Source organism: Lactococcus ileimucosae (assembly GCF_943193185.1).
GTDB lineage: Bacteria > Bacillota > Bacilli > Lactobacillales > Streptococcaceae > Lactococcus > Lactococcus ileimucosae.
This window is the reverse complement of sequence record NZ_CALPDE010000002.1, coordinates 1-56,951: the sequence shown is the minus strand read 5'-3', so window position 1 is coordinate 56,951 and position 56,951 is coordinate 1. Positions and strand designations below refer to the sequence as shown.

Annotated in this window: 58 protein-coding genes, 1 other RNA gene, 2 pseudogenes and 1 riboswitch (1 of these 62 running past the window's edge); of the genes and pseudogenes, 12 read left to right on the top strand and 49 right to left on the bottom strand. The window is 39.6% G+C overall.

Annotated features, from left to right (window positions below):
• The 10 genes and pseudogenes from NFR51_RS01315 to lanM all read right to left on the bottom strand — a co-directional run.
• Window positions 1–418: the 5' portion of an ABC transporter ATP-binding protein gene (locus NFR51_RS01315; protein ID WP_251711968.1), read on the bottom strand. 248 nt of this gene lie to the left of the window's left edge; only the first 418 of its 666 coding nucleotides appear in the window; the start codon lies at window positions 416–418; its stop codon lies beyond the left edge, outside the window.
• A complete protein-coding gene (locus NFR51_RS01310) occupies window positions 411–1,352 on the bottom strand; it encodes a hypothetical protein (protein WP_251711967.1) in 942 nt (313 codons plus the stop codon). The genes NFR51_RS01315 and NFR51_RS01310 overlap by 8 nt, the downstream gene beginning before the upstream one ends.
• A gap of 161 nt (window positions 1,353–1,513) precedes the next feature.
• Complete coding sequence (locus NFR51_RS01305; RefSeq protein ID WP_251711966.1) at window positions 1,514–1,687, bottom strand: hypothetical protein; 174 nt, start codon at window positions 1,685–1,687, stop codon at window positions 1,514–1,516.
• Complete coding sequence (locus NFR51_RS01300; RefSeq protein ID WP_251711965.1) at window positions 1,684–2,565, bottom strand: hypothetical protein; 882 nt, start codon at window positions 2,563–2,565, stop codon at window positions 1,684–1,686. The genes NFR51_RS01305 and NFR51_RS01300 overlap by 4 nt, the downstream gene beginning before the upstream one ends.
• A gap of 144 nt (window positions 2,566–2,709) precedes the next feature.
• A complete protein-coding gene (locus NFR51_RS01295) occupies window positions 2,710–4,824 on the bottom strand; it encodes a peptidase domain-containing ABC transporter (protein ID WP_251711964.1) in 2,115 nt (704 codons plus the stop codon).
• 3 nt (window positions 4,825–4,827) lie between these two features.
• On the bottom strand, window positions 4,828–5,553 hold the full coding sequence (locus NFR51_RS01290) for a flavodoxin family protein (RefSeq protein WP_251711963.1): 726 nt from the start codon (window positions 5,551–5,553) through the stop codon (window positions 4,828–4,830).
• 521 nt (window positions 5,554–6,074) lie between these two features.
• On the bottom strand, window positions 6,075–6,413 hold the full coding sequence (locus tag NFR51_RS01285) for a hypothetical protein (protein ID WP_251711962.1): 339 nt from the start codon (window positions 6,411–6,413) through the stop codon (window positions 6,075–6,077).
• A 404-nt stretch (window positions 6,414–6,817) separates the two neighbouring features.
• Window positions 6,818–7,024: a lichenicidin A2 family type 2 lantibiotic gene (locus NFR51_RS01280; protein ID WP_251711961.1), complete on the bottom strand. Its 207-nt coding sequence runs from the start codon at window positions 7,022–7,024 to the stop codon at window positions 6,818–6,820.
• A 19-nt stretch (window positions 7,025–7,043) separates the two neighbouring features.
• Window positions 7,044–7,253, bottom strand: a complete 210-nt coding sequence (locus NFR51_RS01275) for a lichenicidin A2 family type 2 lantibiotic (RefSeq protein ID WP_251711960.1) — start codon at window positions 7,251–7,253, stop codon at window positions 7,044–7,046.
• A gap of 74 nt (window positions 7,254–7,327) precedes the next feature.
• A pseudogene (gene lanM / locus NFR51_RS01270) lies at window positions 7,328–10,012 on the bottom strand (type 2 lanthipeptide synthetase LanM).
• An 844-nt stretch (window positions 10,013–10,856) separates the two neighbouring features.
• Between lanM and NFR51_RS01265 the strand changes: the two are divergent.
• Window positions 10,857–11,357, top strand: a complete 501-nt coding sequence (locus NFR51_RS01265) for a TetR/AcrR family transcriptional regulator (RefSeq protein WP_251711959.1) — start codon at window positions 10,857–10,859, stop codon at window positions 11,355–11,357.
• Between the two features lie 102 nt (window positions 11,358–11,459).
• On the opposite strand, the gene dagF is transcribed toward NFR51_RS01265, so the two are convergent.
• The 17 genes from dagF to ccpA form a co-directional block, all read right to left on the bottom strand.
• On the bottom strand, window positions 11,460–12,197 hold the full coding sequence (gene dagF, locus NFR51_RS01260; protein ID WP_251711958.1) for a 2-dehydro-3-deoxy-phosphogluconate aldolase: 738 nt from the start codon (window positions 12,195–12,197) through the stop codon (window positions 11,460–11,462).
• A 12-nt stretch (window positions 12,198–12,209) separates the two neighbouring features.
• Complete coding sequence (locus NFR51_RS01255) at window positions 12,210–13,328, bottom strand: DgaE family pyridoxal phosphate-dependent ammonia lyase (protein ID WP_439108848.1); 1,119 nt, start codon at window positions 13,326–13,328, stop codon at window positions 12,210–12,212.
• Window positions 13,309–14,418: an amidohydrolase/deacetylase family metallohydrolase gene (locus NFR51_RS01250; RefSeq protein WP_251711957.1), complete on the bottom strand. Its 1,110-nt coding sequence runs from the start codon at window positions 14,416–14,418 to the stop codon at window positions 13,309–13,311. The genes NFR51_RS01255 and NFR51_RS01250 overlap by 20 nt, the downstream gene beginning before the upstream one ends.
• A gap of 11 nt (window positions 14,419–14,429) precedes the next feature.
• A complete protein-coding gene (locus NFR51_RS01245) occupies window positions 14,430–15,092 on the bottom strand; it encodes a DUF4310 family protein (RefSeq protein WP_251711956.1) in 663 nt (220 codons plus the stop codon).
• A gap of 16 nt (window positions 15,093–15,108) precedes the next feature.
• Complete coding sequence (locus NFR51_RS01240) at window positions 15,109–15,885, bottom strand: DUF4311 domain-containing protein (RefSeq protein WP_251421677.1); 777 nt, start codon at window positions 15,883–15,885, stop codon at window positions 15,109–15,111.
• Window positions 15,886–15,905: 20 nt separating this feature from the next.
• Complete coding sequence (locus NFR51_RS01235) at window positions 15,906–16,247, bottom strand: DUF4312 family protein (RefSeq protein ID WP_251711955.1); 342 nt, start codon at window positions 16,245–16,247, stop codon at window positions 15,906–15,908.
• Window positions 16,248–16,249: 2 nt separating this feature from the next.
• The gene (locus tag NFR51_RS01230) at window positions 16,250–16,606 is read right to left on the bottom strand and encodes an SFCGS family glycine-rich protein (protein WP_202231451.1); all 357 of its coding nucleotides are present in this window, start codon (window positions 16,604–16,606) and stop codon (window positions 16,250–16,252) included.
• A gap of 21 nt (window positions 16,607–16,627) precedes the next feature.
• Entirely contained in the window at window positions 16,628–16,966 is a 339-nt protein-coding gene (locus NFR51_RS01225; RefSeq protein WP_251711954.1) for a hypothetical protein, read from the bottom strand.
• Window positions 16,963–18,783 carry an HTH domain-containing protein gene (locus NFR51_RS01220; protein ID WP_251711953.1) on the bottom strand — a complete coding sequence of 607 codons (1,821 nt, stop codon included), beginning with the start codon at window positions 18,781–18,783 and terminating at the stop codon, window positions 16,963–16,965. Before NFR51_RS01220 ends, NFR51_RS01225 begins: the two co-directional genes overlap by 4 nt.
• A 168-nt stretch (window positions 18,784–18,951) precedes the next feature.
• Window positions 18,952–20,613, bottom strand: a complete 1,662-nt coding sequence (locus NFR51_RS01215; RefSeq protein WP_251711952.1) for a hypothetical protein — start codon at window positions 20,611–20,613, stop codon at window positions 18,952–18,954.
• Window positions 20,614–20,792: 179 nt separating this feature from the next.
• The gene (locus NFR51_RS01210; protein WP_251711951.1) at window positions 20,793–22,814 is read right to left on the bottom strand and encodes a heavy metal translocating P-type ATPase; all 2,022 of its coding nucleotides are present in this window, start codon (window positions 22,812–22,814) and stop codon (window positions 20,793–20,795) included.
• A gap of 12 nt (window positions 22,815–22,826) precedes the next feature.
• Window positions 22,827–23,150: an ArsR/SmtB family transcription factor gene (locus NFR51_RS01205; protein WP_251423099.1), complete on the bottom strand. Its 324-nt coding sequence runs from the start codon at window positions 23,148–23,150 to the stop codon at window positions 22,827–22,829.
• Window positions 23,151–23,341: 191 nt separating this feature from the next.
• Entirely contained in the window at window positions 23,342–23,722 is a 381-nt protein-coding gene (locus NFR51_RS01200; protein WP_251711950.1) for an iron chaperone, read from the bottom strand.
• A gap of 52 nt (window positions 23,723–23,774) precedes the next feature.
• A complete protein-coding gene (gene purB, locus NFR51_RS01195; RefSeq protein ID WP_251711949.1) occupies window positions 23,775–25,070 on the bottom strand; it encodes an adenylosuccinate lyase in 1,296 nt (431 codons plus the stop codon).
• Between the two features lie 111 nt (window positions 25,071–25,181).
• A complete protein-coding gene (gene aroD, locus NFR51_RS01190; protein ID WP_251711948.1) occupies window positions 25,182–25,871 on the bottom strand; it encodes a type I 3-dehydroquinate dehydratase in 690 nt (229 codons plus the stop codon).
• A 229-nt stretch (window positions 25,872–26,100) separates the two neighbouring features.
• Window positions 26,101–26,301 (bottom strand): cold-shock protein, encoded by a 201-nt coding sequence (locus tag NFR51_RS01185; RefSeq protein ID WP_202231088.1) that lies wholly within the window; start codon window positions 26,299–26,301, stop codon window positions 26,101–26,103.
• 366 nt (window positions 26,302–26,667) lie between these two features.
• Window positions 26,668–27,669 carry a catabolite control protein A gene (gene ccpA / locus NFR51_RS01180; RefSeq protein WP_251711947.1) on the bottom strand — a complete coding sequence of 334 codons (1,002 nt, stop codon included), beginning with the start codon at window positions 27,667–27,669 and terminating at the stop codon, window positions 26,668–26,670.
• Between the two features lie 201 nt (window positions 27,670–27,870).
• On the opposite strand from ccpA, the gene NFR51_RS01175 reads away from it, so the two are divergent.
• Window positions 27,871–28,956 (top strand): M24 family metallopeptidase, encoded by a 1,086-nt coding sequence (locus NFR51_RS01175; RefSeq protein ID WP_251711946.1) that lies wholly within the window; start codon window positions 27,871–27,873, stop codon window positions 28,954–28,956.
• 69 nt (window positions 28,957–29,025) lie between these two features.
• On the opposite strand, the gene NFR51_RS01170 is transcribed toward NFR51_RS01175, so the two are convergent.
• The 9 genes from NFR51_RS01170 to NFR51_RS01130 all read right to left on the bottom strand — a co-directional run bounded on the left by NFR51_RS01170 (window position 29,026) and on the right by NFR51_RS01130 (window position 37,830).
• Window positions 29,026–29,415 carry an arsenate reductase ArsC gene (locus NFR51_RS01170; protein WP_251711945.1) on the bottom strand — a complete coding sequence of 130 codons (390 nt, stop codon included), beginning with the start codon at window positions 29,413–29,415 and terminating at the stop codon, window positions 29,026–29,028.
• Window positions 29,416–29,437: 22 nt separating this feature from the next.
• Complete coding sequence (locus tag NFR51_RS01165) at window positions 29,438–29,755, bottom strand: hypothetical protein (protein WP_251711944.1); 318 nt, start codon at window positions 29,753–29,755, stop codon at window positions 29,438–29,440.
• 73 nt (window positions 29,756–29,828) lie between these two features.
• A complete protein-coding gene (locus NFR51_RS01160; RefSeq protein WP_251711943.1) occupies window positions 29,829–31,592 on the bottom strand; it encodes a cell division site-positioning protein MapZ family protein in 1,764 nt (587 codons plus the stop codon).
• Between the two features lie 21 nt (window positions 31,593–31,613).
• Window positions 31,614–32,771: a THUMP domain-containing class I SAM-dependent RNA methyltransferase gene (locus NFR51_RS01155; protein ID WP_251711942.1), complete on the bottom strand. Its 1,158-nt coding sequence runs from the start codon at window positions 32,769–32,771 to the stop codon at window positions 31,614–31,616.
• 57 nt (window positions 32,772–32,828) lie between these two features.
• An RNA gene (gene rnpB, locus NFR51_RS01150) (RNase P RNA component class B) lies at window positions 32,829–33,192 on the bottom strand.
• Window positions 33,193–33,227: 35 nt separating this feature from the next.
• Window positions 33,228–33,617, bottom strand: a complete 390-nt coding sequence (gene gpsB, locus NFR51_RS01145; RefSeq protein WP_251711941.1) for a cell division regulator GpsB — start codon at window positions 33,615–33,617, stop codon at window positions 33,228–33,230.
• Window positions 33,618–33,729: 112 nt separating this feature from the next.
• A complete protein-coding gene (gene holA / locus NFR51_RS01140; RefSeq protein ID WP_251711940.1) occupies window positions 33,730–34,731 on the bottom strand; it encodes a DNA polymerase III subunit delta in 1,002 nt (333 codons plus the stop codon).
• Window positions 34,728–37,052 carry a DNA translocase FtsK gene (locus NFR51_RS01135; RefSeq protein WP_251711939.1) on the bottom strand — a complete coding sequence of 775 codons (2,325 nt, stop codon included), beginning with the start codon at window positions 37,050–37,052 and terminating at the stop codon, window positions 34,728–34,730. The genes holA and NFR51_RS01135 overlap by 4 nt, the downstream gene beginning before the upstream one ends.
• A gap of 352 nt (window positions 37,053–37,404) precedes the next feature.
• On the bottom strand, window positions 37,405–37,830 hold the full coding sequence (locus NFR51_RS01130) for a universal stress protein (protein ID WP_251711938.1): 426 nt from the start codon (window positions 37,828–37,830) through the stop codon (window positions 37,405–37,407).
• Between the two features lie 208 nt (window positions 37,831–38,038).
• Between NFR51_RS01130 and NFR51_RS01125 the strand changes: the two genes are divergently transcribed.
• Complete coding sequence (locus NFR51_RS01125) at window positions 38,039–38,824, top strand: Cof-type HAD-IIB family hydrolase (protein ID WP_251711937.1); 786 nt, start codon at window positions 38,039–38,041, stop codon at window positions 38,822–38,824.
• A 47-nt stretch (window positions 38,825–38,871) separates the two neighbouring features.
• Here NFR51_RS01125 and NFR51_RS01120 read toward each other — a convergent pair whose 3' ends face one another.
• From NFR51_RS01120 to NFR51_RS01110, 3 genes are all read right to left on the bottom strand, one after another.
• Window positions 38,872–39,381 (bottom strand): QueT transporter family protein, encoded by a 510-nt coding sequence (locus NFR51_RS01120; protein WP_251711936.1) that lies wholly within the window; start codon window positions 39,379–39,381, stop codon window positions 38,872–38,874.
• Window positions 39,380–39,483, bottom strand: a riboswitch (PreQ1 riboswitch). It overlaps the preceding gene by 2 nt.
• A gap of 401 nt (window positions 39,484–39,884) precedes the next feature.
• Window positions 39,885–40,604, bottom strand: a complete 720-nt coding sequence (locus NFR51_RS01115) for a 3-oxoacyl-ACP reductase (RefSeq protein ID WP_251711935.1) — start codon at window positions 40,602–40,604, stop codon at window positions 39,885–39,887.
• Window positions 40,597–40,836, bottom strand: a complete 240-nt coding sequence (locus tag NFR51_RS01110) for a DUF2829 domain-containing protein (RefSeq protein ID WP_004258747.1) — start codon at window positions 40,834–40,836, stop codon at window positions 40,597–40,599. Before NFR51_RS01110 ends, NFR51_RS01115 begins: the two co-directional genes overlap by 8 nt.
• Window positions 40,837–40,958: 122 nt before the next feature.
• Here NFR51_RS01110 and NFR51_RS01105 point away from each other — a divergent pair, with 122 nt between their 5' ends.
• Complete coding sequence (locus NFR51_RS01105) at window positions 40,959–41,804, top strand: SDR family NAD(P)-dependent oxidoreductase (protein WP_251711934.1); 846 nt, start codon at window positions 40,959–40,961, stop codon at window positions 41,802–41,804.
• A gap of 164 nt (window positions 41,805–41,968) precedes the next feature.
• Here the strand turns inward: NFR51_RS01105 and NFR51_RS01100 are convergent, their stop codons facing one another.
• The 5 genes from NFR51_RS01100 to metG all read right to left on the bottom strand — a co-directional run bounded on the left by NFR51_RS01100 (window position 41,969) and on the right by metG (window position 46,624).
• On the bottom strand, window positions 41,969–42,178 hold the full coding sequence (locus tag NFR51_RS01100; protein WP_251711933.1) for a hypothetical protein: 210 nt from the start codon (window positions 42,176–42,178) through the stop codon (window positions 41,969–41,971).
• Between the two features lie 83 nt (window positions 42,179–42,261).
• Window positions 42,262–42,522 (bottom strand): hypothetical protein, encoded by a 261-nt coding sequence (locus NFR51_RS01095; RefSeq protein WP_251711932.1) that lies wholly within the window; start codon window positions 42,520–42,522, stop codon window positions 42,262–42,264.
• 207 nt (window positions 42,523–42,729) lie between these two features.
• Window positions 42,730–43,989, bottom strand: a complete 1,260-nt coding sequence (locus NFR51_RS01090) for a Tle-like phospholipase domain-containing protein (protein WP_251711931.1) — start codon at window positions 43,987–43,989, stop codon at window positions 42,730–42,732.
• Window positions 43,986–44,366, bottom strand: coding sequence for a hypothetical protein (locus NFR51_RS01085; protein WP_251711930.1), 381 nt, complete (start codon window positions 44,364–44,366; stop codon window positions 43,986–43,988). The genes NFR51_RS01090 and NFR51_RS01085 overlap by 4 nt, the downstream gene beginning before the upstream one ends.
• 269 nt (window positions 44,367–44,635) lie before the next feature.
• A complete protein-coding gene (metG, locus tag NFR51_RS01080; protein WP_251711929.1) occupies window positions 44,636–46,624 on the bottom strand; it encodes a methionine--tRNA ligase in 1,989 nt (662 codons plus the stop codon).
• A gap of 228 nt (window positions 46,625–46,852) precedes the next feature.
• On the opposite strand from metG, the gene NFR51_RS01075 reads away from it, so the two are divergent.
• The gene (locus NFR51_RS01075) at window positions 46,853–47,713 is read left to right on the top strand and encodes an exodeoxyribonuclease III (RefSeq protein WP_251711928.1); all 861 of its coding nucleotides are present in this window, start codon (window positions 46,853–46,855) and stop codon (window positions 47,711–47,713) included.
• Window positions 47,714–47,741: 28 nt separating this feature from the next.
• Here the strand turns inward: NFR51_RS01075 and NFR51_RS01070 are convergent, their stop codons facing one another.
• On the bottom strand, window positions 47,742–48,092 hold the full coding sequence (locus NFR51_RS01070; protein ID WP_251711927.1) for an arsenate reductase family protein: 351 nt from the start codon (window positions 48,090–48,092) through the stop codon (window positions 47,742–47,744).
• Between the two features lie 140 nt (window positions 48,093–48,232).
• On the opposite strand from NFR51_RS01070, the gene NFR51_RS01065 reads away from it, so the two are divergent.
• Window positions 48,233–48,472, top strand: a complete 240-nt coding sequence (locus NFR51_RS01065) for a GlsB/YeaQ/YmgE family stress response membrane protein (RefSeq protein WP_251711926.1) — start codon at window positions 48,233–48,235, stop codon at window positions 48,470–48,472.
• Window positions 48,473–48,520: 48 nt separating this feature from the next.
• Here NFR51_RS01065 and NFR51_RS01060 read toward each other — a convergent pair whose 3' ends face one another.
• The 3 genes from NFR51_RS01060 to accD all read right to left on the bottom strand — a co-directional run bounded on the left by NFR51_RS01060 (window position 48,521) and on the right by accD (window position 51,993).
• Window positions 48,521–50,140: a hypothetical protein gene (locus NFR51_RS01060; protein WP_251711925.1), complete on the bottom strand. Its 1,620-nt coding sequence runs from the start codon at window positions 50,138–50,140 to the stop codon at window positions 48,521–48,523.
• 238 nt (window positions 50,141–50,378) lie between these two features.
• Window positions 50,379–51,134 carry an acetyl-CoA carboxylase carboxyl transferase subunit alpha gene (accA, locus tag NFR51_RS01055; RefSeq protein ID WP_251711924.1) on the bottom strand — a complete coding sequence of 252 codons (756 nt, stop codon included), beginning with the start codon at window positions 51,132–51,134 and terminating at the stop codon, window positions 50,379–50,381.
• Entirely contained in the window at window positions 51,127–51,993 is an 867-nt protein-coding gene (gene accD, locus NFR51_RS01050; RefSeq protein ID WP_251711923.1) for an acetyl-CoA carboxylase, carboxyltransferase subunit beta, read from the bottom strand. Before accD ends, accA begins: the two co-directional genes overlap by 8 nt.
• 299 nt (window positions 51,994–52,292) lie before the next feature.
• Here accD and NFR51_RS01045 point away from each other — a divergent pair, with 299 nt between their 5' ends.
• The 6 genes from NFR51_RS01045 to NFR51_RS01020 all read left to right on the top strand — a co-directional run bounded on the left by NFR51_RS01045 (window position 52,293) and on the right by NFR51_RS01020 (window position 56,084).
• Window positions 52,293–53,228 carry a glycosyltransferase family 2 protein gene (locus NFR51_RS01045; protein WP_251711922.1) on the top strand — a complete coding sequence of 312 codons (936 nt, stop codon included), beginning with the start codon at window positions 52,293–52,295 and terminating at the stop codon, window positions 53,226–53,228.
• A 281-nt stretch (window positions 53,229–53,509) separates the two neighbouring features.
• The gene (locus tag NFR51_RS01040; RefSeq protein ID WP_202231601.1) at window positions 53,510–53,800 is read left to right on the top strand and encodes a WXG100 family type VII secretion target; all 291 of its coding nucleotides are present in this window, start codon (window positions 53,510–53,512) and stop codon (window positions 53,798–53,800) included.
• A 51-nt stretch (window positions 53,801–53,851) separates the two neighbouring features.
• Complete coding sequence (locus NFR51_RS01035) at window positions 53,852–54,241, top strand: hypothetical protein (protein ID WP_202231602.1); 390 nt, start codon at window positions 53,852–53,854, stop codon at window positions 54,239–54,241.
• On the top strand, window positions 54,238–55,485 hold the full coding sequence (locus tag NFR51_RS01030) for an alpha/beta hydrolase family protein (protein WP_251711921.1): 1,248 nt from the start codon (window positions 54,238–54,240) through the stop codon (window positions 55,483–55,485). The genes NFR51_RS01035 and NFR51_RS01030 overlap by 4 nt, the downstream gene beginning before the upstream one ends.
• Before the next feature lie 11 nt (window positions 55,486–55,496).
• Complete coding sequence (locus tag NFR51_RS01025; RefSeq protein WP_251423990.1) at window positions 55,497–55,814, top strand: hypothetical protein; 318 nt, start codon at window positions 55,497–55,499, stop codon at window positions 55,812–55,814.
• A 9-nt stretch (window positions 55,815–55,823) separates the two neighbouring features.
• A complete protein-coding gene (locus NFR51_RS01020) occupies window positions 55,824–56,084 on the top strand; it encodes a hypothetical protein (protein ID WP_202231605.1) in 261 nt (86 codons plus the stop codon).
• Window positions 56,085–56,213: 129 nt separating this feature from the next.
• Here the strand turns inward: NFR51_RS01020 and NFR51_RS01015 are convergent.
• Window positions 56,214–56,951: pseudogene (locus NFR51_RS01015) on the bottom strand (hypothetical protein); the annotation flags it as partial.

The window sequence follows — 56,951 nt, the reverse complement described above, 5'->3', positions numbered from 1 at the left end:
AATATTTAATTTTTTTATGTGCATAGCCCTCTAATCCAACCATTTTTAAATACTCCATTGTTTCACTTTTAGATTGAACGCTTTTTTTCCTAAACCCTAATAATATATTTTCCATGACATTACGATCATCTAAGAGATTATAGTGCTGTGTGATGATACTGATATTTTTTAGTCTCAGATCTGCCATTTTATCAGTCGTTTTGTAAACTAAATGGTGATTAAAAAAATATTCTCCCTCATAGTTGATATCAAGCCCTGCAATAATATTTAATAAAGTCGTCTTTCCCGACCCACTTCTCCCCATTATAGCTAGAGAAGAGGTGGAATCAGAAAGCGAGAAGTTCAAATTTTCAAACAAGACTCTTTCTATTTGCTTGTTTTTTATGATGTTTTTATTAATATTCTTCAGCTCAATCATTAGTATAAGTCCTTTTTAATTTTGATAGATAGGTACTCTTTAAAATCATAAAATCAATGGTAAAGTAACCTGCCTGTGCGATAAGCAAGATAAATAAAAGTTCTAATCGCTTTATGGAAGAAGTTAAATAGACAGCTAAAAAGATAATAGAACTTAACATATATTCTGTCATGGTGTACTTCAAGACAACAAACTTTATATCACGGGCACGATACCCTTTTATCCAAAAATATTTTATGATGTTCAACCTTCTCTTTATCATCACTTTATCTAAACAGCGCAATACAATGTAGAGGGATAGACTTAGTAAGGCTATCACACCAAAAATAAGGCTTAAGTTTTTTTGAATAATATTGTACATAAAGTTGAATTGAATCAAATAAGCGGGCATCGACAGTAAGGTGTAATGAGAAAAGTTGCTCTTTAAAGAAATATCATGCAATTTATTGAGTAATTCCGTACCCGTCATATCTCTTGAGACAGCTATGTTGCCATTTATCATCGCAAAATTTAATATGCCATAAAATTCCTTATCTTTTTCCGTCACTTTAGGAAGTTTTGGAGGATAGGGGATAATAAAGTAGTTGTCAATAAAAGTATTTCTATTGTTTTGATAAAATAGAGATGAATTTTCTCTCAATATCCCTACAACTTCGAATTGATACTTTTTAAAATATAAACTTCCTTCGATAATATCTCCCACATTGTATACACCATTATAATCGGAACCCAAGAGTATGGGGAGGACACCCGAATCATAATTCACAGTATCCCAATCTATCGTCGTCCCTTTTTTAACACTCAAATTAAAAAAAGAGAAAGTACGAGCATTCATTTGTAGGGCCTTGACATCAAAGAGCTTTTCTCCTGTTTGTTCGTCCTGATAAAAGCCCTTTTTAGTCCTCTCCGTATCAAAAGCATAATCAAACTGCATGTCTCCTTTAAAGTCAGTAACTGGAATGGGTTGATCAAAAATTGACAGGAAGTTAATATTATCACTCTTATTTAATTGATTGTAAAAGTCAGCAACATGGTTTATAGAGGAAATATCCTCTCTAAATTTAGAAAAATCATTGGGATCATGCAAAGTATCGACTAATCATACATGTTTTCTTTTTGAGCATCTGAAAATTCCCGATCTATAGCTTCATTGCTTGAATGCATGAAGGAGATACAAATATAAAAAAATATAAATAGGAAAGAAATCAGTGTTGATTTCAAAGCAATAAGTACAACGTTTTGCTTTAAGTCAAAGTATAAATTTTTCATTTAATTCCCCTTTTTAGAAGGTGAGAACTTGTGACCAATCCAATAATAATTATAAGCATAGAAGGCAGTAATAAATACAGCTCTATGCTGGATTTCACAAACAATTTTGATAATACAATACAAAATACATTCGTGACTAAAAACACTAAAAGCACTTTAAATAAGAGCACTATCCGTATCTTTTTAGGGGACTTTCCTTTTAAGAACATGACCTCAGCATATGTTTTACTATACAGCCATGACAACACGCCTATGATTAAAGAAATGAAGCCTATTGACAATACAACCATATAAGTAATAAGGGGTGTAATATAATCTATGTTACTTCGCCTTCCTAAATTATTACTGACCTTATAGTTTGGTGCAGAGACATTGACACTGTCTGGGCTATCAATAATAATATTTTCATTTTTATTCTTTGAAAATAAGGATTCATCTTTTATTATCACTTCATCTGAAAGAATACTGTCCTTGCTTGAACCCAGATACCCAATTACCTCGTATAATTTTTCATTATAAGAAAAATATTTAACACCATGATGCTCCTCCAGTGGAACTGTTGAACCTACTAGAGCTTTTCTTTCATCTTTTTTAAAATTCCTCCCCACATATACGGGGAAGTCTGATCTATTGCCTTTAAATTCAAGTGCTCTAATATGATTCTCTTCTGAAAGAACTTTAAAAACCTTTGAATTGATACTATTTTCATCAAGCATCTTACTGTAATTACCACTTGTTTTAAGTGCGTTTTTTGTGTATAAATTGTTAGCCTCTAGGTATATTTTGTTTTGCTTATTTTTATATAAAGAGAGTACAGCTATCAACATATAGACCAGCAGGATGAGTGAAATTATTTTAAGTAAATTTTTCTTTGTCATATCAATCTCTTTTCCAAGAAATGTAACATCATATTAAATTCATAAAGAATATCTGCAGTTTTTTATGGTTTAATTTTAGTTCTGGGATTTCTTTTTTCAGAATAAAAAGACAAAACAGATTTTTACTGCCTCCTTTCAAGTTCACTAAAGAACAATAGGATATTCGGATATTTTATATAACTTCTGATATTCTTGACAAGTCTCTAAAAGCTCCTGATGTGTACCTTCTCCAACAATTTTTCCTGCTTCCATAACAATCACTTGGTCAAACTCTGCAATCATAGACAATCTGTGTGCCACAACGATTACCGTTGCAGGAAGTTTAAATATATTGGCCATCACAATTTTTTCAGTAATGTTGTCCAAACCACTTGTGGGTTCATCCATAAAAATCGCCTTCGGTTGAGAAATAACTGTTCTGGCAATTGATATACGTTGCCTCTGTCCTCCGGAGAAGTTTTGACCATTTTCCGAAATTTTAGTTTCTACACCCAGAGGGAACGAGGCAACAAGCTCATCTAAATTTGCAATTTGAATACTCCTTAACAGCTCATCATCCGTGAATTTTCTCCCCATAAGGATATTCTCTCTAAAAGTACCGCTGAACAAAATATTCTCCTGAAGAACAATTCCAAGATTTTTTCGGAATTTTTTAAGTACTATTTTTTCATGTTCAACATCATCATAGTAAACTTTCCCACTCTCAACTGGAAATAGGTTAGCCATTACTTTAAGGAGCGTGGACTTACCTGAACCGCTAGCTCCGACAATAGCAATTTTTTGATGGGGTTCAATTGATAAAGAAACATTTTTTATAGCCTCTTCAGAAAAACGACTATATCTATAAGTGACATTCTCTAAATCAATCTTTCCAGTATAATTCTCAAGCGTAAATTCACCATTATCACGTTCTTGCTTCGTTTCTAAGATATCCAGTAACCTATCAATATACACCTTTATCATCAACAGTTGATTATAGACATTCGTAATAGATAGTACTGGCGTCAAAAACATAACCCCGATTGAGCTAAAGGCCACGACAGCACCTAGTGTCATCTCTTGGCTTTGTATCATCAAGTATCCAAAGAAAAAAATAATAAGCGGATAAAAACTTTGAATACTGTTTGGAATATTTGTCAGGATTGAAGAATACTTTGCTTTCGTTCTCTCCATAATGATTTGTTGTCCAAAATTCTCACTCCAATTCTTGTAAATATATTCGTAGGAATTGGTCGCCTTGACTGTGAAGATATTATTTATCATCTCGTTAACTATATCTTGTGATTTAGTCATGACAACCATCTGATTTTGTACAATTTTCTGATTAATTTTGGCGTTAATTATCGAAATACCCATCAGTATGATTACGATAATTATTGTGATTAGCGCTAAAAACATATTCATCCAAAACATAATGAATATATAAACAACAAGAAATAAGAAGCTTAAAACCAACTCTAGCACTTGATCAACAAGAATTTGTCTAATATAAGAATTTGAATTAATTCTATAAATCAGTTCTCCTTTACTTCGGTTGACAAAATATGAATAAGGAAGGCGTAAGAGTTGGTGAATCGTATTTCCAAGTAAGGTTTTGTCTATTCTTGTTTGAAGCCTCACTAAAAGCCTTATTTTTACCATGTTAATAACAAAGTAAGAAACAATCATCAATATAATCCCTATCAAAAAAGATTGAAAAGGCATTTTAGCACTTGAATCAATAATGCTTTGAATTACGAATGGAATAAGTAAGCTTACGCAGTGGGAAAGAAAAGAAAAACTAAAAGTAACGACTAATAAATTTTTATTTTCTAAAATACTTTCTTTGAGAGTATTATTTATTTTAGAAATTTTCCTGCTTCTATGCCCGTCATTTGTAGAATAGAGCACCACCTCTGAAAAATGTTCTTTAAAAGCCTCAAAAGACAGCTTTCTTTTTCCCAAAGCTGGATCAACAACATGAATAGTCTTTCTTATGATTTTTTCTATCACCACAAAATGCTTCAAGTCCCAGAAAGCAATAAAAGGAGTTGGAATTGATTGCACAGATTCTGCGTTAATTCTCGCAGCCTTCGACACAACGCCATACTCCTCTAAAACACTTCCTATTTGAAAAAGATTGTAGCCGCCATTGGGGACACCATACTTTTCTCTTAGTTCGACAATATTTACTTTCTTAACAAAGTAGTCAATCATCATTGTTGCGCAAGCCAAACCACATTCAGAATGCTCACTTTGTTGTTGGAAGCGCACCTTCATAAACTAACTCTCCTTATTTTGATATCTATACGCCAAGTATTCAGAGAAGGTCTCAAATTCAAGCATCCCTGAGCTTTTCCAAAATTCTAGTTCCCCATTTTTAATATCATTATCTTCAAAATAACTTACTTGTTCTAACATCGATATTCGATTTGCACTAAATATCTTTTCAGTAAAAATATTTGCTTTTGGATAATCTATGATACTTTTAGTAATTCTTGATGATATTTCTTCTGAAACGCTATCAAGCCACTCAAGATTATTGATTTGGTCAGGCACCATTGATGCATTAGCTGTTGCAATGACATTTCCACCCATATAATTCATGATTTCCCCTAAAGGCTTAATCACCGTATCTTGTCCATTAGTGGAACAAGTGCTCAATAAAACAACAGGTTTCCCCTGCAAGCGTAGCGTATGCGCCCACCAAGCCAATTTATCTAAAATCATTTTTAATTCACCAGTCATGTAATGAAGATATACAGGAGAAGCTAGGATTAATAAATCTGAACTAAGGATTTTTTCTTCTAAAATTGGCAAGTCGTCCTTTTCAACACAACCTGCTTCAAGAAAGCACTCCTCACCGCCTTTACATGCTTTCAGATTGAAGTCTTGGGGGTGTGCTATTTCGATTTCACACCCTTTCAATTTATCAGTAATATTGGAAATAAAAGTTGCTGTGTTCCCCTCTTTTCTTCTACTCCCGTTTAGAATAAATATTTTTTTCATTTAGTCAGCCCTTTCATAGTATCTCAACACAAGATACCCTAACAAACTTCTAGTAGTAAGAAGAAATAAAAATATTAGGAGTACATCATTTGAACGAATTAAAATTGAAATATCCCCCCAAAAACCAGGTAATGTCACAGTTGTTAATACGATGCCTAGTGTCACTAAAAAACTATCTGTAATATTAATGAGGACACTATTTCTTTTCACTAATAAACTTTTATATTGTGCATTATCCTTGTTTTTTATTTTTTTGGTGCCCTCAAGTGAATTAATAAGTAAAAATATAAAAGTGATCAATATCGTAATAAATATCATATTCAGTATTCCTCCCTATACTATCTGTGATTAAAGAGAACATTTCAAGCTAAACAAGAAATGCCCTCTTTGCTTAATATTCTTTTCAAAGTACTACAATATTAAATTTCATCAGCATAGTTCTAATCCTTTTCTTGCATTTTTATACTTCTCCTTAATAATAAAGACCATCTTTTCATTGTATCGTTTTCACAATACAATGGTTACATACGCTTATCAAAATATCTAAGCGCAAAATACTCAATCATTGATCTTAGCATTAACAAATTAAAAGTAATTTCAGCTAAACGCTCTACAGATATCTGAATACTAACACGAAATGTAATGGGCAGTCCTATAAAAAGTAGTCCTAAACCAACCATCACTAGGTCTACATAATCGATTGAAACTGATTTCGCTTTTAACTTAATCATTCTCCAGCGATCGTCATTACGATACTCTTTTTCTTTTTTATCCTGGTAAACTCTATTAACAAGATAAAAAATCGCCGTTATAACAAAGAAAATAAGCAATAGAGACTGATCTAAATGTTCATAAAACATATTATCCTTCTTTCTAATTTAAAAATATTTACATAATTTGTATTAACTAATTTACTTTAGTTGCTACTGTAATAAAAAGGAAGGACACCTCACCTCCTTACAGGCTATAGACAAACAATATGAGCGAGGCCAGATGTTCATTGAAAGTTTTCTACTGGTAAGATGATGCACAGAAATGTCCCCTCCTGACTATGACTGACTTTATTGCTTGACAATCCCTAAGGACACGAAAAAACGTTTAGTCAAGAGAGCTGGTCATTCACTGAGTTATTTACTATCAAAAATGAGGAGTAATCAGCGCATAGAATTTACAAAACAAACTTCCAGAGTTCCAGTAAAACTGTTTCACAAAGCAATTTGTCTACACTCTGAAAGGAGGAGTACCTCCTTAAATCAATCAATAATTAACATCGTACAATGGAAATTACTGCCCCAACGGATGCTCCTGCACACCAAACTGAAGATGTCTTTATTGTTACTGCAATTGAATATAAACAAGCTGGTGATGTACGAGCTTGAACATCTCCTGAACCTTGTACTTGGACCATTTCTGAAATCGTCAGCTCTTCAAATGAAGTACCAACAACTTTACTAACATCAATATGTGACATATTTTGACCTCCCCTATTTCTACTGAATATACCGTCCTCCACATCTTCCTTTTATAGTTCTTACTACTTGATAAGATACGAGAACACCTGCAGTAAATGCACAAGCTGGTGTGGTCACCGGTGTTATACGCATTTCAATATCCCCTGTCCCCTGAACCTGAGTCATTTCTGCAATTGTTAACTCTTCAAATGCATCTCCGACAATTTTGTTTGTATTAATTTCTGACATATTTCCTCCTTTCCCACCTTATTTAAAAGTGTATTTTATATAAAAATCAAATGTGTTAAATGTACTCCTTTAACTCATTCGAGGTTTAGCAACATAAAATTTGAGAGACCCTCTAAATAAACGCTTCCTACCCCAGCTTTCCCATCAAAGAGTCCCTTAATATCGGATTCCAAAAGATTTTTTATTTTATAACCCCTAGAGAGTGAATTTTCTTTAACATTCGCATAAATTTGCTGACTTTTTAGTCGCCATTTATCATCTGAGCTGTACTTATATAGCTCTTCAATAGTTTTCAAAATCCCCCCTGTTCCATGGCAGAGCGTATCATCCAATGGAATATCATCAAGGTCTTTTTCAAATTTTGCAACTAGTAGTTTAAGCTGTTCCTCAATATCTTGATTCTCAAAATGTTTCAAAACTTCTATTCTGGCTTGAATCATGCCAGGGATTCCCCAACACCACTTGTACCTGTCTTCATCTTTAATGTGTAATGACATTTCTTTGGAAAACAAGTCTTTAATCGCTTCTTTATCTACTTCTTGACCTGAAACGAGTGCTAAAGCAATCCCTGAAAGACCATGAGCGAGGCCTACCGAATTTAAGCTTTTGTCTTTTTGCATAATTTTTTCTTTTAGAATAGCTTCAATAATTTTTATTGTTTGATTTGAAACCTTCTTATCTTCAAACGTGTTATTGATTTTTTCTATAAAGCGCAAAATACCAGCTAATCCGGATATATAATCAAACTGCTCAAATTTTTGGACATGCTCGTCTGAAAGTTCATTTAGCTTTTTAATGGTTAGATTTAAAAATTCTTCGTCTACAAGAGTTCCAAAATTTTTATATTCAACCAACATAGGATAAATAGGTGAAAGCCACCCATCAAAAGCTCCTTTATAAGGCTGGTGTTTGGAATGTTTAATTGCTGTGTTGAGCAATTTTTTATAGTAAGAAAAATAGACGTCCTTACCTGTTTTTTGGTAGAGATTTAAAAACAGTAATCCAATACCACTTAAACCACTATAGAGACTGCCATCGCTAGCTTCGAGATACCAATGTTGCTCGTCATTAGTCGCTAAATTCACAAAAGAAACCTCATCCTCGAATCGTACCATGTCTTTAATAAGATCTCGAGCAATACTTTCTGATTCTTTTATATAATCAAATTTTCTTGTCATTCTTGAGAGTGCAATAAATCTAGTTTTTTCATTCAAATATGAATCTGACACTCCAAGCGCCAAAAGCATAATTTTATATTGCTCTCTTATTTTAGTTTGATCAAGCGCTTGAATTCTCTGTATCGCATCTTGAATACCCGAACTTTTAAAGTAATTATCATAGCTCTTATCACGACTATCAATAATAGCTGTAGAATCAGTATAGGCATAAAATATAGGAATGTCGTTAAAAATTAAATCTTTGACCTCACTACTCACAATCCGCTTATCCCTATATGGATAGGACCATGCGTTCATCATCAGTCTTTCCCTGTATTTCATTTCGGAATTATAGTTTGGATGGCTAGCATAGCGCAACATCATCGCGTATTGTTCCGTTCCTTTGGTTAGTACCCTAATCTTTTTCCCTTTAAATACATCCAGTAACTGTATAAATTCTTTCTTTCTCCCCATTACAAAGGTCATGAAGTCTTGAAAGCCTTCCAAAATTTTTAAGCGGTATTCTTGAAAATCAACCTCTTCATCATCGTTATTTTGAGGAATATTATGTCCTCCTTTAAAATAAGCATCTTATTGCTCAAAATGGAATTGATCCGTGTTTATCCCCGTTGGGCCAAAAATTTTAGAGTTAGTTTTTACTTCCTTACCATTTAATGCGCTTAGCTCTACCTCCTTCTTGATGCCAATATTAAGGTTTTTGGGCAATAGACTTGAATTCATAACAGAATCAAGTTGTAAATGATGAGTTATTTTTGAAAAAACAGACTCCTTTTCAAACATTAAGTGAGGCTGGAACATTGTCTCAATATCAATGATGATTGGATATTCACCTTCTGCAATAATATTTTCCATATGCAGATCATTAATGCCCAAAAGATAGCAGATAGCAACTAAGTAACCATATCTTGTATAAAACTTTTCTACACTCTCGCTATCAGCACAATTTTTCTTTTCAATAAACGCATTGTAAGAATATTCTTTCTTATAAATCCCTTTAGGAAACCTCAAGTCAAGAAGATTAGAATTTTCGGCACACCAGTCAAGAAATATCTCAAACGATAAGCTAAGTTCCAAATTTCTAGGCTTGTAAACAACTTTTTTATTACTGAATACTAAAATAGCTACAGCATTAGCTTGCTGATGAGAATCTCCTGTAGAAAGCTGAATTTCTGTCAGTTCTATCGTCTCTAGGTGAAAAATTTCACCTAGTTCTGGCAAGTCTATATCTATCCTCTGAATCATGTTCTTAAAATTATTTATTAAATAATTAATTCTCTCAGTTGCTACTCTCGCTGCAACTGGATACTTTGCATAGAAGGAAACTAAGTCATCTTTTGAGGGGTAAGTTTTTTCAAGAAATTCTTGAAATCTCTCATTGCCGCTTTTTGATTCAAAATTATTTTCATGCTTGTATATTTCTAACTCGATTGCAATTAATTTTCCGAAAATATTGAACATTTCGGTTCCCGCAACTTCTACAAGAGAATGGATAATTTCTTCTGAAATGACCAGTTGCCCTAAATCCATAGTTGCTTCTGATATTTGATTTTTCAAAAAAGTAAGAAACGGCAAGTAAAACATCACGATACCATCTGAGAAATCAACAATACTATAATCAAAAATATCAATTATATTTTTAAATCTTTTAAACCATTGAACCTCTTTATAATTTCCTATCCCCAAAGGCTGGAGAGCAAACGAAAATTCTTGTAAAGAAGTATTCTTAATTTCTAACATCTCCTTAAAATAATTATCATTCAATAGTGTTCGAGCTGAACGCCATTCCTCTAAATAACTTGAATCAATTTCTTTTTCTGAAGAATAATATCTGCTTTTTTCTTCAGTTATGCTAGCTGAATCAATAAATATTTCTTCTATTTTAAACGAAAAGTTTTTCATATGCCTCCCTACCCTTACACCAGCTCCCTAGACTAATCAAAAAAGTATATCCATATTATCCGAATTCTCAGTCTCTAATGAGTCAATCAAGTTATATCATCAACAACTTGATTACACCGGACTAAATCCTTTCTAAAATCCATTTACCTTTTCAGTCTAGCATTCTATTGTGAATGATACAACAAGTCAATGTTCACACAGTGTGCACTTTTTTACCCTTATGTAAATCTCTTTTCCCATAACCATGGCTTTCATTAATCCTTGATTCCATTTTAAGGACACAAGCTGTTTCCTTTTTCTATTTCGTATCTAAAGTTCATTAGACCAATAAAACTTTTTTTGTTATAATTGGTTAACATTAAAATTTCAAATAAATAATGGGGAAGAGGAGTTTATATAATCCCAACGAACATATTTTCAGTGAAGGGAGTTTATCATAATTATTATAAGCGACAGTCAAAAAAAGATAATCGATGCCTTTTTTCAAGCCGCTCAGAAATATCCTAATCAAAAATTGACGCTGCAGATGATTGCAGACCAAGCAGGTTTAAGGAGAGAGTCTATTTATCGTTATCATTTTGATAACATGGAAGATATTATCGAAAAAATCCACTTTTTAATTGATAAAGACATAGACGATGAAATAGAAAAATTTATGATGGGTACAAACACAAATATTGTAAAATTTGTATCTCATACTCTCCTTCCACTTCTATATGTCAGAAAAGATTGGATAAAAATTCTCTGTGAAACAAATGTTGACCCAAACTGGTTAAATTTTCTACAAGAAAAATATGTGCCCGTTATAGAAGCTTACCTTAATAAAATTGGCAAAAAGGATATTTTTTCCAACGCCTATCTCGCGAACATTCTCTTAAAAGAATTTTTATCCATTCTGTCTACTTGGCTAACCGATGATAGCCCCGAACCTGTCTCACTTTTTCAGAAAAAATTTCTCTATCTGCTGAGCTTATCACCTGCGGATATGGTCAATGTGAGAATGACAAGAAATAAAATACAGCAGTAAAGTTTATAAAAATAGACAATAAGTATGTGTGTCTATTTCTATGGCTTTTTTTCATAAAAAAAGCAGTAGATTTTCATCTACCACCCCAGAAGATACTAAATTTTATAAACTTTTCTTCATCATCTCAAGCAAAACTTTAACATCTTCTACTCGCGTATTTCCTGTTTCCTTATCAATAATGGAGCTGTAAACATGTGGGATAATTTTCTTAACGCCGGCATCCACGGCAATCTGGACAATCTCTTCAAAGTTTTCTAAGTCAATACCGCCCGTTGGTTCCAAGTAAAAGTCATACTTGGCACAAGCTGCAGCAACAACTTTGTATTCTTCAATATGCTCTAAGCCTTTCATATTGAAGAATTTTACAGAAGAGCCACCCATATCTTGGAGAAGGCGGATAGCTGTTTCAACTGGGACAACTGCTTCTGGTGCTTGGGAGCTTAAAGGTCCTGTGGCGATATTTACATAGCCGACTTTTCCTGTTGGGGAAATCAAGCCATTAACGACTGTATCGTCTTGTCCCAAAAGTGCACGACTGGTTGCGACTCCTGTGAAAACTTGATTAACATGTTGCGGCTGTAAAACAGCTGAAAGACGAGAAACCATCTGCGATTGGTTCGGATCGCCTGCACCTAGGCCAACAGAGAGCGCATTATCCGTGACAGCAATGTAGCGTTTCATGTCTTCAATCGCTGCTTCATCTGTGGCATAATTTTTAGACAGTACACCCACAACAACGTGCCCTTCTGCTGCCTCATATATTTCTTGGGCATTTTCTACAGAGCCTGCTAATACATTTAGGCAAAGACGGTCTTCTAAATAATTTGGTGTTTTTTTCATTTTTCTCCTCTTTTATTCCATAATTGCTTTAAGCTTATCAACAATGCGCTGCATTTCTGCTTCATCAACTGCGCGGATGTCAAACTCGATGATTCCATTATTGGCTTGGTATTCTCGTGTATAGACAGCTGTGTCGCCTTCTTTAAGCTTGTCAATAACTTCCAGCGCATTCATAGAGTCTGATTCAACCTTGATGCTGGCTCTAAAGATAAGTCGGCCCGCACTGTCCTGCACGATATGTGCAGTAATTCCTGAAATCTCATTAAGTCCGCTAATAAATGGCGCTAATCGCGCTTTTTGACTGCTTTCAGACTCACTTTCTGTTGCGAGATAGTGCTCTAGTGCAGTCACAAAGCCAATGATATTGTCTTTGCCGATTTTCATTGAACGGCCGATGCCTTGCCCTTGCAACTGGACCCATTTTACATACTTGTCTTTGCCGATGACCATGGCTGATGATGGTGCTTCAAGTGCTTTTGCACCGGAGTAAATGACTAAGTCAGCACCTGCTTGGTAGTAGGTGGTCAAGTCTTCTTCGGCAGCTGCATCAACAATCAATGGAAGATTGTGCTTTTGGGCAACCTCAGCCAGTTGAGCTACTGTAAGCATTGATTTTTGCACAGTATGATGGCTCTTGATATACAGAAGAGCTGCCGTTTTATCTGTGATTTCCAGTTCTACTTGTTGCGCAGAACATTGATTTGCCCAGCCGGCTTCGACAACTCGTCCGCCCCCAAGCTCCACCATGACTTGAACACCGGTTCCGTAATTCACATTATGACCTTTGGGTAAGACAATTTCACGCTTTTGGATACGATCTGTAAAAGGATGAACAGCATGATATTTGTCTCCTTGGCCGATAAGGGCTGCGACAGATTGAGCAATTCCTGCAGAAGCACTTGAAACAACCGTGGCATTTTCGGCGCCGACCAAATCTGCAATATAATAGCCGGTTTTTTCCGTCAAGTCATTCATTTCAAAAAAGGCTTGCCCTGCTAATTTTTGTGCTTGAGCAACTTGGTCAGAGACCTTTGATACACCTAAGATGGTCATTTTCCCACTGGCATTGATTACTTGTTTGAGCTTAAATTTCTTATGTATATTGTCCAAATTATTTCTTCTCTCTTTCATGATAGAGTATTCCCGCAACAGTACAAGCAACAGGGCTAAAAAGTTGCTCACTTTGCTGAATATTTCCGTTAGAATCTACAAGTTCCGCCTGCTTGTCTTCAAGTTTGAAGAAGGTCAGGTCGCCGTCTTTCCCCACTTCTAAACTTCCTTTGTTTGCCAAGTTGAAATTTTTAGCGGGAGCAGTTGTCACAGCTGAAATCAGTTCCTCAAGTGAATAGCCGACTTTTAAAAGTTTTGATAAAGTTGTCGCCAAATCATAAACAGGACCGTTTTTACGGTTACGGATATAGATGTCTGTCGAAATACTTTGTGCGCTTACTTCTTCCTCCCTGGCAACTTGTGCAACCTTAAAGTTGAAACTGTCTGTCCCATGTCCGATATCAAAAATGATGCCACGACGATAGGCTTCTAGAGCAAAATCTTTAATCTCATCACTTGTAGCTAAAATCCCGTTTTCCTTGCCATTAAAGCAATGCGTGACAATATCTCCTGCCTCTAGCTCTTGCAAGACATCCTCAAGTTTTGGTGGCGCAGAGCCAATATGAACCATCAAAGGTAAATTCACTTTACTTTGTAGTTTCTTCGCCATTTGTAAAGGTACAATGCCGTTCTGTCCAATGACTGTTTTGGACATGCGGGCTTTGATTCCCACAATGAATTCAGGAAGTTCTTTAATGCGCTCCATATTTTTCGCCTCATCAACAAGTGACAAATCCGAAAGTTCATCCTGTGTGACGATACCATGTTTCGAAATATTAAGCAGAGCAAGAACGTTTGTTTTAGCTTTTTTTGCAATCTCATAAAAGTCCTTGATATTAGCTTCACCTGAGGAGCCTGCATCAATAACTGTTGTTACACCTGTCGCTACTCCAATCTCGTCAGGATAGTCATAATACAAGTCCATCTTTTCAAAACAGTGCACATGCGAATCAATCCATCCGGCAGAGACATAGGCGCCCTCGGCATCAAAAACTTCCTTCGCCTTTCCCTGTAGATGCTCCCCTAGGTCAACAATCTTGCCCGACTTGACCGCTATTTCCAAAGGATTTCCTTTCAGATCTTGGGCATTTTTAACAAGTAAATCAAACATTTAGGTCTCCTTTAGCCTTGTGCAACGACAGGGAAGAAAGCTCCCATGATCATTGCACCAAGAATTGCACCACCTGCAATTGGTTTATCCCATTTGTAAAAGATAATTGCACCGATAATTGAGCCGATTCCTACAGGGATTGAGGCAGTTGTGGCATACAAAACGATAAGCGGCCCCAAGAAACGCCCTGCAGAATTTCCTGCTCCCATCATGATATCCGCACCAAAGGTGGTTTCACCTGAACCCAAGGTAAACTTACGAATCAAGATAATCACACCACCGATAATAGCGCCGATAACACCACCTGTGAGTAAAGCAAGTGGGAAACTGTCAACAGGACCTGTAATACCCGCAGCTAGAAACATGGCTGGAATCCCAATACCTACACCCGTTAAGATAGAACCACCCAAGTCCAAAATACCGACCAGTGAGCCTTCTAAAACACGCGCAAAGAGGAAACTTGCACCAAAAGCTGCAGCCGCACCATAAGATTCACCATCTAATCCGGCTTTTAACATGGCAACGATTGAAACTTCATTAAAAGCGCCGACGCCATAGGTCACATACATATGTGTCCCGGCAAATACAGCTGCCGCCATAATCCCCACTAAGATTGGAAACGCCCAATCCGCAAACCAAAAACTTTTTTCTTTCATCAAATCATTTTCTTGCATTATATTTCACCTCACTTTATCTTACTGTTACTAAATCATGTAAATCTTCAAGCCAAACTGGATGCGGTAGATTAAACTGATCCAAAGCCTGTAAGTCAATTCCTCGGAAGAAAGCGGAGAAGATGAACAACAGAATGACTGCAATAAAGATAATCTTCGTCAGCTTGCTCCAGCCACCTTCATCAACACCTTTACCGATAAGGATACCCAAGACGACACCCGGTACTGCATTCCCCATGATAAGTTGTGCAATACCCCCAAATAAGGTTGCCCAGAACCCTGTACGCTTCCCAGCATCAAGAGCTGCCAGCCAGAAAACAATCGGCATAACAAAGTTGATCAACATTGTCGCTGCAGGTACTAAGACAGCTACTGCGGAAACTTTCAAGCCTTCAGGAATAGCCGTTGCTGTCGAGTTCAAAAAAGTTACAACAATAGCGCCAAAAATTGCGCCAGCAATAGCCATTTTCTTTGGGTTGTGCACCGTTTCTTCAACATTTTTATTACGTGCGAGAAGCGAAGCGGCTGCCCAGTTTGGCAAGATACGATGCGTTACATCTTGCGTGAAAGCTCCGGCACCCACGGCAGAGGCCCAAGCATTAAAGAAGAAGCCCAAACCAAATGAGAAATGCGATGCGGCATCTCCTTCACAGGCGTTCATTTCCCCCATTGTACGAAAAGCTCCCAAACCTTGCGTTGTCGGGATGTGGAACATTCTTGCTGCGCCCATCCCTGCTGAAAATCCTAATAAACCACCTATGACAAGTGATTTTAAGATAACGATAATATCCATAAGATAATTCTTCTCCTTTTTTAAATAACTTTATTAATAATCGGAATTTTTATTCCTTGTACTTCTTGACGTGTTTCTGTAAAATTGACCGTTGCCATTTCGATTATCTGTAAGTCCACAAGAACTTCCAGAGTCACTTGATATTCTTCCTTTTGTCTTGGCATGAAGAAAAAGAAGAATTTTTCTGTCCATTCTCTTTTCTGTGCTTTGAGCACGCGGATATCGTTTGGCTCGATCCTTAACAGGACATCTTCATTGTTTTTGATAATCTCGCCTTGGATTTTATTCAAAGCACTAGCAAAGGCTGCTTTTTTAGAATTGCCTTTGCCTTCCACAACAACTCTTCTTTGTACTTTCAACATATTTATGCCCCGTGTTTTTTCTTATAAGCTTCAGTCAAAGCCATCCCAAGCTCTTCTGTGTCCATAAAGCCAAAGCCTAAAACTTGGATGCCTTCTTCTACAGCAGTCACTCCCTCTTGCACAGAACGCATGCCGTGACGTTCACTATAACCATATTTCGTCGCTGCTGTTAAAGCACCCGCTCCACCTGAGCCACAGAAAGACAAGCCCATATCAGCCCCTTCTTTTTTCATGACATCCCCTAGGCGCATATCAGCCGCCATTCCAGGGATAACAAGAGCTTCTCCCCCTGCAGCTTCAATACCTTTGGCAATGTTTTGCCCTTTACCCATACGATCTCCGATGACGATTTTTACCATTTTATGTTCCTCCATTTTTTATTAATTAATATTTCCTAAAACATTTTCCACATGGACAGCGATAAGAAAAATTTCACTCTCATCAACGTCCTTGATACTGCCTGCAACTTCTCGAGCAAGCTGCATTGACTGCTCACTCAGATCAGCAAAGAGACTGCTGTCCATTTCGGGCAGCTTCTCACCAGACAGTTGCCGCGCAATAACAGCATCAAAGTGATTGATCATCACTTTCCATTGCAACTCACTTGCTGACAGGTTTTCTCTTACAAATACTTGTTCAATCTCGGATACAAGAGCTTTCAGCGCCTCGATGTCGCCGGAGACAACTTGCTCCTGTATACATTTTTCTACTGTGTTCATTCATTCCTCTCTGATGCTTTATTAAAATACTGCGTAAGGGCAAATATTTCTGCATCGTTAATTTCTAAGTCCCGTGTGCGAAAGACTTCTCTGACTTGTTCTGTAAATTGCGCATCGTCCAACTTGCCAAATTCTTGATATTGCTGTTCAAACATTACCCGATGAACCATGAGGAGGACGTGGAGCAGGAAACCTTCTTTATACTCTGGATTGAGTTTATCTTTGAGCAGTAAAGTCAGCTCCTCATAAATCATATAGCCATAAAAGATAACGTTACGGCTCATCTCTTCACTCTTCTCTTTTCCTCCCTGCTTTGAAAAGCGGTCACTTTCACTTCCTAAACCCGCGTTTAATAATAAATTAACTTGCTCCTGAATAGAAAGTAAATCTCCCTTACTCACCAGAGCTTCGACTTCAATGACTGGTACGGCAATATTATCAATAGGGAAAACAGAGATAACTAAGTCAGGCTGGAGCTTTTCCACAAAGCGCCGGCAGTTAATCACTGAAGCAAAACCGACAATCTCAATGCCTTGAACTTCTTTGGCTATCTTTTGTTGGATGAAGGAAGCAACACCGACCCCGGTAGAACAAACATAAAGCACTTGAATTTTCTTACCATAAAGTGTTTCCCTTTCTTTAGAAGCAATGAAGTGCAAGGCAACGTAAGCGACAAAAGAATCATCGAAGTCAAAGTTTTGAGGAAAATTCTCTTTCAACGCTTGTTTTACGGCAAGAAAGATCTTTTCTTGCTTCTTTTTTATTTCATGCACAAAGGGATTATATTCATTGAGGTACATGTTTTCCTTTGAAAAGCGTAAAGAAAAGTGTGTATATAGATTTTGGAAGAGCTGTGAATCCTTCTCAAAATTAAAGTTTATACTCTGACTCACGCTCTGGATGATACAGGTCGTAAAGGCGTTCACATCGACCTTGTCCATCCCCCCTTGCTCACTTAAAACATAACGTACCTCCTCCCGTGTCATTTCCAAGTCAAAGTGATGATAAACCTGTGCCAAATATTTTCTCAACGCATCTTCACCACTGTCCACTTTTTCAGAGGTTTGAAACCTTTTATTGATTTTCATTCGGGATATGGAAAGACACAAACGAATAATCAAGGAAAAAATAGCGTAATTATCAACTTCTTTTGTCAAGCTGGTAAAGTGCTCTGTTGTGTACCTGACGACGACTTTATAAATCTCTTTGAGCTTTTCATTTGAAATAAGCGAGTATTCATCATAGTCGTCATTCCCCATTTCCACTCGGGTCATCAGGTTAGAGATGTCATAGTTTGTAAACTCCGTCTGCCAGACACTGGACAATAAATTCCGAATCCTTATTTCATCTCCCGACAAGCTATAGCCGTATTGATTACTTTCTATAAAGACGAAAAATTCTTTAATTTCTTTTTCCAAAATCATGATGTCATTAAAAATTGTGTTCTGGCTGACCCAAAATTTCTCCGCCCAATAACTGCTGATAATCGGCTTTTCTGATAAAAACAAGTCCAGACAAATCTGATTGGCTCTTCTTTTATGATCCATAAAGGAAGAAAATCGTTCTGTTGATTGGAGAAAATCAATCAGTTCTTTCTTTTTGCCTTCCTTAATATCCAGCATATAGCCGCGACCTCTTTGGGATGTTAATTCTTCTCCCTGAGAACGAAGATAATCCTTAATGGCTACGATTTCATTTTTGATGGTTCGTACAGAAATATCAAAGGATTGCGCCAACTCACTTGAAGTGGAGGCTCCTTTAGCTTTGAGCAAATAAAGCAAGATGTTTATCTGTCTCAAAGACAGTTGTATAATCATATGTCTCCTTTGTTATTCTTCTTTAATGATTGACTCTATATTTATTATAATTGAAAAACTCGTCATTTAAAACACAAATTGTATGCCCTTTCATTAGTGCAATTTTTTTATTGCTTATTTTTTGATGAAAAAACTAGACCACAAGTGTCTAGTTTCTTTTTTAATTTCTTAGGTTGCGGATGGATTTATTATTAGGGCGGGGCGGAATCCACCAAGTACATCTAAACTGTTTATAGAACGAGAGTGGAAGTGGGACCAAGCATTAGGGAAGTCACTTCGTCGGTTAAATATCTCCCAAGCGTTTCCTGAACCTGAGGGGGTACGAAGCCACCACCAAGTATTTCCAACCCCTACACGTTGCATTTGATTATGAAAAGCCTGTCCTGGTTGTGATGATAATCGTATCATATCCGCCATAGAAAGTGAGAACGCTTGTGGGCTACCAGTTATGTCAACTTGAGTGTTATCATCTCTAACTTCTGGGAAAGAATCTAGAATGGGATACCAAACACCAGGTGCGAATTGGAAATCTTCACGTGGGAGATTTCCTGTAATAAAATCATCTGAAACTGGTTGTACCATAGCCTGAACTTCTGCATCTAGATTATCGTACCACCCAGTGAGCACAGTATTATGCATTGTAAAAGGTCTATTTCCTATAGTTTCATTCCGGATAATCATATGATTACCAGAACCCATATCTTCAAGATAACGATACTGCTCTCCTGCCATGGTAAAGATACGTCCCGGACGCATGGTCGAAAAGTCAAAGGCTGCTGGTGCACTGTCTTCGTTAGGCAGTGGGTTCGGGCCGTCATCATACATCACTCCGTTCTGGATACCACGGAGAAGGTCTGCCAGCTCCGCATGGTGTTGCTCCCCATCATTGAGGAACTCCTCATGCTGGTCAGGACTGACTAGTCCGCTCTCGACATGAATCCCATAGTAGTAAAAGCCGTTAAAGACCTTGTCCTCAATGGCAGCTGTCATCTCCGCTGCATCAAGCAGGTAAGAGCTGGCTTGCTCACTGTCCAGTCTGTTGGCCCAATAAGCCCAACCTGTGTTTTGGTCAACCACCCAGAAGTTGCCTATCTTGTCTTCGTTAGGCAAGTTGCTCCACTGGTTCATGGTCATTGGCGCACGGTCCTGTTGTAAGTTCTGAGCGGTTTGGTTGGTCACTTCTTCTCCCGGCCAGATTGGACCACTGTTGTCAAAGCTGCCGCCTGCTGACCAGTAAGCATCAATTCCGTCTCCCGGATGTGTCGCTCCGTCTGTGACCGCATCTGTAGCACCGTTCCCTTCGATCCAGTCCCGCGCATGTCCTGCCGCTGCTGTTCTTAAGTCCAGGTTGTCATGGTTGAAGGTGGGCATATACCATGGGGCATCTTGACCGGAACGTTCCCAACCGAAGGTGAGTGTGGCATACTGGTCAAAGGCATTTGAGGCATTGCTATTTTCTCGGTCATTGATATTGCCTGCGCTTGGGATCCATGTGGTCCAGTTTTCTACATCGTCACGGCTGGTCCCTGCGACCAGAGGCGTGAAGTCCGTTTCGTTACGCTGGCGGGTTTCGAGGAACTCGGACAGGCGTATCCGTGCCATGATTGGCCGCTCCCCGTAGTTTTCCACGAAGACGTCCTTGTTTTCGGTGTCTCGGTTGTAGTAGTCGTGGACACGGCCACCGACATTGACTTGAACGTCATTCAGCCGGTCATTGATGGCCCGTTGGTTGAAGGCTTGGAAGGCGAAGGTGCCGCCTACTGCGAGTAATAGGAGCGACAGGAGTGCGAGGTTGCGCAGCCGCCGCTGGTTTTTCTTTTCTGGTGTCATAAACTCCTCCTTTGGCGTAACATTTACTTTTGGATTTTCATTACATATACATTTCTAATGTTACGTTTACTTTCTGAGTCTATAGTATAAAAAAAAAAAAGGTCAAATGAAATGAGTGTTTGATGAGAAAATAGACGTTCAGCCATAGTAAAAGCACCTGCCTAAGCAGGAGCAAACTTTTATTTTAAAAGCCTTAACACATTAAGTATAGCCAAGATTGTCACACCTACGTCAGCAATCACTGCTTCCCACATGGTCGCAATACCAAAAACAGCAAGAAGGAGGAAAACTGCTTTCACACCTAGGGCTAATACAATGTTTTGCACGACCAGACGTTTTGTCTTCCTGGCAATTTTTATAGATTGGGCGATGCTTGAAGGTTTATCCGTCATCAATACAATGTCAGCCGTTTCGATAGCTGCATCTGAACCCAACCCACCCATGGCAAAACCAACATCAGCTCGCGCAATAACTGGTGCATCATTGATGCCATCTCCAACAAAGGCAGTTAGACCTTCTTCTTTCTGCAGAAAGCTTTCCAGAATAGAGACCTTATCCTCTGGGAGGAGATTGGCATGATAATCGCTTATATTCAACTTTTCTGCAACTACTGCTGCTACTTTTTGACTGTCTCCAGTGAGCATGGTCTGAGAGACATGAAGTTTATTCAACTCATCAATTGCTTCTTGGGCATCCTCTTTGAGTACATCAGCGACAAGGATAAGACCTTGATACTGTCCATTTTTCGCTACATAGAGCAACGAACCTATCGCATCACTCTCTTGGAAAGCAACAGCATAGCGCTGCATAAGCTTCGCATTTCCTACCAGAATTTCATCCCCATTATAAAGCGTGCGTGTGCCGTGTCCAGAAATCTCCTCTGTTTCTGTAATCGTGACCGCCTCTAAGTTTTGCTTTTCTTTTAAAGCCAGACCCAGAGGGTGATTAGAGTTTAACTCACCAATAGCTGCCAGTTGTAGGAGTTCTTCTTTTGAAACACCTCTCTCAGGCAAGACCTGAGTGACTTTAAAATTTCCTTGGGTAAGTGTGCCCGTTTTGTCAAAGAGGACTTGCTTGATCTCTGTCATGGCTTCAAGATAGTTCCCCCCCTTAACCAAGATACCCTTTTTCGATGCTGCCCCAATTCCCGCAAAGAAGCCTAGAGGAATAGAAACCACAAGGGCACAAGGGCAGGAGATGATGAGGAAAGTAAAAGCTCGTTTCAACCAGACAGACCAATCTTGCTGGAAGAAAAGTGGAGGCAGGAGAGCTATTATGAGAGCCGCAACCACAACGATAGGAGTATAATAACGGGCAAACTTCGAAATAAACTGCTCTGTGGGTGCTTTGTTTTCCTGAGCATTTTCGACCAGATTGAGGATTTTAGAGACTGAGGACTGGCCAAAAGTTTTTGCAACTTCCACTTCGAGAAGGCCACTAATATTGAGAAAGCCTGAGAGAACTTCATCGCCTTTTTTCACTTCTCGTGGCAAAGATTCTCCTGTCAACGCAGCTGTATTGACACTTGACTGTCCCGATAATATCTTGCCATCAAGAGGTACTTTTTCACCAGCTTTCACTTGTATTATTTCACCGACAGCAACTGCTTCTGGAGAAACACTGACGATTTTTCCCTGTCTTTTGACAGTTGCAACTTCTGGCCGCAGGTCCATCAAGGCAACAATTGATTTCTTACTCTTTCCAACAGCTCTGTCTTGGAAATACTCTCCTACTTGGTAAAAAAGCATCACAGCGATAGCTTCTGCATATTCCCCTAAGGCAAATGCTCCGGCAGTCGCAATACTCATCAGGAAAAATTCGTTAAAAATATTCCCTTTCAGCAACTGCTTACCCGCTTTGAGTAAAACACTGTGCCCAATCAAGAGATAAGTTAAGATAAAGAGCAGTAGTTTAAGCTGTGAAGAAAAATCCAAGAAACTTAAAACTGCCAATAATAAAGCTGAGGCAATAATCAGCAGCAGCTCGTAATTATTCCCTTCATCATTTTCTTCTAAACCTGTCTTTAATTTTCGGTTACTGCTACAACAGGCTGGGTCTGAATCGTCAGAAGTCCCTAACATTTCTGTACTGCTTGAGCTGTCGCCAGTCTCGCTCGTCCTCGCAGCTTGAGCCTGGTGATTAAGACAATTACAAGCATCTTTGACGCAATGTGCTGCATTTTTTTGAGTAGATTTAAACATATGAAACTCCTTTTAATTTATATATGTATCACAATGGATATCTTCTGTCGGTAACCAGTGCATTGACTCTACTGTGGCATCAATGACTTCCAGTAAATGATTGAGCTCTGATGTCGTCAAAGAGTAATAGATATACTTTCCCTCCTTACGACTTGTGATTAAACCGCAGTCCCTTAAACAAGACAGGTGTTGTGAAAGATTGGACTGTCCAGCTTTTGTTTCATCTAAGAGTTCTGTTACGGTCATTTCCTTGTCACGCAAGGCCTCCAGAACCATAAGCCTTGTTCTGTTTGATAAACCGTGTATCAGTTTTTGACGTTTTTCTGTTAAATTCATAGGCCTTTTTCTTCATATTAGTTTATACTAATATGATAACAAAGTTATACATATTAGTCAATACTGAATTGTTATAAAGATAGAAATGTAGAGTTTCTATCCTTCTAAATTTTAATCTGAAATAAATCAATGGACTAATTATGAGTTACTTTTCCAAATAAAAAAATGAACCTAAAGTCCATTTTAAACATTCATTTTTCTGTTACTGCCTTCACTTGAAATTGAATAAAGTCTTTCAGCAATTGCTCAGGCAGGTCTTTCTTATAGTCAAAACGAACAGTAATCATCTGACCTCCGCCGCCAGTAGAGGGCGCATAATCTTTGAAAGTATCGAAAATAATTTCCTGCTGGGCAGAAGCGCCACCCTTGTCCTGAAAAATATATAAGGAGACGAACTTTTTGGTTGCTTTGATGGATAGGAAATTTTTCCCCGTAGCTTTGAGCTTGAAAGTCGGCATGGACCAGGCGATAAGCTCCTCAACCTGAGCATTCTCCATAATCAACTTTCTCAGAGCTAAAACATGTGGGTCTTGGCTAGAGTCCAAGGTGGCATAGTAATCTTCTACTGTCATTATCGTCTCCTTATATAAGCTATTTTTATAGCACTGAAGTTCTGAAAGGCATTTACAAACCTAAACGTTCAAAGATTACGTCTACACGTGACAAGTGATAGTTATAATCAAAGGCAGCATCAATATCTTCCTCTGTAAGTTTTTCACGAATCTTTTCATTATTTTCCACAAGTGGCCGGAACATGATTTGCTCATCCCATGCTTTCGCAGTCAGTGGTTGCACCAAATCATAAGCTTCTTCACGTGTCATCCCCTTTTCAATCAACATGAGCATCACATGCTGGCTGTAAATCAAGCCAAAGGTCGCATCCATATTACGTTTCATATTTTCGGGGAAAACAGTCAGATTTTTTACAATATTGCCAAAGCGGTTCAGCATATAGTTGATCAATTCTGTGGTATCTGGTGCGATGATGCGTTCTGCAGAACTGTGTGAAATATCACGTTCATGCCACAAAACCACATCTTCCATAGCTGTAACGGCATGTCCTCGAATAACACGCGCCAGACCGGTCATGTTTTCCGAGCCGATAGGGTTACGTTTATGTGGCATAGCCGAGCTTCCTTTTTGTCCTTTAGCAAAGAACTCTTCTACTTCGCGTTGTTCTGATTTTTGTAAGCCACGGATTTCTGTCGCCATACGTTCAATAGAGGTTGCGATAAGCGCTAAGGCACTGAAATACTCGGCATGTAAATCTCGTGGCAAGACTTGTGTCGAAATCTCTTGTGGCCGAATTCCAAGTTTGCCACATACATACTCTTCAACAAAAGGCGGAATATTGGCAAAGGTTCCCACAGCACCTGAAATTTTCCCTGCTTCGACACCCTTAGCAGCATGCTCAAAACGCTCTATATTACGCTTCATTTCTGAGTACCACGTTGCTAATTTGAGACCAAAAGTTGTTGGTTCTGCATGTACACCGTGCGTACGTCCCATACATACTGTATATTTGTGTTCACGTGCTTTATCGGCGATGATTTCCAAAAAGTGAGCCAAATCACGGCGAATAATATCGTTGGCTTGCTTGTAGAGATAACCATAGGCAGTATCAACAACATCTGTCGACGTCAGTCCATAATGGACCCACTTTCTTTCTTCACCAAGCGTTTCTGAAACGGCACGCGTAAAGGCTACCACATCATGGCGTGTCTCTTTTTCGATTTCTAAAATGCGCTCGACATCAAAACTCGCATTTTCCCGGATTTTTTTCACATCTTCAGCTGGAATTTCACCAAGCTCAGCCCAAGCTTCATCTGCGAGAATTTCTACTTCAAGCCATGCTCTGTACTTGTTTTCCTCTGACCAGATTGCCGCCATTTCTGGACGACTGTAACGATTGATAACCATAGTTCCTCCAAATTTCTAACTTACTATAAATTATACCATTTTGGCTGAATTTTTTCGGGAAATTCTTAAATATTCTTGTTTTATTGACTTAATATGTGGAAAAACCGAATATTACTCCTCTAAGGCATTGAGGATATCCAGCATTTGAGGCAATGCGATTTGTCCAGGAGCACTCCCTGCTTCCTTTTCAAGCGGCGCAAAAGTCCACAAGGAACCTGTTAAGCCACCAGAGACCCGCGTCAATTTGCCCATCTCTCCCATGGCGATACTGATAAATTTTTGACCAAACTCTACAGTAAAATCTCGTGTAATCTGTAAAAGGTCTAAAACATCACATTCCCGCTGTGCCATAATGGCAACTTTTACGAATGCTGTCCCTTCTTTGTGCATTTTCATTATTCTGCCTGTCAAATCTGTCGGAGACTCAGAAAAATTATGGTAAGAAAGTACAATTTTTTCTTTTAAATCAAGAAGTTGTGGCAAAGCTTTACGGTAGGAAAAATATTCAAGGTCAATATAAGCAGGATCAAATTTAGCTATTTCCTGCAAAAGGGCGACATAATCTTTTTTAGAAATGGATAGTTTTCCACCTTCATTTGCTGTGCGTACAGTAAAAAGAAGCGGAAACCCCTTAAACTTTTCAAATATTAAGGGGGCAGCTTCTAAAATCACGGCCGTATTTCCCAAAAAATCAGCACGCCATTCAATAATATCGGCTGCACTGTATTTTTCTACATCCAAGGCCTGTACTTCTGCTATATTTGTCGGAAGAACAGGCACCACAATTTTCGTTTTCCTCATACTTTTAAGTTTAGCACATCTTGCTAGTCTTACCAAATGTAACCCTATTGCACATGTAGGAGCTAGATTTTGCACCTTCTTTGAACCTTTAATCTCGCCAGCTTCTTCCCGAACAATGGATGGTTGGCTGCGCTTCAAGTCACTCTTTAGATGCACTGATTTCGCCTCTGTCAAAAACTATTATTCCTCTCCAGCGCGTAAAAAAAGCACTCCTTAAGAGTGCCTGTACTTATCCTTTAATAATGTTTGATGCTTGAGGGCCACGTTGACCTTGCTCAATATCAAAGGCAACTTTTTCGCCTTCTTCCAGTTTTCTGAAACCATCACTTTGGATTTGTGTAAAGTGTGCAAACACATCAGTACCATCCTCAGCAGTGATAAAGCCAAAACCTTTAGAGTCGTTAAACCATTTTACAGTTCCTTTTGTCATAGTATACATTTCCTTTCGTCAAATTTGTAAATCATTGTGTGAAAGAAAACATATAAAATATATAACTTAGACTAAATTTACTTCTCTATGGTATCATGCTTTTGGGTGAAAGTCAAATAAATGTTCGTTTAGCTTTGCAATTGAGTGCTTTCTCGCTTAATACCGTTTCGTTCTTCCAAAGCATCAAGAAGACACAAATTTTGCTGAATCTCCGAGTTTAATCTTTTTGCTTCATCATATTAGGTTCAATCACAGGAGTTGATAAAGTTTCAGAAGGCCTAGGAACTAAAACCCCATATAGAAAAATCGTTCAAGACAACACTCTCTAGTGTCCCTTGAACGATTTCGTTTCTTGTCCTATCCTTTTCACTTTTGCTTTGTAGAACCACGCTTAATGATTTGGTGAGCGAGGAGCAATTGATTTTCTTCAATTTCTTCTTTATGCATTAATTTTGTCAACAAACGCATAGAAACCGCACCGATATCATATAGAGGCTGGTTCACGGAAGTTAAGCCTGGATACATATAGGCTGTGATTGGGCTGTTTGAACCAGAAATAATCTCGAAGTCTTCCGGAACTTTTACCCCTTTAGCAAGCAAAGCATTAAGCAAACCTACTGCCACAGTGTCATAAGATACAATTGCTGCATCAATCTTTTTAGACAGCATTTGTTCAGCCAAAGCAAGCCCATTTTCAAAGCTATAGTTCCCTTCAAAAACAAGAGATTCGTCAAATTTTAACCCTGCTTCCTCTAGAGCTTCTTGGTAGCCCACCATACGTTCCGTGTTTTCAGCTTCTTCTAAAGAACCTGAAACAAAAGCGATACGCTTATTATTTTGGATCAATTCAGAAGTCGTTTGATGAGCGGCGAGACGATAGTCAATGTTTACTGACGACATTCGCTTATCCACATCAATCATCCCAGCTAAGACAATAGGGGTACGTGTTGATTGGAGTTGCTTCCGCACTTTCTCAGTCATGAAGCTTCCCATATAAACAATACCGTCAACTTGCTTAGAAAAGAGACTCTCAATAACTTTTAGTTCTTTTTCTTCCTCTCCATCACTGTTGGCCAGAATGACATTGTATTGATACATTGATGCAATGTCATCAATTCCTCGCGCAATCTCTGCAAAATACGGTAACGTAATCGTTGGGAGGACAACCCCAACTGTCGTTGTGCGTTTACTTGCAAGACCACGGGCAACTGCGTTAGGACGATAGTCCAGTTCTTCAATTGCATCTAGAACTTTCTGGCGTGTTTTCTCTTTGACGTTCGCATTACCATTAACCACCCGACTTACGGTAGCCATTGATACCCCAGCAACTCGAGCAACGTCATAAATTGTTGTTGTTGATTCTTCCATTCTTTTAAAACCTCAATTTTAATAATCTTACCTGTTTTTATATTTTTTAATATTTATGAAAACTTTTCCCAAATTTAATTATAGCATTTTTTGAAAACCGTTTCAATAATTTTAAGTATTACAATTTCCTTAATTTAAAGCATGCTTTTTTTTTAGATTTAGCGTACAATAGAGATAATAATTAATAGAAAGGTGGATACTATGAGCAAAATTGAACGTATCTCTAATTTTCTGAGCGAAAATGAAGTTGACATGACTTTCATTACCAATCCTACGACCTTGAACTACTTGACAGGTCTTGCTATTGATCCGCACGAACGTATCGCTGGTTTGATGGTTTTCCCTGATAAAGCACCTTCACTTTTCACACCGGCTTTGGAAGTAGAAAAAGCTAAAGAAAACACGACTGGATTTGATATCTTTGGCTATGAAGATTCACAAAATCCATGGGCTGTTATTAAAGAGCATCTGGGCTCAAGAAATATCAAAAAAATTGCGGTGGAATTTTCTGATATCCCCTTGTCAAAAACGGAAGGACTCAAATCACAATTTTCTGGTGTTGCATTCGTTAACTTGACACCACTGGTAGAACGGATGCGTTTGATCAAATCTGCCGATGAAATCGAAAAAATGAAAGTTTCTGGCGAGTACGCGGACAAATGTTTCGAAATTGGCTTTGAATATGCAAATTCTGACCGCACGGAAACAGATGTTGCTGCCAAAATTGAATACGAAATGAAACGCATGGGCGTGCCACAGATGAGCTTTGAAACAATCGTCCTTTCAGGTGCTCGTGCAGCCAATCCTCACGGAATGCCAGAGGATGTCAAAATCCAAGACAATAAACTCTTGCTCTTTGACCTTGGTGTGATGAAAAACGGTTATGCTTCAGATGCAACACGTACAATCTCTATCGGTAAACCTTCTGATTTTGATGCAGATATCCACAAAATCGTTCTTGAAGCACAACTGGCAGCTATGGATTTCGTAAAACCTGGAGTATCTGCGCTCGAAATTGATAAAGTAGCCCGTGATGTGATTACCAAAGCTGGTTATGGGGAGTACTTTGTACACCGTCTTGGTCATGGTATCGGTATGGACGTTCACGAATTCCCATCAATTGGTGGTTCTGAGGACATCATCATTGAGGAAGGCATGTGCTTCTCTGATGAACCAGGAATTTACATCCCGGGTAAAGTCGGCGTACGTATCGAGGACTGTCTCTATGTCACTAAAACGGGTTGCGAGCCTTTAACTCAAACAAATAAAGAATTGATGATTTTCTAAAAATCACTCATGCATGAGAAAAGCACCTTAACATGCCTGTCAAGCTTAAGGATGCTTTTTTGTTTTCCCTTAAAATTTCCGATGCGCCAACTCTATTATCTTTTCTTCAATCCGCTGGATCGTAGCTTTGAAAGCTTCATCACCTTGACCTGTTGGATCCTCTAAGCCCCAATCTTCTCTATATTTGCAAGGAAGATAGGGACAGTCAACATTACACCCCATTGTAATCACAATATCTACAGGTGGAATAGCGCTTAATAGCTTAGATTCTTGTGTTTTTTCCATATCTATGCCATAGATTTCTTTCATCAAGCGGACAGCATCTTGATTAATTTGAGGCTTTGTCTCAGTACCTGCAGAATAAAACTCAAACTTATCCCCGGCAAATTTTTTCCCCAGAGCTTCTGCAATTTGTGAACGGCATGAATTATGCACACAGACGAATGCGATTTTGAGCATAGCAAGCCTCCTTGAAGTATTTTTACATATTATATCTTATTTTCAGCCCATAATTAAATGAAACAGCACGTCGTCTATGAAAATTCTTGTTAGCATTCCGATATTTTCCCCGAACTGCTTGCAAATGGCTGCTCAAATTTTTGGAAAGCGGCTGCAGGGCACGGCAATGTTTAAGCTTTTCTGAATTAGGTTTATGAGTTATCTTCCTTGTGCCACTAGAGGACTTCTGGATGCTTTCAAGCATTTTTAAAGCTTTTAGGTCATGGCAGCAGTATAAAATTTCTCGATCTTTTGATACGGGTAATCCAAACCGATTTCTTTTAAGAACAGCAGGCGTCATGTGTCTTTCCTATGGCTATAGCTAAATTCAAAAAAAGCTTCTCTGTTCATAGGAACAAAGAAGTCTTTATTTTTTATCCAAAATCAGTAGGCAAACCTTTCCCATTTCCAAAGAAATAGCCTGTCTTGGCATTGATTGTCAGCAAATAGCTGCCATCTGGACGGTAAAGGTTGTAATACCCAGCAACTTGACCAGCCATAAATCCTGAAGTCATTGTGTGAATAGCTACTGGCAAAAGAATAAAATTATTCCCAGAAATATAGCCACGTTGTCGTGCAATATTCAAGACTTTATCCTTAATCCCTGGATTCCAAGTGAATGCCGGATCATTAGGGTTCAGATTAGGTTGAGGCTGAACACGCGCGTTAGAATTGTCCGGTGTAGCTCCTGTTGGATTTTGCGCGCCATTCGGCATCACACCGCCTGCTGGAGCAGAGCTTTGTGTTCCTTGATTTTCAGTTTGACGTGTAGACGCATTTGCTGATCCGTTCGCCGGTTCAGTGACCGCAGAGTTAGAATTCCCTGCTGCCTGACCAGCCACAGCGGCGTTTCTGTTATTTTGAGCTGCAGCTGCAGCTTGTTCTTCTTTAGCTTTCGCTTCAGCTTGCTGTTTCTTTGCTAAATTAATCGCCTTTTCGAGCAACTCATTCAGACTTTCATTTGCTGTCTTTGGTACGGCTGGTAGAGCAACTGCCGTTTTGACTTGAGCAGTTTCATCCAACTTGCCATCTACAACGACTGGCTTATTAAAGAGCGCATTGACTTTTTCTACTGCAGTGATTTGTGCTTCGAGTTCGTTCACTTTCTTCTCAGCCGCCTCAAACTCCTGACCTTTTAGTTTTGAAAGCTTTTCTTTTAAGTTTTCTAACTGATCAAAGTTCGCGTTCTTCAATAAAAGGTGGTCTGAATCTGTAAAGAATTCATCATATGCTTTATTAAAAGCAGTCAAATTTTCCTTATTTACAGCCGCAGCTTGTTCTGCCGCTTTTTGATTATTGTTATGGTTATAAAGCGCATAACCCGCACCGCCTGCTGCTAAAAGAACAAATGCACAAAGACCAATGATGAGCGGTTTTTTGTTGTTTTTCTTTTCTGGAGTATCTTTTGTGCTTCCCGCTGGTTCACTTTCAGTTACAACTGGTGTTGGATTCGGTAACGGCTCTCCTGCCACTGAACCTTGCTCAACTGGCCGAACCTTTTCTGTCTCAGGAACTGCATCCCGCGAAGCTTCATTAATAGCTTTTCTTGATGATTCGCTCAATTCAGCGGAAGACTCTTCCTCCGCAAGAGTTGGGGTTGAATGTTCTGAAGAGTCCCCCTTCGTCATTCCTTCCGTCCCTTTCTCTGTTTCTGACTTATCATCTGAAGCCGGAAGAACTGGAGGAAGGTCATCAACAACTTCTACCTCATCAAATTCAGATGTTTTTTCCTTAGAGTTCAAATCTTCTGGATAAGACTCAGCAGGCACACCCTCTTTTTCAGGAGAAGCAACTACCTCCGTGATTCTTTCTTCCGAGCTCTCCTCAGTTTCTCTCGAAAGTTCTTCTGGTTCCTTCTTAGCATCAGATGCCTCATCATTAAGATCAGCCGTATCTTCTTGACTCATCTTTTTCCGTTCTGCTTGAATGTACTTTTCTAAGGCTTGATTTTTAACAGCTTCTATCTCCCCACGATGCTGACGAATATACTTGTCAAGCACGCTTTCACTTTCGCTATTTTCTTTATCTACTCTTTCTGCTTTTTTCACAATCTCACCTACGGTGAAGTCCGAGACATCGCCAAGTTTTAAGACTTTTTCGCCAGAATTTTTGATATCTTTATCTTTTTCTTCTGTCATTTAGCTCTCCATAGCATTTGCTTATTTTTTTATCCTTTTTCCAAAATATTGGTACAGGTCTGTACGTAGGGTTCCGTTATAAAGTTTACGCTTTTTCGTTGCCTTGGCACCATAATGTGTTTCAAAAGCAATGTCACTTGTCAAAATATATTTGCTCCAAGTTTCGAGCGGCGCAAATGTTGCTCCCATCTCTTTATAAAGCCCTGCAACTGAAACTTCATCGCCTAAACGCTCACCATATGGGGGGTTAGAAACGATAACCCCGTCCAAGGCATCTGTATGAAAGTCTTGCAGGCGCATTTGCTTATATTTTATCACATGGTCAAGTCCTGCTGCAAGTGCGTTACTTTTTGCAATCTCAACCATCCGACCATCAATATCAAAACCTTGAATATCCAGTTCCAAGTCTTTACGCACAGCTTGTTTTGCTGCTTGGCGTATCTCCTCAAAAACTTCTGGCTTCATCCATGGCCAAGCTTCACAGGAAAACTTGCGCTTCACACCCGGTGCCATGTTGAGTGCCAGCATAGCCGCCTCAATCGTAAATGTTCCTGAGCCACATGTAGGATCAACAAACATACGTTTTGGATTAGCCAACCAGTTCGTCAGCATGATAATCGCTGCTGCCATGTTTTCCTTCAAGGGGGCATCCCCCTTTTCAACACGATAACCCCGTTTGAAAAGAGAGTCTCCAGTGGTATCAATCGTCACCGTTGCATTGTCCTTATGAAGGGCAATCTCAATGGAGAAGTTTGCGCCATGTTCTGGTATTGCTACCCCTTCTGGGCGATGATAGGCCTTTTGCATTTTCTTTACAATAGCTTTTTTAGTGATGCCTTGAACACTTGGCTCATTATGTAAGGTTGATTTCACAGACTTCGCTTTACTTACAGGAAAGGCTGAACCAAAGGGAATATAATCTTCCCAATCAAGCGCATAGACATTTTCAAAGAGTTCATCAAAAGTACGCGCCTTAAATTCACCTACAACAATCTTTACACGATCTGCTGTGCGTAGCCAGATATTCGCTTGGGCAATTGTTTTTGCGTCTCCTGTAAAAAAGACACGCGAACGATCGTCAATCGTAACATTTTCAATTTCCATATTGCGTAATTCACGAGCAACTAAGCTCTCTAGACCTGCTGCAGCAGTCGCCATCAGCTTAAAATTATTTTTCATTTCTTCCTTTGTTTCTTTCTAAAAAAAGCTGGGACTAGCCCAGCGTGTCATACAGTTTTCTATAAGCCATGTTTTGTTCAGGTCTTTCGACCCTCGATAACCATCTGTCTGGAGAAGCAATACTTCTCCCTCGACCACGCCTTCAGTTCGGCTAGTCAAGTGCCCCGACCATAAGTTTGGGTTGCTCGCTTGAGGGGTTTACCACGTTCCAACCTTACCGTTTCCAGCAAGTCTCGTCTCTTTGGCACTTTTACAGAATACTCATGCATATCAAAGACTTAGCACTTTCCTCAGCCGTTAGGCATGACACTCCTACCTTGGTTTATTGTTTCACCAAGCACAAACACTACGGGCATCGCAGCCCGTGCGAGCATGGACTTTCCTCATGATACACATTCGTACCACGCAGTTATCCAAAAACTGTTTTTTCTTTTTCATTAAAACATGAAGCCAGTTTTAAGCTTCTTCATTTGAAGCACTTCCCGGACCAAAAACGGCTTGTTCCAAACGATTGATACGTTTAAGCAATTCGAAATTACTTGGCTGGCTAATCTCTGTTCGGGGTTTACTCAAACGGTTTGAAACCACGCGACTCATGTTGTCCAAACGTTGCGTTTCTTCCAGATTCGCCTGATTAGGACGGCTTGCTTGAGATTCTAGTTCAACGATTTTTTTCTTCAAAAATTCGTTTTCTTCTTGCAGACGTAATATTTCTGCTTGAAAAGCTTCGTAATCTTGAATGACGTCATCGAGGAGCTCGTCAACTTCTTCTTTATCGTAACCTCGCATTTTTGTTCCAAAGTCAGCTTCATAGATATCTTTAGGTGTAAATTTAAATGTTGCCATATCGTCCTCTTTTATCATTTCATATCAAAGTTTTATCACTTTTTATCATAGCAGATTTTTTCCCATTTTTCAAGTCAGTTTATCAGTGAAAACAATAGTCTTAAATGGCTTACTATAAGTCTTTCAAAGCTAACTTAATCAAGGCTAAATCGAACAAATAATTTGCATCCACACCTGAACTCTTTATTTTATAATCAAGCGCAATGAGAGATAATAACGCCCTAGACAAATAGTCTTCCTGCATCTTTCTTACCTGTTGATTTGCCAATTTGATACGATAGGGATGAATTTTGAGAAAAGAAGTTTGCTTTGCTTCATTCCAGCCTTTGCTTTGCATCACTTTGACCTGATAATACAGTCGAAAAGAGTTGGTTAAAATAACCAATATTTTGATAAGTTCCTCGCCTTGCAAGATTAAATCGTGAACAAGTTCACGCGCCTCAGCCACCTTTCCTTTCAAGATTAAATCTGTCAGTAGGAAGATATTGTCTTGGAGTGACTTAGGAACAACCTTTTCAACATCCTCGACTGTCACTTCTCTTTCTCCAACATAGGTTTTTAGTAAGGAAAGATTTTGTTTAATCACTGGAAAAGAAAAATTAGACTTTTCAAATACCCTTTGGAGAACGGCGCTGGAAAAACCTGTCCCTGCAAAAACTCTGGCTAAATCCTGTGGCTTAAGTTCTTGAGCTTCCAAAAGTGTCGCTTGGGTCTTGAGCTTCTTCGTCAGCTTCAAACGGCTATCCAACTTGCCATGTAAAATAAGAATAAGCTGTGTCGTCTCCACAGGATGATTCAAAAAATCTTCGAAGCGAGAAAGCTGTTTATCATCAAAAACCGATTTTTTAGCTGTTGTCAAATTAGACAAATTTTCTAAAATAACTAACTTTTGCTCCACGAAGAAAGGGAGACTTTCCAGCTCTTCCAAAGCTAAGTTTGCATTAGCTGGAGTCAGGTCAAAATAAGCTTGACCCAAGTCTGCATTGTCAAATTGTACAAACTCTAAGAGACGGTTTTTCAGTTCTTGAACAAGCTCCTCTTCCTCACCATAGAGCACCAATATTTGAGGAAGACCTGCTCTCTTTATTTTTTCTAGTTCATCAAAAGCATTCATTCTTCATCAAGCTCCTGTCCATCGAGAAACTCTCCGTCTTGTGTAACGAGAACTTTACGCGGTGTTGTTCCTTTAGCTGGGCCCACAATACCGGCTGCCTCTAGTTCATTCATTAGGTCTGATGCACGGTTGAAACCAACCTTAAGTGCACGTTGCAGTTGAGCAGTCGATGCTTTTTGAGCAGAAATGACAAGATTTCGTGCTTCATCAAAAAGAGGGTCAGCTGAACTTGTTGTAGAGGAAGAAGCTTTACTTCCCTCTTCCTCGACTTCCCCTGGATCAAAGCTTTCATCGTAGTCTGCTTGAGATTGATTTTTGATAAAGCTGACCACTGCTTCAACATCGTCATCCGATAAGAAAGCTCCTTGTAGACGAACAGGATGATTTTCATCAATAGGCTTGAAAAGCATATCCCCACGTCCTAAAAGTTTCTCAGCCCCATTCGTATCAATAATAGTGCGAGAGTCAGTACCGCTTGACACTGCAAAAGCAACCCGTGAAGGAACATTTGCCTTGATCAGCCCCGAAATAACATCAACAGAAGGGCGCTGTGTAGCCAGAATCATATGTATTCCTGCTGCACGGGCCTTTTGTCCCAAGCGGATAATCGCATCTTCAACTTCTTTACTGGCAACCATCATCAAGTCCGATAGCTCGTCGACAATGACAACGATTAAAGGAAGGGTCTGATACTTTTCTGTGGATTGTGCATTATGCTTCTCTATCTTTTCATTGTAGCCGGCGATATTACGTACCCCTGCTTGGCTGAACAGTTCATAACGGTTTTCCATCTCATCTACCACTTTTTGGAGAGCGCGTGCTGCTTTACGCGGATGGGTAACCACTGGGATAAGAAGATGAGGAATGTCATTATAAACCGAAAGTTCGACCATTTTGGGATCAACCATAAGGAATTTCACCTCACTTGGCAAAGCTTTCATCAAAATAGAGGTAATAATACCATTGACCGCAACGGACTTCCCTGAGCCAGTGGAACCTGCCACAAGTAAATGCGGCATCCGTGTTAAGTCAAAGGTCCGAATACTGCCATCCAAAGCTTTTCCTAGAGGAAGCTCCAGCAAACTGTTTGTTTTGGGCTTAGCATTTTCCCAAAGTTCGCGGAAACCAACAGTCGCAACTTCGCTGTTGGGAATCTCGATACCAATGAGAGACTTCCCTGGTATGGGCGCTTCGATACGCACATCTTTTGCTGCTAAAGCTAAGGCCAAGTCATCCGAAAGGTTCACAACACGAGAAACCTTAACCCCTGTCGCTAACTTAATCTCATACTTCGTAACTGATGGTCCTACAACTGCCGACTCAACTGTTGCTGAGATTTTGAACGACTCTAGAGTACGTTCTAATATCTGGATATTTCTTCGAACATTTTCTCGTTCACTCGTTTGATTTTTAGTTGGAATTTCCTCCAATAAATCAATCATTGGAAGCTGATAAAAGCCCTCATCATCTGATCGTTCAAAGCTTATCGGTTCTTGATCTACTTTTTCTTGTTCTTCTATGGTTGGACTTGAAGTATCTGGAGTATCTGGAATCGCTATTGGAATCTCCGCTGCACTGGAAACTGAACTGGGCTCCGCAGACAGAACACCTTCATTTTCTTCCAAATCTTTCAAGTTCTTCTCTGCTTCTTTTTGCGCACGTGATTCTTCTTTCAGCAGCGCCTTTGCCCGTTTTGACTCAGCCCTTTTGGCCAAACTTTCACGGGTTGCACGTACATTTTCATGAATAAAGAGTCGCAAACGAGCGAGTAAAGCTGGAACCATGAGATAAATTGCAATGAGCCATAAAGTTCCCACAATAATATAAACGCCAACCACTGAAAAGAGAGATTTGGAAGGTGCAAAAAATAAGTCTCCTAAAAATCCCCCACCCAAAAACTCAGTCACTTGACCCTTTTTCAAATCTGTTGTCGCTAAAGATAGGACTTCTTTGCCGGGATAGAGCGCATCAAATCTTGCTTGAAAAACCAAGAGAAGACCAAAGAAAGAAAGAATCATCCCTGGTAAAAAACGCTTGTTTTCACGAAAGAAATCCTTTTTAAAAACCATCATAAACATGACAAACAAAACCAGTAGCAAGAAGACAACTGCTAAAGACCCGACTGCGATGCGTGTGATGTTATATAAAAACACACCAAAAAGACCCAAACGCGCCAAGGCAAACACAATGAGGAGAAAGCTGCCAAAAAAAGCCGCCATTTTTTTATTTGCCGTCCAAAATTTCTGTGTTGATTTTTTTGCTGCTGTTTTTTTGGCTGTTGAGCGTTTTGATTTACTTTTTGTTTTTCTTTTTGCTGGCATAATATTTCTCTGTTCTAAAACTTAGTGATACTGTCTATTGTAACATTTTAGGCGGAAAACTTTCAATGCTGGATTTTTGGGTTAAAGTCAAATATCAACCCTTAATGCGTGATGAAAATTGTTCAGCATTAGCAGAGTTTGAACCAGTCTCTTATAAGTTTTAAAAATACCACAGGAGCGTCCAACCTCAGATTTTTCCTCTCCTTGTCGTGTTTTACAGTCAGCTAAGAAAATTCAGAATGAGAATAATCACACAAAACAAAAACGCCCAACTGGAGCATTCCATGCACCGGTCAAGCGTCTTTTTCCTTTGAGACTTTGCCCTCAGCCTTCTTCAGGTTTAGGCTTTCACTCATTTTACTACCATAACATTACATGGTGCATGATTCACGACATAGCTTGCTGTTGAGCCAACTAATACACGGTCAATCGCACCTTTACCCGTTGAACCTAGGACAATAAGATCAACAGCATTTGCCTCTGCAAAATCAACGATTTCTTTCTTCGGAGAACCGCTTACTTGGAAAGTCTTATACTCCACTTTATCACCGATAATCTTACCTGCCTCATCCAAAATCTCTGCCGACTGTCTCTCAGCCTCTTCTAGAACAGTAGGCATAATATAGGCACTGCCATAGAGCTGTGCTACATCTTTCACATGCACAACAAGTAAGGAAGCTTGATTTTTTTTAGAAATCTCAACAGCTTCTTGAATAGCTTGGTTGGATTGTTCAGACCCATCTACTGCGACTAAAACATTTTTATAATTTTCTCTCATTGTAAGCGTCTCCTTTTCTTTTTTCATTATAAGATATTTTCATATAGAAGTCCAATAAGAACTTTAAATTTTTTCTTTTTTATCACTTTTTTCTCATCAAACGTGGCTTATGAGCTGACCTTGCGGGGGAATCTGGGAAACTCGTTTATCTGACCTAGGTCAGAAAAGTTTATCACCAAACTAATATCTATTGTGATATAATATGCCTATGGAAAATATAAACGCTTACAAGTCTTTGGCCTTTTTTGACCTCGATGGAACTTTGCTTAATGCGCAAAGTCAATTAGACAAAGAGGTAGTTGATGCCATTCATGAAATACGTAAAAATGGTGTGCTCCCCTTTATCGCGACAGGGCGTGGTCATTTTGAACTTGACAAAATTATGGAGGAAACAGGAATTACTGGCGCCGTTGCTCTAAACGGTCAGTACATCGTTTTAGACGGCAAGACGATATATAAAGATCCTATTTCAATCACAAACATTGAAAAATTGCATGCCTTGGCTCTTGAACAAGATGAGGCACTCGCTTTTTATGGCAAAGACGGCTATTGGGTGGACCGCTATACACCTTTTGTGCATGCAGCATATGCTTACACACACATGCCCCTTCCCAAAATTAATCCCGAGGGCTATAAATCTGAGGAAGTCAACATGCTCCTACTCCTCACAGACAAACTTTCTCAAGTTGATTATTATAAAGCAGAGATTCCTGAGCTTAATTTCTTTATGAATGCACCTACTTCGATTGATGTTACCAATATCTCGACAAATAAAGGAACTGGGATTACTCATGTTAAGGAAGTCCTTAACTTTACAGGAAATACCTACGCTTTTGGAGATGGGCGCAATGACCTCCATCTTCTTGAAGCTGCTGACTACGGAACTGCTATGGGAAATGCTGTGCCTGAACTGAAAGAGATTGCCGATTTTGTGAGCAGTAAAAATACCGAAGGTGGTATTATCAATGCGTTTAAACATTGGAATTTCATCTAAACTTAAAAACAGAGAGAACTAGAAGTCTCTCTGTTTTTATCTATTTTTCACCGTGTTAAATCAATGCGTTTGCTCAGCTTATCCATAAGAATTGCCCCTATAAATAAACTCATAAACTCTCCCAGAGCTAAAGTGAACCATGTCCAGAAGAAAGGCAAATCAAAGAGGAAATATAACTCTAGAGCAATGGTAAACATACTTAGAGAAAAGAAAATAGCGAAATAAAGGAAGGCTTTATTTAGCTGTCCTCTAAAGAAGTACTGTTTCATATAGCGTTCAAAAAGCAGGACACCCAGTGTCAAGAAAACTAAAGTAGATAAACCACCAACAAGGACATCAATCCAGGTAAAGCTAAGGAAGTTTGAAATCATACACCCAATAGTTACAGCAAGAATATATTTCTTATTAAAGAAAGCTGTGAAATTAAGCATTTCTGATATCCTAAACTGTACAGGACCATAAGAAATAGCATTGAGAGGTGGTGTCATTGTAAGAACAACATAAAGTGCAGCGACAATGGCAATCGTAACCATGTCATAAACAATAGATTTTTTCAATTTTTTCTCCTTTAGCGGCTAAAATCCGCCTGTAATATGCTCAGGCAAAGGTTAAAAGTCCTGAGGGTTGCTGAACTTTCGCAACTTTTATATTATAACAGTTTTAGCTTGTAATGAAAAGCCGTACTTTCCTTTGAGTCATGACAAACTCCTGAACATAACTTTTTCTAAAAATTGAGCTTTTCGACATGATTGAACTAGCTTTTAGGATAAAATAATACAAGGTCATTCGGTGCATTCTCACAATTTTTCCGTGCATTTACAATAAGCTGTTAGGATACATGAGAGCAAAATTCAAGCAGGTATCCGGCTAGTCTTTTGACTAGTGAAAAAGTATATGTTTAGGTTGAGTCACTCTTTATTCACAGCTCTGGCCCCAGTGAAAGTAGCATGTCCAAAAGAAAGCTGCAAACAAAAAATTGCAGGTCTTAGCCAAAGTAAAAAAAGCCCGACCTTTTGAGAGACGTCGTAAGCTTTTCTGTTAAATTTTTTCCACGGTCTCCTTACCTTATCGTCCAACCCCCATCGATGGGAACGACTGCACCTGTCAAGTAAGAACTTTCTGGACTGGCTAAAAAAAGGGTCAAATCTGCGACTTCCTCAGATTTTGCCCAGCGTTTTGCTGGAGTTTCTTCTGCCACCCATTTCGCCATTTCGCCATTATTTTCAGTAAAATCTTTGGCATTCATCGGTGTATCAATGGCTCCTGGGGCTATCCCTGCAACTTGGATACCATGCTGTGCTTCATCCAAAGCCAGTTGCTTTGTAAAACCAACAATAGCATGCTTACTTGCGGTATACGCAATGCCTCCACCGCCTGCAACTAAACCGGCAACGGATGCCATATTGATAATCACACCGGACTTTTGTTGTTTCATTTGAGGTAAAAAGGCAGACGCCATGAGAAACATACTGTCAAGATTTGTTGCCAAAATTTTTTTCCAAAGCGAAAAATCCGTATCTTCCATCGTCCGATAGTCGTCGAGCTGGCCTGCTGTATTAAGCAGAATATCAATTTTTCCTACTTGCGCGGTCAGTTGTGCCACCTTTTCAGGGCAGGAAACATCACAGACGATAGTTTTGAAGTTCGCTGTGATTTCCTGTAAGTCGACACCGATAACTTCTGCCCCTGCTTGCAAAAAAGCGTGTGCTTGTGCTTGACCGATACCGCTGGCAGCCCCTGTCACCAAGACCTTTTTTCCTTTAAATTTTTGTTCAGTCATTGACTAAAATCCAATCCGTTGCTAATACATCACAAGGCGTAGGCGCCCACATACTGAAACCTTCTCCTTCTCCTGTTACATTAATGAGAAAGTACGGTGTAACCTGTAGCTTTTCGCCATTATCAAGCGTGATACTGTCATAAAGGGCAACATAATTTTCTGCACCTCCCCAACCCGTGCGTACTATTTTTTTACCAGCTTTAAGTTCTGGAAGAATTTCCTCAAATGTCATACTTTAGTTCCCTTTCTTTTTATACTCATGTTATGAATGCTTTAATTTTAACATTTGCCATTTGTTTTGTCATTTTTTGGTCCTATCTTGACAATAGATGGTGTTTTAACTAGAATGAAGCTATGAAAAATACAGAAAATCGCGAAAAAATCGTTATTATTACTGGTGCTTCAAATGGTATGGGATATGAAGCCGCAAAAACCTTTGCCCAGCGGGGCTGGCGGGTTTATGCAGGGGCACGTCGTGTTGAAAAGATTCCAACTGACGAAGGCATTATTGCATTCAAGTTAGATGTGACTGATAGCAAGAGCAATCATGCCTTCATCCAACACGTTATTGATCAAGCAGGGCGAATTGATGTCCTGATTAATAATGCCGGTTATGGCGAATACGGTCCAGCTGAAGAAATTCCGATGGAAAATGTCCGTAAGCAATTTGAAACGAATTTCTTCGGCGCTGTGGAATTGACACAGTTGGTTCTACCCATCATGCGTCAACAAGCTTTTGGACGAATCGTTAATATTTCTAGTATCGGTGGTGATGTGTACATGCCGCTCGGCGCCTTTTATCATGCCACGAAAGCTGCACTGCAACAATGGTCTGACGTCCTTGACACGGAAGTTAAAGCTTTTGGTATTCGTTCTATAGTGGTGCAACCCGGTGGAACTGCTTCCAACTGGAGTTCTATCGCCATGGAAAATGCTGAAAAGAATCTTCATCCAAACAGTCCTTATCAACCATTAGTACAAACTGTGCGTGCAGCACTTAGTGGTAACTTTGGCAGTTCTGCTACTTCTGCGGATTTGGCCCAAGTTTTCTATAAAGCAGCCACAGCTCAAAAACCAAAATCACGCTATTATAATACTTTCACAGATCGCTTGATGGTACATACGGCGCGTGCCCATCCGAAAGTTTACATCAAGTTCTTCAACGCAGTGCTGAAACAAATGGGAAAACGTAAAAAATAAAGATAAGGTCTGGGAGAAAGTCCAAAACAGTTAAAAATCGCTCACTTTCGGCAAGGAAGAATGCCAAAGATGAGCGATTTTACTTTTACGATTTTTTAGGATGAAACCAGTTGAATTTTGCCTTTTGTCCTAGTCTTCACGATGATAAACAAACAGCCCCAAAATTAGAGGCTGTTTTCTTGTTGCACCAGAGTTAAACCCAGAAACCAGCGATAGACATTATGAATCTGAATTTCTTCAAGACACTGCAAAGGAGATAATTTTATGAGCAAAGCAGAGCCCAAACTGGGACATCCTGTTTCAGAAGCGCAAAGGGCAGTGAACAAATCATAGAAAGCATGGTAATGACGTGAAATTCTTAGTTTTTTGAACATGTCCTTATAGCTCTGGTGAAGAAAAAAAGACAAAGTCTCAAGACCTTGTCTACAACTTAAGAGCTGACATTTTCCTCAGCGTTTTAAATGTTCTCCAACGTTTGTTTTTGTTTTTCAAACGTTTCTGTTAACTTGTTAGCAAAATTACCCTTGATAGATTTTTTCAAGGCAGCTGAATTCTTAGAAAGTGACTGTTTCGCTTGTTCAGCCTCCAACTCAGCATTTTTTTGAACTTTTAGGCGCTGTTCACTACCATTCACTAAACTGTCCCAACCTTTCGAACAAATTTTTATTTTTTGTATTTCTTTTTGCGCATTTTTTATAATTTCATCAATAGTATCCATGTTTAATCCTTTATATTGAGATTTATATAGTTTTGATTGAAGTTATGTTCTGCTTTTGACCGTCTCTTTTTGCTTCTTGGAATTTTCCACTACTTCTTTCGACAATTGATTAAGATGATAACGAGAGAACTGAGAAGCTTCTGAAACATTTCCTTTACTTTTTGGAGTATTTGTTTGAAAGTTCTCCTGTAAGCAAAATATTTTCTTTCACCCCTTCAACTCTTGTGCCAGTTCTGCATCACGAGCCACTATTTCTGAAATTTTAGCTTTAATTTCACGCTCAAGACTTGTAAAATGCTCACTCATTTCTCGGATTTTATCAATTTTCATCTGATACTGTTGCCGAGGTACACCCACAATATTATATTCGGTAAAACCTACACTTTCAAGAGCTTCATGGACTTCCCATTTTTCCAATTGAGTCCCCATTTGTATAGCTTCATCTCGTGTCTTTTTCCAAAGTTCTTCCGCCTTTTTAATCCCCTCTTGATAATTTTTAATAACGTTCAACATGGCTAGATTAAATTCTGCACCAGCTGTCGAAATAATAGCAAGAGCTTCTGCGGCATCTAAATAGATTTTTTCTCCAGAAGATAAGCCTCCTCCACTCGCAGTAAATCGGACCTTTAAATCTTCCAAGGCCTTCATTTGAGATTTGAAACTTTTTTGGATAAGTTCAATACCGTCACTCAATATCCCTTTATCTGTAATTGTCCATATCCTACCTTCATTGTCCTTCAAGGACCCATCTTCACCAAAGTGATAAGACTCAAGAAAATGTCCGGAGAGTAAGGTCCCATCTCCAAAATCTCCCACATAAATCGCTGTACCATAATCTGAAGCATGTGTCCATGAGGAAACTTGGTCCCCTTTATGCATGAAGTTCAAAACAAATTTTTTCCCCTTGCCATTTATCCATGCTTTTTCTTCTTCTGTTAATTGCTTGCCTACGCCTGCGGTTGAAAAGGTAACTGCGGGGATATGGTTGGTTGCCGCTACCTTTTGAGCCAAAGCACCACCTAAAGAATGACCTGTAACAGCTTCAATATTACTGGCACCATATTTTTTCGCCATCTCCTTGTAAAACTGCTGAGCACTGCTGAACTGAGATTCCAGTGTGCCGTCTTTTTCAAACCCCAAAACAACATTTGAGAGATCCGCACTTAAATCATTCAAATGCCAATCTGTCGCATTTGTCCCTGCAAAGGCAATAATCACATGATTGTAATCGGGTTCTCCATTCACAATCGGCGCAACAGCCATGCCTTGAAAGCCATTTTTTTCGTAGCCTTGACTGTTGTGTTTGTCGTTTGTATCCACAGTATTTAAAATTTGGTATTGTTGACTTGATTTATCACTAGGATCTTCATAAAATTTATCCCCGCTCCTTAAAGCATTGGAACTTTTTACTTTATCTGTATCATAAACCTTTGAATCAATAACAGAATACTGCTTGGGTGTTGTCATTCCAACACTTCCTCCTTCCCATTGCTATATGTAACTTTAATTGGTGTATTTGTCGGAACATTTTTATCCGGTCCAGGTAATGCTTCTCCACCCCCTATACCTTCTTTAACCAAGATTTCTTTATATGTTTTACCATCAATGAGAACAGTAACACCAACTGACCAAATACCAGCACCCGAGTAGCTTCCTGCTTCATTGAACTTAATTTCCTCAATTCCCGGTTGTATCTCCTTAAAAGCAAGAGCCGCAGTTCTTTGATTCGCTATATTTTCATTTTCTTTATTGCTCATGTACACTTTTCCTCCGATAGCTAAGATTAAAACAAGCATTAAAACTGATAAAAGACTAAACATTAATCCTTTTTTGTTCTTTTTCATCTCTTTTTATCCCTAAAAATATTACTCATTCTCTATCTAATGTTATGACACCACTCCATTAAAATCATTTTCGATAATCGCTTTTAGCCAGCACAAGAAGCCTTCCCCCAACCTCTCAGTCAAAATTTGACGAAAAACAAGATAATCATCGACAGTAATTCCTTAAGGTTAATAAAGGCGGTAACTTTTTGAGTGCTTTGCTCTAGCATAAAAACTGTACGAATATAATTTGCAATCTTTTGAAAATCTCAAAAACTTCTGGTTTTTTATTATCCAATCAATGATCCGGCTGGTACATCCGCAGGTGCTTCGAGCACGCGCAACTTACCATCAAATTCAGCAGAGAGAATCATCCCTTGGCTGACATATTTTTTCATCATTTTACGTGGTTTCAGATTAGCTACAATTTGGAGTTTTTTACCGACAAATTCTTGTTCATTGGGATAAAATTCCGCAATTCCGGACAAGATTTGACGGGGTTCTTCGTCACCCGCATCAAGTTTAAAGCGGAGCAGACGATCAGAGCCTTCCACGCGGCTGACTTCCAGTACTTCTGCAACCTTTAGTTCAATCTTTTCAAAGTCATTAAACTTGATTTCTGGGAGTGTCAGATTAAGTTTTACATCCTCAGGAATCCATTCCTTTTCAGGGTGTTTTCCACCTGCCATCTGTAACTTGATGTAGTCTACTTCTTCTTCCTTATCCAAACGCGGGAAGACAGGCTCACCTTTTTCCACAACCTTATGCGTAAATTCGTAACCAAAAGCTAAATCTTCTAATGAAAATTCCTCTTCTGTTAAACCGAGTTGTGCAAAAATTTTCTTGCTTGTCGCACGCATGAAAGGCTGCAAGAGCGCAGCGACAACACGCAGATTTTCTGCTAAATGATAAAGCACATCATTCAGTTTATCCTTGTCCTCTTCTGATTTAGCAAGAATCCAAGGGGCTGTTTCATCAATGTATTTATTTGTACGTGAGATAAGAGCCCAAACTTCACTTAAAGCGACATTGAACTCAAACTTATCCATAGCTGTATGGTATTTTTCCAAGGTTTCAGCAAGGACGGTTTCCAAAGCAGCATCAAATTCTGTTGTTGCATCATTTTTGACCAGAACGCCACCATTGTATTTGTTGACCATGGCTACCGTACGATTAAGCAAGTTCCCGAGGTCATTTGCCAAATCATAGTTGATACGGTCAATAAAGTCTTCTGGTGAGAAGACACCGTCAGAACCAAAAGGCAGTGCGCGCATGAGGTAATAACGTACAGGGTCTAAACCATAGCGATTCACCAACATATCAGGATAAACGACATTTCCTTTAGATTTCGACATCTTCCCGTCTTTCATGACTAACCAGCCATGACCGAAGACTTGTTTAGGTGGTTGCATACCCAAAGCGTGGAGCATGATTGGCCAATAGATGGTATGGAAACGTACGATTTCTTTGCCGACCATGTTCACACCCGGCCAGAATTTATCCAGTTTGCTGGTATCCTCTGAACCATACCCTAAAGCAGTCACATAGTTAAGCAATGCATCAAGCCAAACATAGACCACATGTTTTGGATTTGACTTCACTGGAATGCCCCAAGTAAAGGTCGTACGGCTCACGGCCAAGTCTTCCAAGCCCGGTTTAATGAAATTGTTTACCATCTCATTTTTACGAATCTCAGGTTGGATAAAGTCTGGATGTGACTCATAGTAATCCAAAAGCCAGTCCGCATACTTGCTCATACGGAAGAAATAAGATTCTTCTTCGACCCATTCTACTTCATGACCTGACGGCGCTTTACCTCCGATGACTTTACCGTCTGCATCACGATAAACTTCTTCCAACTGTGCCTCTGTAAAGAATTCTTCATCAGAAACGGAATACCAACCTGCATATTTATCCAAGTAGATATCGTCTTGTGCCAAAAGTTGCTCAAAAGCTTTTTGAACGGCTTCCTCATGATAGTTGTCTGTTGTACGGATAAATTTGTCATAAGAAATATCCAACATTTTCCACAGTTCTTTAACATCTTCGGCCATGGGATCCAAATATTCTTTTGGTGTCATTCCTAGCTCTTCGGCCTTGCGTTGAATTTTCATGCCGTGTTCATCAAGACCCGTCAGATAAAAGGTATCAAAGCCCATCAAACGTTTATAACGTGCAAGAACGTCACAAGCAATCGTTGTATAGCTCGAACCGAGATGCAATTTACCTGATGGATAATAAATCGGTGTTGTGATGTAAAAGTTTTTGTTTTCAGTCATTTTTTTCTCCTAATTCGTGGCCTAATGAAAGCCACTTGATTAGTATTTTTTCAATTGTACATTGAAAAAAGCCTTGATTTTATTATAGCATATCCTTTTCAAGGAATTCTTATTCTAAATAATATTAAGAGCTTTTCTCTCTATCTATTTCCTATCCCGTTTTCCTTTGAGATTATTGGACAATAAGGTATGTTATAATTAACCTAATAAAGCTAAAAGGATTTGATTATGACTTATAAATTTATCTCATGGAACATTGACTCGCTGAACGCAGCCTTGACTGGAACAAGTGAACGTGCGGCTCTGTCAATGGCTGTAGTTGAACAGCTTGCCACTTCTGAAGCGGATGTCATCGCTATTCAAGAAACCAAGCTCAACGGTGACCTCAAAAAAACAAACAAGATACTTGAAGTTTTAGGCAGCCATTTCCCAGACTATGAAATTGTCCACCGCATCAGTACACCTCCGGCGCGTAAAGGTTACTCAGGGACGATGTTCCTGTATAAAAAAAGTTTACCTGAGCCAATCATTACCATGCCCGAAATTGGCGCGCCAGAACCAATGGATAGCGAAGGGCGTATCATCACCTTAGAGTTCCCTGAGTTTTTCGTGACGACAGTCTACACACCAAATGCCGGTGAGGGTCTTAATCGCTTGGATTTGCGTGGACAATGGGACGATCAATATCGCGCCTACTTGCAAATGCTTGACCTTCAAAAACCCGTCTTTGCATGCGGCGACTTTAACGCTGCTTACACTGAGATAGACCTTGCAAACCCTAAAGGAAACCGTAATTCTGCTGGTTTTACAGATCAAGAACGTGAAAAATTCGGTCTCCTGTTAGCTGCTGGTTTTACAGATAGCTTCCGCAAAATTCATGGCAATGTGGAAAGCTATTACGCACCGGGACGGAGTATTTACACTTGGTTTGCCCAACGCTCTCGCACAGCAAAAATCAATAACTCAGGCTGGAGAATTGATTATTGGCTTGTTTCTGACCGTTTGGCCGACAAAATCACACGAGCAGAACCATTAGATTCAGGAGCGCGGCAGGATCATGTGCCCATCGTTTTAGAAATTAATATTTAAAAAAGCACGTATCCGTGCTTTTTTATTCTTATTGAGCCAGCTCTTGATAAGCCTCTTCCTTGAAGCCAATCAAGACAATGTTGCCCTCTTTAACAATCAGAGGGCGTTTAACCAACATCCCATTTGAGGCTAAGAGTTCTGCTGCTTCATGTTCTGTCAAGTCTGCTAACTTATCTTTTAAGCCCATCTCACGATAAACCAAACCGCTTGTGTTGAAAAATTTTTTAACAGGAACATCTGCAAACCATTTTTCAAATTGCTCAGCTTTTGGTGGATTCAGCTTAATATCAATAGCATTATAGTCAATTCCTAAGCGATCTAAAGTTGCTTTTGCCTTGCGACAAGTCGAGCATTTTGGATATTCATAAAAGTCGTACATTTTTATCCTCCTTACTCTTTATTTTAACAAAACGGAGCTAAAGAGAACAGACTTATCTTTTCGGAAAGCAAAAATTTTAAACAAAATAAAATTTATGTTAAAATAAGATAAGAATATTTATTTAAAAAGGAGATTATTTTATGATTTGGTCACTTATCGTTGGGGCGCTGATTGGTATGGCTGCCGGAGCAATTACATCAAAAGGCTCAAAAATGGGCTGTATCGCAAATATTGTCGCAGGTCTTCTCGGTTCATTTGTCGGACAAATGCTCTTAGGAAGCTGGGGACCACATCTGGCAGGGATGGCTTTGATTCCTTCCATCGTTGGTGCGATCATCGTTGTCCTTGTTGCTTCTGCTTTGTTTGGTAAGAAAGATTAATTTTACATAAAAACGTTCATTTTATCGGATGAACGTTTTTCTTTTGTTTTATTGGTTGATGATGAGGGCGGGACGAATACCTCCATTCATTCCTGTTTCGAGATGACCATTTAATCTACCTATCCGAGTTGTGTGATCTACATACCAAGCTCTACCTGAATCCTGTCCAAGAGTCCGTGTCCACCACCAATGACCACTACTGAGTCCACGTTCTTCATGGTTAGGAAAACCAAGACCTGGACCTGATAGACGGGTCACATCAGCTAAGGAAAGAGAAAATGCCCGCGGACTACCACTTGGGTCAACTTGAGTCACGTCAGCCGCTACCTCTGGAAAGTCATGAAGATTCTCAGGGCGCCACTGAATTCCTGACCAAGTAATATTAAAATGGCTAACGTTTCCTGTCACAAAGCTGTCTGCTACAGGCTGCACCATTGCTTGAACTTCTGAGTTAAGACCATTATACCAGTTAGTCAAGTGTTGTTCTTGTTCATGAAATGGTGCAGTTGTAATTGCTCTATTTTCAATAATCAAGTGATTGCCACTCCCCATGTTCTCAAGATATCTGTATGGTCGCCCAGCCATAGTAAAGATGGTCCCCGGTGCCATGATGCTAAAGTTAATTTGGTCAGGTTGGACGTTGTCATCTGGTCCCGGGTTCCCCCAGTTGTTATCGATAGAACCGTTCTGTACAGCTGTCAGGAAGTCTGACAAGTCATCATGATGCGTATAGTCTGGATCTGCAGCCAAGAAGTCATTGATACGGTCAGGACTGATCAGTTGCCCATCCACATGGATACCGTAATAATATTCGCCCGGGATGTTGTCTGCCGCTGCGGTCATCTGAGCCGCATCCAAGAGGTAAGAAGTGGTCTCTCCTGCTTGGAGTTGGTTCGCCCAGTAGGCCCAGCCTGTTTGGTGGTCAATCACCCAGAAGTTCCCAACTTTCAGGTTATTAGGGAGGGCTGCCCACTGGCTGATTGTCATTGGGGCACGTTCTTGTTGCAGGTTTTGAGCCGCATCATGAGTGACTTCTTCGCCCGGCCAAACTGGACCGCTGTTGTCAAAGCTGTCGCCAGAGGACCAGTAGGCATCTGTACCGTCTCCGGGATGCGTGGCGCCATCTGTGACACCGTCTGTGGCTGTACTTGTGAGCCAGTCACGGGCATGTCCTGCAGAGGCGGTCATCAGGTCTGAATTGTCCCGGTTGAAGGTGGGCATGAACCATGGGGCATCTTGGCCTGAGCGGCTCCAACCAAAGGTCAGGTTAGAGTAGGTGTTGAAGGCAGCTGAGTCGCCTACACGGGTGTTGAGGTTGGTCTCTGAGGGACGCATGACCGTCCAAGTGTTCACTTGGTCACGGATGGTGCCGTTCACTATAGGGGTGAAGTCTGTATCTCCTGTGGCGCGTTTCTCCATGAACTCGGAGAGGCGGATACGGGCCATGAGGGGCACATTGCCATAGTTCTCCACGAAGACGTCCTTGTTTTCGGTGTCTCGGTTGTAGTAGTCGTGGACACGGCCGCCGGGGATGTTTTCTCGGAGCCGGTCATTGATGGCCCGCTGGTTGAAGGCTTGGAAGGCGAAGGTGCCGCCTACCAAGAGCAATAAGAGGGACAGGAGCGCGAGGTTGCGCAGCCGCCGCTGGTTTTTCTTTTCTGGTGTCATAAACTCCTCCTTTGACGTAACCTGTACTTTTAGATTTTTATTACATATACATTTCTAATGTTACGTTTACTTTCTGAATCTATAGTATAAAAAAAAAAAAGGTCAAATGAAATGAGTGTTTGATGAGAAAAAACAGACACAACTGTTTCAGCGCTCCACCATCCGTAAATTGAAAAAGCTCAAGCGCTTGCCGAAAAGAACACGCTTAAGCTTTTGGTATAAATTTTATCGTCTTAATTTAATATTTTCTGAAACGTTGATAGCGACTTTCTTGCAGCTCTTCTTCTGATAGCTGTGCCAAGTTATGAAGTTCTTTCTGAATGATTTGCTTCAAGTTTTCCATGAGATTTTCTTCGGGGATAATCCCCTCGATAATGCCCATCTTAAGCTGATCCTCAGCCCTAATCTTCATCAGTTCTCCCGCTTCATCACGCCGTGAACCGTCTTTCCAGAGAATGGTCGCAAAACCTTCTGGAGAAAGGACAGAGTACATGGCATTTTCTAACATGTAAACCTTGTTGGCAACAGCTAAAGCTAAGGCACCACCAGATCCCCCTTCACCAGTGATGAACGTCAGCACAGGAACTTTTAAGTCAGACATTTCATAGAGGTTGCGCGCAATAGCTTCACCCTGTCCACGCTCTTCTGCTTCAATACCAGGATAGGCACCAGCAGTATTGACGAAAGTAATAATTGGACGTTTAAACTTTTCAGCTTGCTTCATCAGACGTAAGGCTTTTCGATAACCATTTGGACTGGGTTGGCCAAAGTTCGTCGCTAAGTTTTCTTCAAGATTTTTGCCTTTTTGAATGCCGATGACAGTAATCGCTTGACCTTGAAAAGAAGCAATTCCTCCAACAATAGCCTCATCATCTGTAAACTGTCGGTCCCCATGAAGTTCAAAAAAATCTGTGAAAATTTCCGCGATAATATCACGTACCGATACACGATCATTGGCACGCGCTTTGTTAATAATCTCTGCAATTTCAGACATTTTTCACACCTCCATGAAGTTTCAACAGTAAGGCCAGATTTTCACGCATCTCTTGACGTTTGACAATAGCATCTACAAAACCATGCTTTAGAAGAAACTCTGCCTTTTGGAAATCATCTGGCAAGGTCTGACGTACAGTTTGCTCAATAACCCGTCGTCCCGCAAAGCCAATCAATGACTGCGGTTCTGCCAAGATAATATCTCCCAACATGGCAAAAGAAGCCGTCACTCCACCAGTAGTTGGATCTGTTAAAACAGTGATATAGAGCAATCCAGCAGTAGAATGTTTCTTGACAGCTGCAGATATCTTCGCCATCTGCATAAGGGACATAATTCCTTCTTGCATCCGCGCCCCACCAGAAGCTGTAAAAATAAGAACTGGAAGCTTTTCAGCTGTCGCCATTTCGAAAAGACGTGTTATTTTTTCGCCAACAACGGTCCCCATAGAGGCCATGATGAAGGTCGAATCCATGATGGCTAGAGCAACCTTCTGCCCTTTAATCCTCGCCGTTCCTGTCATAACAGCCTCATCTAGACCTGTCTCTTCCTTAATCGCCGCTAACTTTTCTACATAGTTGGGAAAGTCCAATGGATTTTTACTTTCGATCCCTGTAAACCTTTCTTCAAACGAATCCGTATCCACTAAAAGTTTCAGACGCTCGGGAGCTGTAATCCGGAAGTTATAGCCACAATGTGGGCAAATCTTGCTGTCACCAAGATCCTGACAATAAATACTGTGTTTACAGGCAGGACATTTGGCAAAAAGTTCATCTGGAACTTCAGGTTTAGTTCTTTCTTTCTGATCAGTCGAACGATTGGGATTAATCTTGATATATTTTTTCTTTTGAAAGAGAGCCAATTATTTCTCCTTTTTATCGAGGTTCAAAAGAGCCTGATATAAACTTTTTTAGCAGATATTTATCTGTTTTCACATCATTTTTATTTTAATTATCTAATTATACACACAAAACTAAAATTCGTCAAGAAGGAGCTAACTGTCCAAAAAGTGAGTGTTATAGAAAATAAATACAGGTTGGCTTAGAATTTATAAAACTCGGCCAGACTGTAAAAATCAAACTGTGATATTGTGATATAATATTAAAAGTTTAACTCTTTTCATCTGTACATGAGGATGTGAAAATGAGAAAGGAGCAAGTCATGGAAAAGCAAACACTATCAATCATTGTCCCTGCCTACAATGAAGAGGAAACCCTTGCGCTCTTTGTCGATGAGGTCAATGTTCAAACTTTAGATTTACCCCTAGACAAAACTTTTTATTTTATTAACGATGGTTCTTCCGATCAGACACTTGATGTGATTAAGTCACTCAGCAAAAAATATTCCAACATTAAATATATAAGCTTTTCCAGAAACTTTGGTAAAGAAGCCGCACTTTTGGCTGGGTTACGTGCAGCCAGAGGTGACTATGTAACGGTTATGGATGCTGACTTGCAAGATCCTCCCCACATGCTCAATGAAATGTATGCCAAGATTTTGGAGGGCTATGATATTGTTGGAACACGGCGCATTTCACGCAAGGACGAACCCTTTATTCGCTCTCTCTTTGCAAAAACTTTTTATAAGATAATCAATAAAATATCAAGTACCCAGATGGTTGACGGGGCGCGAGATTACCGTCTTATGACCCGTCAGGTAGTTGATAGTGTTTTGGAACTTCCCGAGCACAATCGCTTTTCCAAAGGCTTGTTCTCTTGGGTAGGTTATGATGTGACATACTTAGAGTACAAGAATGTAGAGCGTGTCGCGGGAAAAACCTCTTGGAGCTTTTGGGGGCTGCTCCACTACTCCATTGACGGTATCATTAATTTTTCGGATGCTCCTCTGAGTTTGGCTACATTTATTGGGTTTATTAGCTTTCTAATTTCTGTTTTAATGAGCCTTTTTTATACCTTGAAAACTCTCTTCTGGGGTGAAGCTGTTCAGGGTTTTCCTACACTCATTATCCTTATCCTGATGCTTGGTGGTTTACAGCTTCTCTCTCTAGGTATCATTGGAAAGTACTTGTCCAAGGTCTTTCTCGAGACGAAACAACGTCCAAACTACTTTATCAAGGAAGACAATATCGAAGAATAATATAATGCAACAGTTAATAAATAAGGTCTAATTTAAAAGGCCTTATTTTTTTGCGCTTCACTGAGAAAACTCACTGCTCTACTGCTGAACTCTCCAGCTTTGTGACTCTCTTTACTCCTTGTGCTCACCGCTAATATTTTTTGACATTTTTAGAAGATGTTGATAAAATAATATTGTGAGAAAATAATGTTGTTTTCTCACTTTTGCTTGGCGTGTTTTCTTATAAAGTAAGGTAATAATTTTTTATTACATATATTATATTATTTTAAAGGAGAATAAAAATGGCAACAATTAGCGTTACACCCGAAGAACTAAAGCAACAAGCTCAAGTTTATATCCAATCTAAGGAAGAAATCGAACAAGCGATTCAACGTGTAAATTCAATGAACAGCACAATCGCGGAAGAGTGGAAAGGTCAAGCTTTCCAAGCTTACTTGGAGCAATACAACCAACTCTATCAAAATGTTCAAAAGTTTGAAGAATTGCTAGAAAGCATCAACCAACAACTCAACAAATATGCAGATACAGTTGCAGAACGTGATGCACAAGATGCGCAAAGTTTTGGGTTCTAAATCAAAGAAATTTGTAGTCTGAAAAGACTACTTTTTTAAAGGAAATAAAGCATGTCGAAACAGACAAAGAGAATAGCAGTTGGAATAACGGCTGTGCTTGTTATTTTGGGACTTGCTATTGGAGGAAAAATGTTTATGGACAAAAAAGCACATAATCAAAATTTAGAGTACCAAAGACAGGCTGCCTTGGCTTTGAAAAAAGAAGAGCCACGTGCAACAAAAGTTGTCTTTAAAGGTGAAGGCTCATCTGACGGTATCGGATTGCCTTGGTCTATAGATGCTGATGTTACAGTAAATGGTCAAGTTTTTGTTATGGGCTTGGAAAGAAATAGGATAGGAATTGTTTTTGGCGATAAATATGAGCCAAGTAAAAATACTGATGTCTCTGACAGTCCTCTAGAAGTAATTTACGGAAACGGAGAGCGCGAGATTATAAAATGACACCGGAAGATTATAAAAACTTAGCGAGCGAAGCTTATCGTGTTGACAGAAATGTAAAAGATAAGCAAGTTCTCCATGAGGGGGACGTTTTTACTGTCAATGGTAAAAAGTGGGAAGTTTTAAAGTCTGAAGATAGTACAGAAAACGGGTTTCAAGCAATGGCTGTGGCTCCTAAAATAGAGGGAGAAACTGATACCAGCCAAGTTGTAATTGCCTATGCTGGGACAAATCCTTCCGACTGGAAAGACCTGGCCGTAGATGGGCTCAATGTCATGGGTTCTGTAGGCGGTTTTCAGCTGGATTCCGCCAATCGTTTTGCCAATGAAGTAGCTAAAGCTTACCCGTATTCTGATATTTCAACAACAGGTCACTCGCTCGGTGCTTTTCTTGCTCTAGCACAAGGTGCAGAGCATCACTGGCAGTCGGTAACTTTTAATGGTCCAGACCCTTATAGTGTCTTGTCGCCGCAAGCTAAAGTGTGGGTAAAACAAAATCCTGGGATGCTAACAAACTTCCTCAATCAAATGGATTTAGTCGGCTATGGTGGAGATATCATTGCTCGCTTTAAAAATGGAAAGCTACTGTGGAGTGTTTTAGGTCAGAAGATAGACACAACAGGTTCAGAAGTTGTGCTTAATTATGGTTTTCTAGGGCTCAATCCCCTTAATTACCATGATCTTAATCTATGGAAGTTTGATGAAAAAGGAAATATCTTGGATGGAAAAGGAAAAAGTCATGGCATCCCACAACAAGCCGTTCTGAACTCCAAAATGACTCAGCTTTCCCATTCCTTTAAGGTGCAGATGGAAGCCTTAGAAGTTTTAAAGAAAACTTTAACAGCAAGTGCGGGTGGCTTATCCTCTGGTGAAAAAATATATCTGGACTCTGCTCAAGCTCTGGCCGTTGTTTCCACAGCTGGCGCAGAATTTCAGCTGGCGATGACCAATGTTATGCAGGTCTATCAAGAGGGGATCAAAAAGGCAGAAAACCTTTGGATGAAAACCTTATCAGATGCAGTAGCTGTAGGAAGCCAACTTGAGAAGTGGGAAGTCTATGCAGCCCTCGAAAGTGTTGGTTTTACAGAAAACAATATCGTGGGAATCCCGACACAACTCTATCAACATAAAATGGATCAAGTCAAACAGATGAGCGACAAATTCAAGCAGCTTGAGCGTGAAATCAAGGAGAAAATTTCAGAACTGCTTGCACGAGATGCCGAATTGGCACAAGAATTGAAAGGCTAAGGAAAAGAGTTTTGCTTACAGAAGAAGAATTAAGACGGGATTATAACTACAAAAGAGCACAGCTGGAAGAACAGGCAGAGGAGATAAGACGGGGAGAACAGACCTTTAATCAGCTGATGGAAGAGGCATCAAAGGATATCTCTCAGATGCTTCGAGAGGCAGAGGGGGATGCTTCGGAAGCCTCTCAGTTTTCACGCTATCGCCTCCATCAACTTTCAGAAGAATACGGTGAAAAATTCCAAGCTGAGAAAAGAAAAATTCAACAGCAGTTGGAAGAAGCTGAACACGAATTTAATAGACAATATCGTCAATTGAAGGAAGGAGATTGATGCTTAAGTATGAATGGTGTAGATGAACTTATTAAGAAAGCTCAGAAAGAGTTTCAGAAAATAAGAATTCAAATAAAAGGGCTGATTGCTGTAGATAAAAGCAGACAACAACGAACTCAGTTGGAGAAAACGTCAAAGCATGAAGTAGCTACAGCAAAACAAGCGCTTTCCAAGAATTCATCTGCTCTAAAAGGGGCCATCAAAGGCAATTTTGCGCATAAGCTAACGGAGGTTTTTGAGGAGCAAAAACGGACATTAGATAGCATTTAACCTAAATAAGAAACCTGTTCTCCATAAGGAGAATAAGGGAAGCTCTTAAAATAAATATAAAAAATCACTCAATGAGGCATGTAAAGCGCCGTGTTGGGTGATTTTTTTGTTCTGGTCCCTATTTTTACTTTATTGGTGAACGATGAGGGCGGGACGAGCACCACCGGCAGCTGCGGCAACTCTTGGTCCCATAGAAATTACACCATTTGACGGATCATTAGGTTGACCTCCAAGTATACGCAGACTATGGTCTAAGCTCGTGCTGGGCGTTCGAAGCCACCAGAAACCATGATTTGGGCCACCTTCTATGCGTCCTACGTGATTAGGAAAGGCACGACCTGTACCGGATAAACGTGTCACATCTGCTAAAGATAGTGCAAAGGCACGTGGACTACCACTTGAATCAACTTGACTTATATCAGTCTCAACTTCGGGAAAATCGTGCAAGTTATTAGGTATCCAGCGTTCTCCTGGTCCGTCAAAGGTAAGGGAACTCCAGTCAACTTCTCCTGTCACAAAATGATCTGCTACAGGCTGAACCATTGCTTGAACTGTTGGATCAAGGGAAGTGTACCAATTATTAATTCGGTCTACTTGATTATTGAAACTTGCACCAAACACGCCATTCCGAATAATCAAATGGTTCCCCCCACCTTGATTCTCCAAATAACGGTACTGCTCCCCAGCCATGGTAAAGATGGTCCCCGGTGCCATGATACTAAAGTTGATTTGGTCGGGTTGGACATTGTCATTTGGTCCCGGGTTCCCCCAGTTGTTATCGATAGAACCATTCTGTACGGCTGTCAGGAAGTCTGACAAGTCATCATGATGCGTATAGTCTGGATCTGCAGCCAAGAAGTCATTGAT

Excerpts from the sequence above, each read along its gene's own strand:
- NFR51_RS01065 (WP_251711926.1), top strand. The coding sequence starts at position 48,233 with ATGATTTGGTCACTTATCGTTGGGGCGCTGATTGGTATGGCTGCCGGA.
- NFR51_RS01290 (WP_251711963.1), bottom strand. The coding sequence starts at position 5,553 with ATGAAAAAAATATTTATTCTAAACGGGAGTAGAAGAAAAGAGGGGAAC.
- NFR51_RS01295 (WP_251711964.1), bottom strand. The coding sequence starts at position 4,824 with ATGAAGGTGCGCTTCCAACAACAAAGTGAGCATTCTGAATGTGGTTTG.
- NFR51_RS01165 (WP_251711944.1), bottom strand. The coding sequence starts at position 29,755 with ATGACGCCTGCTGTTCTTAAAAGAAATCGGTTTGGATTACCCGTATCA.
- gpsB (WP_251711941.1), bottom strand. The coding sequence starts at position 33,617 with ATGGCAACATTTAAATTTACACCTAAAGATATCTATGAAGCTGACTTT.
- NFR51_RS01285 (WP_251711962.1), bottom strand. The coding sequence starts at position 6,413 with ATGTTTTATGAACATTTAGATCAGTCTCTATTGCTTATTTTCTTTGTT.
- NFR51_RS01040 (WP_202231601.1), top strand. The coding sequence starts at position 53,510 with ATGGCAACAATTAGCGTTACACCCGAAGAACTAAAGCAACAAGCTCAA.
- NFR51_RS01085 (WP_251711930.1), bottom strand. The coding sequence starts at position 44,366 with ATGAAAAAGAACAAAAAAGGATTAATGTTTAGTCTTTTATCAGTTTTA.
- NFR51_RS01275 (WP_251711960.1), bottom strand. The coding sequence starts at position 7,253 with ATGTCAGAAATTAATACAAACAAAATTGTCGGAGATGCATTTGAAGAG.
- NFR51_RS01060 (WP_251711925.1), bottom strand. The coding sequence starts at position 50,140 with ATGACACCAGAAAAGAAAAACCAGCGGCGGCTGCGCAACCTCGCGCTC.
- NFR51_RS01300 (WP_251711965.1), bottom strand. The coding sequence starts at position 2,565 with ATGACAAAGAAAAATTTACTTAAAATAATTTCACTCATCCTGCTGGTC.
- NFR51_RS01230 (WP_202231451.1), bottom strand. The coding sequence starts at position 16,606 with ATGGTAAAAATCGTCATCGGAGATCGTATGGGTAAAGGGCAAAACATT.
- NFR51_RS01175 (WP_251711946.1), top strand. The coding sequence starts at position 27,871 with ATGAGCAAAATTGAACGTATCTCTAATTTTCTGAGCGAAAATGAAGTT.
- accA (WP_251711924.1), bottom strand. The coding sequence starts at position 51,134 with ATGTCTGAAATTGCAGAGATTATTAACAAAGCGCGTGCCAATGATCGT.
- metG (WP_251711929.1), bottom strand. The coding sequence starts at position 46,624 with ATGACTGAAAACAAAAACTTTTACATCACAACACCGATTTATTATCCA.
- NFR51_RS01135 (WP_251711939.1), bottom strand. The coding sequence starts at position 37,052 with ATGCCAGCAAAAAGAAAAACAAAAAGTAAATCAAAACGCTCAACAGCC.
- NFR51_RS01105 (WP_251711934.1), top strand. The coding sequence starts at position 40,959 with ATGAAAAATACAGAAAATCGCGAAAAAATCGTTATTATTACTGGTGCT.
- NFR51_RS01100 (WP_251711933.1), bottom strand. The coding sequence starts at position 42,178 with ATGTTCAAAAAACTAAGAATTTCACGTCATTACCATGCTTTCTATGAT.
- dagF (WP_251711958.1), bottom strand. The coding sequence starts at position 12,197 with ATGAAAAAAACACCAAATTATTTAGAAGACCGTCTTTGCCTAAATGTA.
- purB (WP_251711949.1), bottom strand. The coding sequence starts at position 25,070 with ATGGTTATCAATCGTTACAGTCGTCCAGAAATGGCGGCAATCTGGTCA.
- NFR51_RS01170 (WP_251711945.1), bottom strand. The coding sequence starts at position 29,415 with ATGCTCAAAATCGCATTCGTCTGTGTGCATAATTCATGCCGTTCACAA.
- NFR51_RS01310 (WP_251711967.1), bottom strand. The coding sequence starts at position 1,352 with ATGCAGTTTGATTATGCTTTTGATACGGAGAGGACTAAAAAGGGCTTT.
- NFR51_RS01075 (WP_251711928.1), top strand. The coding sequence starts at position 46,853 with ATGACTTATAAATTTATCTCATGGAACATTGACTCGCTGAACGCAGCC.
- NFR51_RS01220 (WP_251711953.1), bottom strand. The coding sequence starts at position 18,783 with ATGATTATACAACTGTCTTTGAGACAGATAAACATCTTGCTTTATTTG.
- NFR51_RS01090 (WP_251711931.1), bottom strand. The coding sequence starts at position 43,989 with ATGACAACACCCAAGCAGTATTCTGTTATTGATTCAAAGGTTTATGAT.
- NFR51_RS01035 (WP_202231602.1), top strand. The coding sequence starts at position 53,852 with ATGTCGAAACAGACAAAGAGAATAGCAGTTGGAATAACGGCTGTGCTT.
- NFR51_RS01280 (WP_251711961.1), bottom strand. The coding sequence starts at position 7,024 with ATGTCACATATTGATGTTAGTAAAGTTGTTGGTACTTCATTTGAAGAG.
- NFR51_RS01185 (WP_202231088.1), bottom strand. The coding sequence starts at position 26,301 with ATGACAAAAGGAACTGTAAAATGGTTTAACGACTCTAAAGGTTTTGGC.
- NFR51_RS01110 (WP_004258747.1), bottom strand. The coding sequence starts at position 40,836 with ATGACATTTGAGGAAATTCTTCCAGAACTTAAAGCTGGTAAAAAAATA.
- NFR51_RS01115 (WP_251711935.1), bottom strand. The coding sequence starts at position 40,604 with ATGACTGAACAAAAATTTAAAGGAAAAAAGGTCTTGGTGACAGGGGCT.
- aroD (WP_251711948.1), bottom strand. The coding sequence starts at position 25,871 with ATGAGGAAAACGAAAATTGTGGTGCCTGTTCTTCCGACAAATATAGCA.
- ccpA (WP_251711947.1), bottom strand. The coding sequence starts at position 27,669 with ATGGAAGAATCAACAACAACAATTTATGACGTTGCTCGAGTTGCTGGG.
- NFR51_RS01130 (WP_251711938.1), bottom strand. The coding sequence starts at position 37,830 with ATGAGAGAAAATTATAAAAATGTTTTAGTCGCAGTAGATGGGTCTGAA.
- NFR51_RS01095 (WP_251711932.1), bottom strand. The coding sequence starts at position 42,522 with ATGGATACTATTGATGAAATTATAAAAAATGCGCAAAAAGAAATACAA.
- holA (WP_251711940.1), bottom strand. The coding sequence starts at position 34,731 with ATGAATGCTTTTGATGAACTAGAAAAAATAAAGAGAGCAGGTCTTCCT.
- NFR51_RS01225 (WP_251711954.1), bottom strand. The coding sequence starts at position 16,966 with ATGAACACAGTAGAAAAATGTATACAGGAGCAAGTTGTCTCCGGCGAC.
- NFR51_RS01215 (WP_251711952.1), bottom strand. The coding sequence starts at position 20,613 with ATGACACCAGAAAAGAAAAACCAGCGGCGGCTGCGCAACCTCGCACTC.
- NFR51_RS01250 (WP_251711957.1), bottom strand. The coding sequence starts at position 14,418 with ATGTTTGATTTACTTGTTAAAAATGCCCAAGATCTGAAAGGAAATCCT.
- NFR51_RS01125 (WP_251711937.1), top strand. The coding sequence starts at position 38,039 with ATGGAAAATATAAACGCTTACAAGTCTTTGGCCTTTTTTGACCTCGAT.
- NFR51_RS01245 (WP_251711956.1), bottom strand. The coding sequence starts at position 15,092 with ATGCAAGAAAATGATTTGATGAAAGAAAAAAGTTTTTGGTTTGCGGAT.
- NFR51_RS01030 (WP_251711921.1), top strand. The coding sequence starts at position 54,238 with ATGACACCGGAAGATTATAAAAACTTAGCGAGCGAAGCTTATCGTGTT.
- NFR51_RS01160 (WP_251711943.1), bottom strand. The coding sequence starts at position 31,592 with ATGACAGAAGAAAAAGATAAAGATATCAAAAATTCTGGCGAAAAAGTC.
- NFR51_RS01045 (WP_251711922.1), top strand. The coding sequence starts at position 52,293 with ATGGAAAAGCAAACACTATCAATCATTGTCCCTGCCTACAATGAAGAG.
- NFR51_RS01265 (WP_251711959.1), top strand. The coding sequence starts at position 10,857 with ATGATTGCAGACCAAGCAGGTTTAAGGAGAGAGTCTATTTATCGTTAT.
- NFR51_RS01305 (WP_251711966.1), bottom strand. The coding sequence starts at position 1,687 with ATGAAAAATTTATACTTTGACTTAAAGCAAAACGTTGTACTTATTGCT.
- NFR51_RS01255 (WP_439108848.1), bottom strand. The coding sequence starts at position 13,328 with ATGAAAGAGAGAAGAAATAATTTGGACAATATACATAAGAAATTTAAG.
- NFR51_RS01155 (WP_251711942.1), bottom strand. The coding sequence starts at position 32,771 with ATGAAAAATAATTTTAAGCTGATGGCGACTGCTGCAGCAGGTCTAGAG.
- NFR51_RS01020 (WP_202231605.1), top strand. The coding sequence starts at position 55,824 with ATGAATGGTGTAGATGAACTTATTAAGAAAGCTCAGAAAGAGTTTCAG.
- NFR51_RS01070 (WP_251711927.1), bottom strand. The coding sequence starts at position 48,092 with ATGTACGACTTTTATGAATATCCAAAATGCTCGACTTGTCGCAAGGCA.
- NFR51_RS01205 (WP_251423099.1), bottom strand. The coding sequence starts at position 23,150 with ATGAATTTAACAGAAAAACGTCAAAAACTGATACACGGTTTATCAAAC.
- NFR51_RS01235 (WP_251711955.1), bottom strand. The coding sequence starts at position 16,247 with ATGTTGAAAGTACAAAGAAGAGTTGTTGTGGAAGGCAAAGGCAATTCT.
- NFR51_RS01210 (WP_251711951.1), bottom strand. The coding sequence starts at position 22,814 with ATGTTTAAATCTACTCAAAAAAATGCAGCACATTGCGTCAAAGATGCT.
- NFR51_RS01240 (WP_251421677.1), bottom strand. The coding sequence starts at position 15,885 with ATGGATATTATCGTTATCTTAAAATCACTTGTCATAGGTGGTTTATTA.
- NFR51_RS01200 (WP_251711950.1), bottom strand. The coding sequence starts at position 23,722 with ATGACAGTAGAAGATTACTATGCCACCTTGGACTCTAGCCAAGACCCA.